Origin of the sequence: Stappia sp. MMSF_3263, assembly GCF_030733745.1 — a bacterium.
In the GTDB taxonomy this organism is placed as follows: domain Bacteria; phylum Pseudomonadota; class Alphaproteobacteria; order Rhizobiales; family Stappiaceae; genus Stappia.
Window position 1 is genome coordinate 165,351 of sequence record NZ_JASHIK010000005.1, and the last position, 53,663, is coordinate 219,013.

The following is a 53,663-nucleotide window of genomic DNA, read 5'->3' on the forward strand; positions in this document are numbered from 1 at the left end:
CAGCGGCGGGTACCCGTATTCACCCAATGCGCGGAAGCGCCCGCCGAGACGTGCCAGCGCCGCGGTCTCTTCTTCCGCGTCGGCTTGCGATGCGACGCGGATGGTTCTCTTGCCGCCCTTGCGGGAAAGCTCGGGCAGCGCGGCGAGCGCGGCTTCCGCCGAGCCGGTATGGTTGATCAGTTCGCGAAAGGTGATCGGGCCTACATTCTCGGAGCGGATGAGGCGCAGCCAGGCAAGCCGCTGGCGATCCGTCAGGACGCGGCCGCGCCCCGCTTCGGATCGCTCCGAGGTCATCCCTTGGATCCGATGCGGCCTTCGGTGCCCTTGAGAAGACGTCCGATATTCTCGTGATGCTTGGCCCAGAGGATCAGCGACAGGAGCCCCATCAGCTCGGCGAACTGCACCCGGTCGAAGACGAAGTAGAGCAGGAGCGGGGTGGCGAGGCTGGCGATCAGGGCCGAGAGCGAGGAATAGCGGGAGACGAGGGCGACGCCGATCCAGACGACGGCGAAGGCAAGGGCTGCCGGCCAGAACAGGCCGAGCAGGATGCCGAGATAGGTGGCGACGCCCTTGCCGCCGCGAAACTTCAGCCAGACCGGAAAGAGATGGCCGAGAAAGGCGCCGAGGCCGGCCATGACCATGATGTCCGGTCCCCCGAAGCGTCCGGCGACCAGCACGGCGAGTGTGCCCTTCAGCATGTCGCCGAGAAGCGTCAGCGCCGCGAGATGCTTCTTTCCGGTGCGCAGAACATTGGTCGTGCCGATATTGCCGGAGCCGATCTTGCGAATGTCTCCTTCGCCGGCAAGCCGGGTGATGACAAGGCCGAAGGGAATGGAGCCCAGCAGGTAGCCAAAAACGAGGGCTGCGAGGAAATAGGGCAGGGCCAGGCTCCAGCTGATCGGGTCGGGCACGCGCAGCCTCCGGTTGTGATCGTGGTGCAATCCTAGGACGAGACGATCCGTCCCGCAACGATGGTCTGGAGGACCTGCCCGGAAAACCGCGCGTCCTCGAAGGGCGTGTTCTTCGAGCGCGAGCGGATACGGGCCTTGTCGAGAACCCAGGGCCGGTCCGGGTCGAAGACGACGATATCCGCCGGAGCGCCTTTGGCAAGACATCCCCCCGGAAGGCCGAGGCGGTGGGCGGGATTGCAGGTCATGGCCGCCAGCAGGGTCGGGAGTGGCACGTCGCCGGCATGCACCAGGCGCAGCCCGGCCGCCAGCAGGGTTTCCAGGCCGATGGCGCCGTCGGCGGCTTCCGCGAAGGGGTGGCGCTTGGTCTCGACATCTTGCGGATCGTGATTGGAAACGATGACATCGATCGTGCCGGCGGCGAGCGCCGCGACCATGGCCAGGCGTTCTTCCTCGGCGCGCAGCGGCGGCGACATCTTGAAGAAGGTCCGGTAGGGGCCGATGTCGTTTTCGTTGAGCGCCAGGTGATTGATCGAGATGCCGCAGGTGACGTCGAGGCCATTTTCCTTCGCGCGACCGACGGCGGCGGCGCTGTCGGCGCAGGAGACGGTCTGTGCGTGATAGCGGCCACGGGTCAGCGCGGCGAGGCGCAGGTCCCGCTCGACCATGATGATCTCGGCCTCGCGCGGGCTGGAGGGAAGGCCCTTCCAGCTCGCCGATAGGCTCTCGTTGATGACGCCCGCGCCGGCAAGGTCCGGATCCTCCGTGTGGTGCATCACCAGCGCGTCGAAGTCGCGGGCATAGGTCAGCAGCCGCCGCATCATGCCGGAATGGGTGACCGAGCGATGGCCGTTGGAAAACCCGACGGCTCCGGCCTCGCGCAGCAGGCCGATCTCGCTCATCTCCTCGCCGCCCAGATGCTTGGTCAGCGCGGCGAGTGGGTGGACATTGACCACGGCCGTGTCGCGGGCACGCCGCAGGATGAAGTCGACCAGGGCCGGATCGTCGATGACGGGATCGGTCTGGGGCGAGGTGACAATCGTCGTGACGCCGCCGGCGGCTGCCGCCTGGCTGGCGCTTGCCAGCGTCTCGCGGTGTTCGCCACCGGGTTCGCCGACGGTGACGCCGATGTCGATCAGCCCGGGCGCAACGACCGCGCCGGCCACGTCGATCACCTGCGTGCCTTCCGGGGCGCCCTGGTTGAGCGCGGCGGTTCCGGCGGCCGCGATGCGGCCGTCGACCAGCAGCACGGAGCCCTGTTCGTCGATACCGCTGGCCGGGTCGATGACGCGGGCGTTGGCAAGAAGGATCGGGGTCGGGGTCGCCGCCATGGTCGTCCTCCTCAGTTGTTCGGCAGGTGGGCGGCGAGCGCCTCGAGAACCGCCATCCGCACGGCAACGCCCATCTCGACCTGCTCGCGGATCAGACTTTGCGGGCCGTCGGCGATCTCCGGATCGATCTCCACGCCCCGGTTCATCGGACCGGGATGCATGACGAGCGCATCCGGCTTGGCGCTGTCGAGCTTGTCCCGGTCGAGGCCGTAGTAGCGGAAATACTCGCGCACGGAGGGAATGAAGGAGCCGGCCATGCGTTCGCGCTGAAGCCGCAGCATCATGACGATGTCGGCGCCGGCAAGGCCCGCGCGCATGTCCTGGAACACCTCGACGCCCATCTGGGCGATGCCGTTGGGCAGCAGCGTGGAAGGGGCGACGACCCGCACCCTTGCGCCGAGCGCGTTGAGCAGGATGATGTTGGACCGGGCGACGCGCGAATGCAGGATGTCGCCGCAGATCGCCACCGTCAGCCGGGCGATGCCGCCCTTGTGGCGGCGGATGGTCAGCGCGTCGAGCAGCGCCTGGGTGGGGTGCTCGTGGGCGCCGTCGCCGGCATTGACGACCGAGCATCCGACCTTCTGCGCCAGAAGGTGCACCGCGCCCGCCGCGTGATGGCGTACGACGATGATGTCGGGATGCATCGCGTTCAGCGTCGCGGCCGTGTCGATCAGCGTCTCGCCCTTCTTCACCGAGGACGAGGAGACCGACATGTTCATGACGTCCGCGCCAAGCCGCTTGCCGGCGATCTCGAAGGACGACTGCGTCCGCGTCGAGGCCTCGAAGAAGAGGTTGATCTGGGTCCGGCCGCGAAGGACGGCTTTCTTCTTTTCCACCTGCCGGCTGATCTCGACGGCGGCTTCCGCCCTGTCGAGAAGGGCGGTGATCTCGTGGGGCTGCAGGCCCTCGATGCCAAGAAGATGACGGTGCGGATAAAGCTCCGCGAGAGGAGAGGTCGGTGTGCTCATTAAAGCCTACCCTATAGGCGCTGCGGGCCAGGGGCTCAAGTGCGGAGAACGCTTCTCCACCGTCACGCCCTAAACGGCGATGAGGAGGACAAGCGGCATGGAGACGGCCGCGACCAGTGTCTGCAGTGTAAGGATCTCGGCCATCAGCGGCGCGTCGCCTCCCATCTGGCGAGCGAGCAGGTAGGCGTTGCCGGCGGAGGGCACCGACATGGCGATCATCACCGCCGTGAAGGCGGGGCCATGCACGCCGATCAGGGTGGCGAAGAGAAAGCCGAAGAGCGGCATGACGGCGAGCTTGAGGATGGTCGCGCTCGTCAATGCGGGCCCGGGTCGGCGCAGGGAGCCCAGGTTGAGCCCGGCGCCGACGCAGACGATGCCGATGGGCAGGGCCGCGCTGCCGAGGATCTCCAGCGTCGACCAGGCGAAGCGCGGCAGCGGCAGGCCGGTCACGTTGATCGCAAGCCCCACGGCGGTCGACCAGATCAGCGGGTTGCGGACGAGGTCGAGCGCGATCTTGGCGGCGCCCGGCGCCTCGCCGCTGGCGAAACGCGACAGCACAAGCACGTTGATGATGTTGAGCAGCGGGATCATCGCCACCACGGCAACCGCCAGCAGGGCGACGCCGTCGGCGCCCAGCAACTCGTCGGCGATGGCCAGCGCGACGAAGGTGTTCCAGCGCGTCGCCCCCTGGAACACGGATGAAAAGCGCGGGCCGTCGATGCCGAAGCTGCGTTTCAGGAGCGGTTGAAGCGCAAGCGCAAGGGCCGTCATCGCGAAGATGGACAGGACCAGGGCGGCACTCATCTCGAAGGCGGGAATGGCCATGAAGTCGGTGCGGGCGACGGTCGAGATGATGATGGCGGGGAACAGCAGGAAATACGCGATCTTCTCGATGCCGCGCCACTGGTCGCCGGTGATGAGCCCCATGCGGGCAACGACATGGCCGGCGGCAATGACGAAGAGCACCGGAACGAGCGCGTTGAGAATTCCGTTCACGGCGAGGGGTCCCGTTGCTGTGCGCTGCGCGCCAGATGGGCGAGACGGTCGAGATAGCCCTGGAGGATGAAGGCCGCGGCCATCTTGTCGACCAGTTCCGCGCGGCGCGCGCGCGAACGGTCGGCCTCGATCAGCGTGCGGGTGACGGCGGCCGTCGACAGGCGCTCGTCCCAGGCGGTCATCGGCAGGTCCGTCAGGGGAGCCAGGTTGCGGGTAAACGAGCGGGTGGCCTGGACGCGTGGACCTTCCGAGCCGTCCATGTTCAGCGGCAGCCCGATGACCAGGCCGCAGATTTCGTGTTTGGCGCAGACTTGCAGAAGGAGGGCCGCGTCGAGACCGAACTTCTTCCGGCGGATGGTCTCCAGCGGCGAGGCGATGCCGCGCCCGAGATCCGAAAGCGCCAGGCCGATCGTCTTGGTGCCGAGATCGAGGCCGAGCAGCCGGCGCCCCGGGGGCAGGACAGCGGCGAAATCTTCGTGCGACAGGAGCGGATCGTGGGCCATCTTCCGGCTTTAGCACGGCGATGCGCGGGCGAACAGATCGCGGGATTGCCCTCGCCGCACAGGCGGCTAGATTCCCACCGGACATTCACGCTGCGGGAGCGGCTCCCGGGGCAAACCCGAAAACCTTGAGGCAATGCAATGAAGATCACCCATCTTGGCCACGCCGCCTTTCGCGTCGAAATTCCCGGAGCGACGATCCTCATCGACCCGTTCCTTTCCGGAAACCCGTCCTTTCCCGCCGACATGAGCGTCGAGCAGGCGAGCGAAGGGGTGACCCATATCCTGCTGACACACGGGCATGACGACCATATCGGCGACACGATCGCCATCGCCAGGGCGACCGGCGCGCAGGTCACGGCGAATTTCGAAATCGCCATGTGGGCGCAGTCACAGGGGCACGAGAACATCAACCCGATGGGCTGCGGGGGCACCGTCGATGTCGGCCCGTTCGCGGTCTCGCTTACCCAGGCGCACCACACCTCGTCGTCGCTCGCCGACGGCTGGCCGCCGGTCTATATGGGCCAGCCGAACGGCATTGTCGTGCGGGCCAAGGACCAGCCGGTGCTCTACCACATGGGCGACACCGACATTTTCGGCGATATGGCACTGGTCAATGAGCTCCATGCGCCGAAGGTCGGCATCGTGCCGATCGGTGACCGCTTCACCATGGGCGCGCGCACGGCCGCGCTCGCCTGCCGCCGCTATTTCGACTTCGACACGGTCATCCCCTGCCACTACGGCACGTTCCCGATCCTCGACCAGTCGGCGGATGCCTTCGTCGCCGAGATGGGCGACCAGGGCTCGCGCGTGAAGGTGACGGCGCCGGGCGGATCGCTGGAGGTCTGAGGCGGGGCACGCGGGGGGGGGGGCGAGAGTGCCTCGCCCGAAGCCGCACACGCAGGATGTCATCCCCGGCTTGACCGGGGATCCAATGGCCACCGCAGCCGGGGTGACGGTTCTCGCCTGCCGCGACCGGCTCGGAGATGAACGTCTGCGGACCCGCGTGACGCGCAGCCTCCGGGGGCGAGGACATGTCGGCGAGGGCTGCATCCCCTTTTCGCGCGCCACCTCGCGTCCAGCCCTCTCCCTTCGTCCTCCCGGCCGCAGGCGCAGCCGGGGAGCAGGGATCGGAGAGTCGAGGGCCTCTCGGTCGAGGTTCTGCCGTGGTGCTAGTCCGCGCGGGTTTTCTGGATTTCGCAATCGGACGGCAGGGAGGGTCCCCAGAACCCCTGGTCGAGCCAGCAGGACATGACGATGTCCGGGCGGTTCTCGATTTCCAGCCTCATGAAGATGTCGTGGTGAACGAGCTTGCAGGTTCCGGATGCGGTCCTGTCGGTGCGATCCGGCATCGCGTTGATCATCTCGCCGCAGCGCGCCTCGGCAATCTCGACGCTCGCTTGGTAGACCTTCTTCTGAAAAATGAGGAACCCGGAAATCAGGCCTAGGGCCAGCAGGACTATGACCACGTTCTTGAGCAACGGCCTCTCCGCGCCTGAAAAATACTGTCGGTCGGCAATGTCTTTGCGAGGATGTCGATCATCATTGTGATCGCAGTGGGGCAGGGGCGCTTTCTAGGACACCGCAAACACCGTGCTTTTCCGGTTCCGGCTCGCGCTTCGTCTGCCCGGAATGACGCAAAAGAGGCCGCTTTAACGGCTGGACAGATGATAAATGTTCACGTAATGTTCTCATCTGTCCAGAACGGGTGCAGCCATGACCAACATTGTCCGTCCCTTTGTTTCCGGCGCGAAAGCGCTGCCGTTTCGTTCCCGCCTTGATGATTACATCGTGACCCTGTCGCGCGGGGATCTGGCCGGCGCGGCCCGTGCGCATTTCGCGCCCGACATCCGCCTCTACGACAATGGCTCGCTGGCTGCCGACGGGCTCGAGGCGGTGCTTCGCAAGATGATGCCGGTGCTGCGCCGCTTCACCATGCTGCGCGGCACGGTCGACGATCTGGTCTGCGACCGGGCCCGGGAAATGGCGGAGTTCGCCTGCCGCTTCGACGGGGTCGATATCGATGGACGGACGGTGCGCGAGACGGTGATCTTCCGCCAGAGCTGGCGGCTGGGGCGGATCGTGGAGGAAAGTCAGGAGCGGGGCGGTCGCGTCGACCGGGCCTTTGGCGACGACCGGCTGCTGCGCAGTCTGGTCAGCGGTGCCCGTGGGATGCCTGCCGGCGATGGCGGACGTATTTGCGCCTGAGCGCGGGCCAGATCGTGGGCAGTGCCTTGCAGGTGGAAGGACGCGGGTGATATAGCCCGTGGGAGCGGGCCGGCGGCCCGCGCCGCGAGCCGGTCCACATCCCTTTCGGAGAGTCTGCATGTCCGTCGATATCGATACGGTGAAGCGCGTCGCCCATCTGGCGCGGATCAAGGTCACGGACGACGAGGCCGGCAAGATGACCGGCGAGCTCAACACGATCCTGGCCTTTGTCGAGCAGCTTGACGAGGTCGACGTCGAGGGCGTCGAGCCGATGACCTCTGTGGTCAAGCAGGAGATGAAGAAGCGTCAGGACACCGTCACCGATGGCGGCTATCCGGACAAGGTGACGGGCAACGCGCCGGCCTCCGACGACAATTTCTTCATGGTCCCGAAGGTCGTGGAATAGGATCATGGCCTTCGTGGTGGGTGTCGAGAGCCCGCTCAGCGACGAAATGCGGAGCCTGATCGGCGAGCTGAATACCGTTCTTCTCGCGCTGTCGCCGCCCGAACATTGCCATCACATGAGCGTCGAGGAGATGGCGGCTCCGGACACCACCGTCTTCGTCGCCCGCGATCCGGAAAGCGGAGCGGCGCTGGGCTGCGGCGCGCTCCGCCGGCATGGCGGCGGCATCGGCGAGGTGAAGCGGATGTATACCCGCGAGGCGGCGCGGGGGCTTGGCGTCGGTGGCGAGATTCTCGGCCGCGTCGAGGCGCTGGCACGCGAAGAGGGGTTGCGCGAACTGGTGCTGGAGACCGGCGACCGGCACCACGCGGCCTGGCGGGTCTATGAGCGGGGCGGTTTTTCGCGCTGCCCGCCGGTCCTCGATTATCCCGATACGCCCTTTTCCGTCTTCTATCGCAAGGCGCTGGCGGAGGCCGGCGAGACCTTGCGGGCTTGACGGGAGCCGCGCGGGGCGCGAGACAGGCGCAACGACATGCCGTGAGCGCGCGGCGCAGACCATTCCAGCGTGACCTAAGTCCCAGCGAGACGACCCAGATGACCGAGCTGACGAAACTGACCCTGGCAGAGGCCCGCGACCGGCTTGCCGCGCGCGAGATCAGCGCGAGCGAGCTGACGAACGCCTATCTTTCGGCGATCGAGGCGGCCAATCCCTCGATCAACGCCTATGTCGCGGTCACGCCCGAGCGGGCACGGGAGATGGCGGCGCGCTCTGACGAGAAGCTCGCCCGGGGCGAGGGCGGGGCGCTGGAAGGCATCCCGCTCGGCATCAAGGACCTGTTCGCCACCGAGGGCGTCCACACCCAGGCCTGCAGCCACATCCTCGACGGCTTCAAGCCGCCGTATGAATCGACCGTCACCGCCAACCTGTGGGCGGACGGCGCGGTGATGCTCGGCAAGCTGAACATGGACGAATTCGCCATGGGCTCGTCGAACGAGACCTCCCATTACGGCAATGTCGTCAATCCGTGGCGACGCGCCGGCTCCAACGAGGCGCTGGTGCCGGGCGGCTCGTCCGGCGGTTCGGCCGCCGCCGTTGCCGCCTCGCTGTGCCTTGGCGCGACCGCGACCGACACGGGCGGCTCGATCCGCCAGCCGGCGGCGCTGACCGGGACGGTCGGCATGAAGCCGACCTACGGGCGCTGCTCGCGCTGGGGTGTCGTTGCCTTCGCCTCCTCGCTCGACCAGGCCGGGCCGATCACCCGGACGCTGCGCGACAACGCGATCATGATGCGCTCGATGGCCTCCAGCGATCCCAAGGATACGACCTCGGTCGACATGGCCGTGCCCGACTACGAGGCGGCGATCGGCCGTTCGGTCAAGGGGTTGAAGATCGGCATCCCGGCCGAATACCGGGTCGACGGCGTGCCGGAGGAGGTCGACGCACTGTGGGCCAGGGGCATCGAGTGGCTGAAGGCGGCGGGTGCCGAGATCGTCGAGATCAGCCTGCCGCACACGAAATACGCTCTGCCGGCCTATTACATCGTCGCGCCGGCCGAGGCCTCGTCCAACCTGGCCCGCTATGACGGCGTGCGCTACGGCTTGAGGGTTCCTGGCGAAGACATTGCCGACATGTACGAAAACACCCGTGCCGCCGGTTTCGGCACCGAGGTGAAGCGGCGGGTGCTGATCGGCACCTATGTGCTTTCCGCCGGCTACTACGATGCCTATTACCTGCGCGCCCAGAAGGTGCGCACCCTGATCAAGCGCGACTTCGACCTTGCCTTCGAGGCGGGCGTCGACGCGATCCTGACGCCGGCGACGCCGGACGCGGCCTTCGCGCCGGGCGCCTTCAGCGGCGATCCGGTGCAGATGTATCTCAACGACATCTTCACCGTGACGGTCAACATGGCCGGCCTGCCGGGCCTTGCCGTGCCGGCCGGCCTCAACCGCGACGGGCTGCCGCTCGGGCTGCAGCTGATCGGTCGTCCGTTCGACGAGGAGACGCTCTACACGCTCGGCCATGTGATCGAGGAGGCCGCCGGCCGGTTCGAGCCGGCAAAGTGGTGGTAGGCGGATCCTGAATCAATTTTCGCGCAGAATCTTGCAAGAATTGCGCGAAAATTTTTCGCGATTGTCGCATCGAATTGCGCGTCAAGAGGCCCGGAAGGCAGACTTTCCGGGCCTTTTGTCGTTTTCCGGCCGCCTATACGCCCCTCAATCCGGTCCAGTACCGGCGGATCATGCGCCGGAACAGGCTCCGGGTCAGGGTTCCAGAATAGGCGCTCAAACAGGAGCGGGGACAAGGCAGGCGGCCCCTTCGGATTTCAGCTCGCCGCGGCGCGCCGCCAGCCGATAGCCAGAAGACCGGCGCCGATCATCATCGAACCGCCGGCCCGGTTGATCCACATCCGCACGGAGGGCTTGCGGATGCGGGTGCGCACAAGCGTGGCCATCAGCCCGTAGGCGGCGGCGTTGAGCGTGGCCAGCACGATGAACGTCACCTCCAGGATCGCCATCTGCGGCAGCAGCGGCTGCGCCGTGTCGAGGAACATCGGCAGGAAGGCGACGAAGAAGACGATGCTCTTGGGGTTGAGCGCCGTCACCGCATAGGTGTGCAGGGCAATGCGCAGGGCCGGCGCGCGCGGCGCGTCGGGCTCGACATCGGGGGCCACCGTGACCGGCGCCCGCCACAGCTTGACGCCGAGCCAGACGAGATAGGCGCCGCCGATCCATTTCAGCGCGGTGAAGAGCGTGGCCGAGGTGGCCAGCAGCGCCCCGAGGCCCAGCATGGAGGCCGTCATCGCGGTGAGGTCGCCAAGCGCGACGCCGATCACCGTCGCCGAGGCGGCGGCGCGGCCGTGACCGAGCGCGTAGGCCACCACCAGAAGGATGGTCGGGCCGGGGACGGCCAGAAGCACGAAGGAGGCGGCGGAAAAGGCCAGCCATGTTTCAAGGGTCATGAACAACTCCTGCGGTTTGCAATGCGCCGAGCAATCCACAGCCGCGCGCGCCTGAAAAGGAAAAAAACGGGCCGGATGTCCGTTTTAGGAGAGGGCGGGCCGGCGCCTGGGCAGGCCGGTGCCTGAGCGGATCGGCGCCGGGGAACCGGTCAGGGCGTGATGCGTTGGTCCAACGTGTCCCAACCCGGCCTGAGGACCGAATTTTCAATGAACGATGCTCCTACCGAGAAACCCCCGCAGGAGGCCCGGCAAGGCCGTCGCGGCCGTCCGGTGCTGCTTGTGCTTGTCCTGAGCGCCACGTTCGCAGCGGTCGCGCTGGCGGTCGTCGGGCTGATCTATTCGCCTGGCGGGTGATCGCGAAAGGCGAGGCCGGACAGGGTGTGCGGGCCGCGTGTGGCAGGGCCGCCGAAGCGCCTGCGATAGCTTGATGGCGTCACCCCGAAACGCGCGCGGAACTGCCGCCTGAGACTGTCGGCCGAACCGAAGCCGCAGGCGAGCGAGACGTCCTCAAGCGGCCGGCTTGGCTGCATTTCCAGCAGCATTTGCGCGGCGCGCAGCCGCTCCTGCAGGACGAAGGCGCCCGGCGTCATCCCGGTGGCGCCGACCACGCGGCGGTGAAACGTCCGCTCGCTCATGCCCGCGCGCCGGGCCAGCGCGTCGATCCCGAGCGGTGCGCCGAGGTTTGCCCGGATCCAGTCGAAGAGCGGGCCGAGCCGGCCGCTTTCATGGACACTTGCCACGGGGGCGACGACGAATTGCGCCTGGCCGCCGTCGCGATGGGCGGGCAGCACCAGCCGGCGGGCAACGCCGTTGGCGAGCCCGGCACCGAAATCCCCGCGCACCACATGCAGGCAAAGGTCGATGCCGGCGGCGGAGCCGGCCGCCGTCAGGATGTCGCCCTCGTCGATATAGAGCGTGTCCTCGACGAAGCGGATGTTCGGAAAACGGTCCTTCAACGCCGGCAGATAGCGCCAGTGGGAGGTCGCCCGCCGCCCGTCGAGAAGGCCGGTCGCGGCCAGCACGGCAACGCCGGAGCACAGCGACATCAGCCGCGCGCCGCGCGCGTGCTGCCGGCGAAGCGCCTCGACCAGCGGGGCGGGCACCGGCTCGCCGATGCCGCGCCAGCCCGGCACGACGATGAGGTCGGCTTCCTCCAGCGCCTCCAGCCCGGCCTCGACCGAGACGAAGAGGCCGCCGGCGGCGCGCAACGGGCCGTCCTCGGCGGCGCAGGTGCGGAACCGGTACCAGCCGGGCCCGGCCTCGGGCCGGGGCAGGCCGAAGACCTCGCAGGCGACGCCGTATTCGAAGGTGCAGAGCCCGTCATAGGCAAGCGTGCAGACCAGGGGCGGGGCTGTTGCCGGGCCTGTCATCGGACCAGTCATCGGGCCAGTCGTCGGACCGGCCATAGGGGGAGACGTCGGTGCGGTCATCAGGCGGGGTGTCCGGTAGTGCGTTTGGCGGTGCGTTTGGCAGAAAGTGTCGGATCATAGGACGTTCTGCCACTGGCGGCCAGCCCCGCGCCGGCCGAGGATGGCGCCATCCCGCAGGCAACCAGGCAAGAGGTTCGACATGTCCAGTCCCGTCACCGAGATCGCCCCCGCCAGCGCAGACGCCGTGCTCGCGCATTACCGCAAGCGCCTCGCCTTCGAGACCGACTGCGCCGACGTCCATGCGGCGCAGGCAGCCGGCACGGCCGACTTCGTCCTGTGCGATGTGCGCGGCGCGCAGGCTTACAGACGGGCGCATGTGCCCGGCGCGATCAGCCTGCCGGTCGGCAAGATGAGCGAGCGGCGCATGGCCGAATGGCCGGCGGAAACGCTGTTCGTCGTCTATTGCGCCGGGCCCCATTGCAACGGCACCGACAAGGCGGCGATCCGCCTCGCCAGCCTCGGCCGCAAGGTGAAGGTGATGATCGGCGGCATGACCGGCTGGGCCGACGAGGGCTATGCCTTCGAGGGGGAGGGCGAGATCATCTGACGAGGCAGGTTCCTGCCTTAGGAGCAGGACTTGCCACCTGCCCGCAGCCAACCGCTGGGCCAGCAAAGGCGGCAGTACAGCGGACTCGGAGGGTGCCGGAGTGGCCCGTCAAGGCGATGTGTTTGCTAGGAATGCATTTTGGTAGCGGCCTGCATTGAACCCCCGACAGCCATCCTAAAGAAAATCAACGGCTTATGCTCTCGTAGGAGCTGCTTGCAACGTGCATACAAGTTTTTCTTGATAAATCAATAAATTATCTAATTTTTGTGGTGGCGGAGGACCGCTACAGTCGATCCACACACCTACCGGAAATACGCTATAGTCTCCGACCGTTCTCTCGGACATTGGCAGCCTAGCTACGCCTACAGGATTGACCGCTTCGGGGTGTTTCAGACCGTCCGGTTCCGGAGGGCGATCAAGGGATAGCTGCGCTGTCTGCTGGCCGACCTGGAACTACAGCATGGGTCGCAATCGTCAGGTAAAGAAAGCACCCTCTAGGAGGACGACAAAGACATTCTGATATTCATATTTGCCGGAACGTGCATACCGGCCTTGATCGTGGTCGGCAGTTGAACGTTGATCTTGTCCTCCGGCTTTGCCAGTCGGATAGTCTTCATCGCGCGGACCAATAGGGCCATGATCGCAACAGCTCCGTGATCGTCGGCAGGGTCACATGACATCGCGCCGAAGGTAACGCTCGCCGATTTGGACTTCTTGTCTTCCTCCCAATGTAGCCAGCCGACGCCGGATGTTATCTCTAGGAAGGGAAGCCATTCGCCACTCTTTTCGTCCTTGACGCTGAGGTTCGGCCATGATCGGCCGATGCGGCACCCGTGCTTGAAGGCGTTGTAAACAGTCTTTTGGCTGAACAGCCGTGCTTGAACAGAGATGAACTTGATGACTTCATCGTCTAGGACATTCTCGGTTCCCAAACGGCCCCAGAATTTGGCCGCGATCCATTTGTCGTAGTCAGTAACACCGCGAATTCCGAGTGTGGTGGGTATCTCTTTACGAGCTACGGATTGCACCGCGTCATTGAATTTTTGGCCGAAGAATTTCTTGGCAAATCGGGGGACTGGCCCATGCGGATGACTACCCAAGAGAACGGTGAGCAGCGTTTCGATAGCATGAAATCGGGTGAACATCAGGGCGGATGCTTTCATTTCATCCATTCCCTCAAGTAGATCAGCGCCGAAGCCGCTATCCTTGCTTGGTTTTTCATCTAGGCGGTAGTGCTGATCAATGTCCTTTGTGTAACGAATGCAACTTGCCTGTTTCAAATGGTAGAGTGGATCAATCTGCGACCAAAATAACTTCTCGACATCCATTCTGGGTTCCTCCTCTAATGTCTTGGAAATTTGCCGCAACGCAGCGTTATTGAAGGGGCCGCGGCATGGTGCTCACAATATCCCACTTATTTTTGTCGGCACAGGCAACGCTCACTCCACTATGATCCAGAAGCAAGGTTCAACCGACTTGGAAATCTTCAAGCCCTTCTTCGGCCGAAGAGGCGATGGCGTGTGGGAAATTCAGGCGATGGCGTCTGTACCTCTCAAACCCAAAAACGCAGAGGACTCCGACTTTTACGCTGTTGAGAACGATATGTTCGTCGCGCAGCCGAATATCATTGGGACAATCCATTCGGTTCTCGCGAAAAGCATCGTGCCAATCGTGGCACATGTTCCGGGTGAGACACATCTTCGGTGTTTAGGAACAGGCTTTTTCATTAGCTGCACGGGCCTCCTGATCACGGCCGCTCACGTGATCACCGATCCGATCGACCGCCGGTATGGAGGTACGCGGGAACTTGATGAACAGACATGGCACTTCGGGCAACTAAAGCTCGGTGTGATGCTGCCAGTAAGCCCACTGGCCGGGTTCAAAGGCTATATCTTTCGTGACATTGAATGGGCAGGGTTTCTCGGAGAACGGACCATACACCCAATTCCCATTCGAGGCGTTGAGATCAAGCTGACCTCCGACACAGCCCTATGTAAGGTCACGGAACTTGGCGCGGGAATTGCGCATCAGCCGCTCCCAATTATTCAGCCCGGATTGAGGGGCATTGGCATTGCGGTCGGAAAGTCGGCGACGGCCATCGGCTATGCCGGAATGCAGGATGTCGAGCTTTCGATGGAGCGGTCCGACATGGCATCCGGTGATTTCCGGTTTGAATTGCACGTATCTAGAGGCACTGTCTTGGAGAGGTTCCCTGACAACGCCGAATGCCGACAGGTTCCAACACCGGGTGCATGCTTTTCGGCATCGATGAAGTTGCCCGCAGGTATGAGCGGAAGTCCAATTTTTGATGACGAGCGGCTATATGTTCACGGCGTCGTAAGCAAGGGCTGGGAGGATGAGTCTGGACCCAGTAACCACGGCTATGGGTCGATGCTCGAACACTCACTAAGAATCCCGATTCGATTTCTCGACGGAAAAACGCTGCTCGACCTCTTCAAGGAGCAAGAGCATGGGCTTCCCAAGTTCTTCATCCCAGATGCCTAAAAACTGATCAGACATCTTGCAGGGGGAGGTGTCTCTGATTTTTGGCGCGGACACAGTGGATGGCATCGAGCACGCATGGATTGTCGTTCCAACGGGGCTAATGTTGGGTGCGGAGCCATAAGTCGATTTCCCTGCAACTGGTTTTATGACTCATAGTCTCCAAGCGGAAGGCGCTGTTGAAGTCAGTTCGCTGTGAGCCGGTCCATCCACCCCGGAGAACCGTTCCAGGCTCCCCGGGGCTTTGGTTTCTACCTGTTGTCGGCCTGCGCGCGCACGCGCACCAGCCCGAGCCGCGTGATGCGGTAGGGGCCGGAATTGGCCGAGGCGATCAGCCGGCGGCGCTTGAGCTTGCGGAAGAGCTCCAGCGTCATGCCGGCGTGGTGCCAGCCTTCGCGGGTGATAATGCGCAGGTCTTCGATGCGGCCGCGCTCGTCCTTTTCGACGAGCACGCAGCCGCCCTGAGCGAGCAGGTGCAAGACCCGCTGCTCGGTCCTTGAAATATCCATCGGGATGTCAGTTCCGGAAGATGCAATTCGACCGTCGACCGCCGCAGCCCTTGTCGCATGCGGCGTCGTTTGGGTTCTCGCCCGGTCGTCAATCAGGACCGGGCTTTACCGGGCCTCGCGGTTTCCGCGCATAAAATCTCCATCGAAAGACGATAGTCCGATACCGCCGATGGCCGGCGAGCGCAATCGCGCCGGAGGGGAGGGCGGTCGGTCTTCCCGCCACCGTGGCGGATTTGCCGCATGCGGCGGGCGTGTCGGTTGCAGGTTCGGCGGCTTCCCTTTTGGGCGCGGCGGACCTAAAACACGCCCATGACACCCGCCGAATCCCTTTCCCTGCTCTTCGGGCTGGCCGGCCTGCTCAATCCGTTCGCGCTCTTGATCGGGGCGGCGCTCGGCTGGTACGCGGATGCGCGCGCCAAGCTGATTATCGCGGCCTTTGCCGCGGCGGCCTTGAGCGTTTTGATCGACGCCTCGCTCAACCTGAGCGGCGTGCGCCCCATCGGCGGCTATGACGGCGGGCCGCTGGCCGTGCTGCCGTTCCGCTTCGTCGGGGCGCTGCTGATCGCCATGTTCGTCTACGGCATCCGCAAGCGCGCGCGCCGCAAGCGCAAGTAGGCCTCCGGTTCGACCTGGCGCCGGCTCAGTCCCGGCCGGTCCAGCGGGCGAACAATTCGCCATTGCGGCAATAGTCCGGGGTTTGCCGCGCGCCGTCCTCATGCGCATCCAGCCAGCCGGCGCAATCCTGCGGCCGGTCGCAGCCCATGCAGCGGTGGATGGCGGCGCGCATCGTCGTCTCCAGGGTGAAGTCCATCGGCATCGCGTCGCTCGCCCCGACCGTGCGCATCATCCGCCCCATCAGGCCGGCCCTCTCGTCCAGGCGTTTCATCAGTCCCATCACCGCATCCTCCAACTCGCCGCCCATGCGGCGCCGGATCTCAGCCTATAATGGTTGCGGATGAAACTGTTTGATCAGGATCAAGGCGCGGGAGAGGGGCTGCGAAGCGGGGGAGAGGCGAGGCATACGGGCACGCGCGGATTTCCGCGAATCTGCTAATGTCGCAAGGGTGCAACATCCGCACGGGCGGGGCTCTCGCATGATCTCGCGTGTTTCGACACCGACGGGCGTTGTTGCCGTCACCCCGGTCACCAAGCTGCCGCCGCTCAATGTCGGCGATGTCATTGCCGTGCGCGTTGCCCGGCACATGGCCGACAATGTCATGCGCCTGGTTTCCGGCACGTTCCAGCTCGATGTCGAGGGGGAGGAGATGCTGCCCGTCGGCGCGCGGGCGAAGCTGGCCGTGGAGCGGGGCGCGGACGGGGTGCGCTATCACGTCAGCGCCGAGGGCGAGGCGGGTGCTGCACGGGGCGCGGGCGGCACGCGCGAGGCCGCGGCCCTTGCCCGCATCACCGACCTTGCGACGCGGCTGGCGGCCGACCAGGACGGACTCGCCCCGCTTTTTGCCGGCGCCGCCGCCGCCGCCCGGACCATGGCCGCACTGCCGGCGGGCAACACGCTTTTTCCCCCGGCGGCGGCAGGCGCGCTGGCCACGCTTTTCGGGTTCCGGCTCGACACGGGCGCGCGGTTCGACGGGACGGCGTTGCGCCAGGCCTTGACGCGGATCGCCGGGCAATCGGCGGGCGGCGCGGGGACGCCGCCGGGCGGCGAGACGCTTGACGAGGCGCTGGCCGCACTGGTCCGCGCCCTGCGCGGCACGGCCGGGGAGCGGGAGGCGCCGTCGCGGCAGGCAACGCCGCCGCCGCTGCCGGGCCTGCAACGCCATCCGCGCGGTGAACGCCCGGCCCGGGCCAGCGGCGAGTTGCTGTCCGCGCTCGGGCGGCGCGATGCGCAAGGGGCGGCCGCGATCCTTGCGGGAAAGGGCGAGGCGGCGCTGGCGAGGGGCCGGCTGGCGGCGCTCGCCTCGCGCGGGCTGCTCGCCGATGCGGGCGCGGACCCGGCCCCGTTCGACCGGGTGCTCGACCTGCCGCTGCTGATCGGCGGGGAGACGGCGGTCATTTCGCTGCAGATCGGCCGCGACGACACGCCCGGCCACGAGGGCGAGGGCGCCCACCCGGCCTGGCGGCTGCGCTTCGGGCTCAACACGGACGGCACCGGCCCGGTCGAGGCGGTGGTCGGGCTCGACGGCACCCGGCTGTTCGCCAGCATCTGGGCGGTGCGCGAGGAGATCCGCATGGCGCTCAACGACGGCCTGCCGCGCCTTGCCGTGACGCTTGCCGAGCTGGGGCTGGAGGTGATGGACCTCAAGGTGCTGGCGGGCCTGCCGGACGACCCGCCGGCGCCCTCCGGCCAGTTCGTGGATATGGTCTCGTGAGCGGCGAGCGGCGCGAGCCGCCGGCCGTTGCCGTCGCGCTTCGCTACGACCATGCCGGCGCGCCGCGCGTCACCGCCAGGGGACGCGGCACGGTTGCCGCCCGCATCCTGGAACTGGCCGCCGAACACGGCGTGCCGGTGGAGGAGGACGAGGCGCTCGCCGAAGCGCTGTCGCAGGTGGAACTCGACCGGGAGATCCCGATCGAGCTCTATGAGGCGGTCGCCGCCGTGCTACGCTTCATCCTGGCGGCAAGGGGGCGGCTTTGAGGGAAGCGGGCGCGCCGCGGCAACGAAATGACTTGCCAAACCCGGGCCGAAATGGGACTTCCGTCTCCCAAGCCGCCCGATATCGCGCCCCTGGCGCGGCAGGGCAGTGTTCCAGGCGGGTCGTTATCTCACTCCTCCATCGGGGGGCTCGCTCCCAGGATTGGAAAGCCATTGCCGAACACCGACTGCCCGCCGAAGGAAAAGCCCCGCTCCTGGAACGCCTCGCTGGCCAGGTACCGCGAACCGAGCACGGCGCGCAGCGTCTTCGAGATCCTCGCCAGCCTGCTGCCCTTCGCGGCCCTTTGGGCGGCGGCGGCGGTGCTGACCGCCAACGGCCAATGGTGGGGCCTCATCCTGACCGTGCCGGCCGCCGGCCTTCTGGTGCGCCTGTTCATGCTGCAGCACGATTGCGGGCACGGTTCGCTGTTCTCGCGGCGCGGCCTCAACGACTGGACGGGCCGCGCCCTCGGCGTGCTGACCTTCACCCCCTATGACTACTGGCGGCGCACCCATGCGATCCACCACGCCTCGACCGGCAATCTCGACCAGCGCGGCATCGGCGATGTCGACACGCTGACGGTGCGCGAATACCAGGCGCTGCCCCGGGCCGGCCGGCTGCGCTACCGGCTCTACCGGCATCCGCTGGTGATGTTCGGCCTCGGACCGGCATGGCTGTTCGTGTGCCAGTACCGGCTGCCGGTGGGATTGATGCGCGGCGGGCTGGAGCCGTGGGTCTCGACCCTTGCCACCAATTTCTGCATCGCCGGCATGGCAGCGCTGCTCATCTGGGCGGCCGGGCCTGTGCCCTTCCTGATGGTGCAGGGGCTGATCATCCTGATCGCCGCGACCGTCGGCGTCTGGCTCTTCTACGTCCAGCACCAGTTCGAGGACACGCACTGGTCGAAAGGGCGCGAGTGGAACTACACGACGGCGGCGCTGGAGGGCAGCTCGCATTACGACCTGCCGCCGGTCCTGCAGTGGTTCACCGGCAATATCGGCATCCACCATGTGCATCACCTGTCGAGCAAGATCCCGTTCTATCGCCTTACAGAGGTGATGCGCGACTTCCCCGAGTTGCGCGACATGAACCGCATCACCCTGCGCCAGAGCCTTGGCTGCGTGAAACTCGTCCTGTGGGACGAGGACACCCGCCGGCTCGTCTCGTTCCGCCAGGCGCGGGCGGGTAGCGCTGCCGCCTGAGGGGGGGGCGAGGAGTAGGCCGCGAGACACGTTTTGTTCTTGCGGTGGAGGTGTCCTGACGGGCAGGCTGAACGTACCGGAAATGCGTTATTGAATTTTACCTTTTGAAGTATACCTTATACGGTAGGGTTGTGATATGAACTCGTTTCACAAGGTCCTGCAGGCTGCATTCTATGTCTCTGCCTCCGGCAAGCGGCCGGTGCGCGAGTGGTTGATGGACCTGACGCCCGAGGACCGCAAGACCATCGGCGAGGACATCGCGACGCTGGAGTTCTGCTGGCCCATCGGCAAGCCGAAATGCGCGCCGATCCAGGGCGTGAAGAGCATGTATGAGGTTCGCTCGAACATCTCGTCCGGCAGGATCGCCCGTGTCCTGTTCGTCCTTGTCGGCAACCGGATGGTGCTGTTGCACGGCTTCGTCAAGAAGACCCAGCAGACGCCGGAGAAGGAACTGAAACTGGCGATCACGCGCATGAAGGAGGTGCAACGCCATGGCTGACAATCCGCATATCGGCGAAAGCTTCGAAAGCTTCCTTCGCGACGAAGGGGTCTATGAGGAGGTCACGGCAACCGCGATCAAGCGCACGCTGGTGATGCAGATCGAGCAGGAGATGGCCGCGAACAACATCTCCAAGTCCGAGATGGCGCGGCGCATGAAAACCAGCGCGTCGCAACTCGCCCGCCTGCTCGACCCGGACAATGACCGCATTCAGCTCGACACGCTCATCCGCGCCGCCGCAGCCGTGGGGAAGGGGATCGCGGTGGAGTTGGTGTGAGGGGGACGGGCGCGAACCGCTCTGGCCGGTCCTGCAATGGTTCACCGGCAATATCGGCATCCACCACTTGCATCACCTGTCGAGCAAGATCCCGTTCTACCGCCTAACAGAGGTGATGCGCGACTTTCCCGAGCTGCGCGACATGAACCGCATCACCCTGCGCCAGAGCCTCGGCTGCGTGAAGCTCGTCCTGTGGGACGAGGACACCCGCCGGCTGGTCTCGTTCCGCCAGGCCCGCACGGCCCGCGCCGTCGCCTGAGGGGCGGGGAAGGGAAAAGGGGGGGGCGAGTTGATCATTCCGGCGGGCGGCGCCATATTGTCTGTCTGGCAATGGAGACGCGCGAATGTCCGCCCCGAACGCCCCGGCCGACGACAAGACCCGCAGCAACACCGGGCACGGCGCCGAGCCGCGCGGCGACGGCTTCACCGTGGAGGCGGCGGCCCGGCTGCGCGGGCAGGGCGCGGCGCGCCCGTCGGTCGAAGAGATTGTCACGGACACCAATATCCGCTTCGCCGAGACGCTTCGCCGCCTCGGCGAGTGAACTCCCATGCCGCAACCCGACTGGCTCGATCCGCGCGACATCGACGAGATCGTCGCGCAACTGGCCGTCGCCTTTCCCTCGCATCTCATCCGGCCGCTTGCCCGCGTCAAATTGAATATCGCTGGCAGTGATATTCAATTTGACGCGGCGAAAAGAATCGATCATACAAAGACCGTGGTGATTGCTCATGCTGAACCCGTCCAAGTGTGGGGCCTAGAGCCCTGTGGGAACCTAGAGTTCCCGTCTCAATCCCGTCGTCTGGCAGGGACCGTGGCCGCGCGCCGCACCCGCTGGGCTCTGGGTGCGGCATATTCGAGGTCAAACGTCGCTGAACAGCCCCTCTGTTTCTACGGGCGCCGGCACTCATGCCGGCGGAAGCAGAGGACTATACCGATGAGCAAAGAAGATCGTCACCAGCGGCGGCGCCGCCGACTGACCCGCGCTTGGCTTTTTAAGCTGATCGTCGGGCTCGGTCAGGCAGCATACTATGTTGCACGTTTCTGGTTCTGGTTGTCAGACCGGCAATGAGCGGCGACCTCGAAAATAGCCGGAGGGAGCATCAAAATGAATGACATGAAGCGTCCGATGATTAACGACGCTCTCCGCCTGTTGCGCTTATATCTTGGGCTGTCGCAAAAGCAGATCGCCGCAGAACTTGGACTTTCTCAGTCTATGATTTCCGAGATTGAAAACGGCGCAAAGCCGGTCTCGATGGATATTCTTGAAAAATACAGTATGAAATTGAATATTCGTATGTCGAAACTTCTGTTTTTTGCCGAGGAGTTGGAGGGTGAGCCCTTGAAAACGAAAGGTAAGCTCATCATAGCCAGCCGAGTGCTCAAGCTTCTTGACACTCTGTCGCCTCTGGAAATTGCGAATGCCTCGTAGCATTAAGCCGAAGCATACTGAACGATACGAGATTGAACGCTCGCCGCTCTCGCAGAAGCCAACACAGCGCGATATCGCAGGTCTTTTGGGCGAAACTAGAGATGATTTACGACGGCTTGTAAATTATAAGAACGAATTCATCGTTCGTAGGCAGATCACTACTGGTAAGAATAAAAAACAGCGAGATTTAGCATATCCAACCGCAAGACTTCGAGCGGTTCATGAGCGCCTCAAATTTCATCTGAATAAAATCAAGCTTCCCAGTTATCTATTCAGTCCTCGCAAGAATAGGGGGCAGCGTGATAATGCCGTTTTTCACATTGATCAAGATCAGTATCTGACTCTTGATCTGAAGCAATTTTATCCATCGACAAGCGAAGACATGGTGCGGAGTTGGTTTCGTGATGATCTCGGTATGTATGATGATGTGGCAGGGCTGCTAACGCATCTGTGCACTATTGACGGCAAAGTGTCGTTTGGCTCACCGCTAACCCCGGTGCTTTGCAGCCTCATTCACCGCCGGATGTTCGATCAGATCGCTGACATATGTAACAATCGGGGACTGCTTTATTCTGTTTGGGTGGACGACTTGACAATCTCCGGGCGCTTTGTTCCTGGTGAGGTATTAAGACAAATACGAGCCGTCGTGCGAGGTTCGGGGTTGAAGTCGCACCGCATACGATATCGCACTGGAAACCGCCCAGTTTTTATAACTGGAATCGGTGTTGTAGACGCAACGCTTGTTGCCCCTAACTCACTTAACTTGAAGATTAGGGAGTGTTGGACCGAATACCATGCTGCCGTGACTGATGAGGAAGTGAATTTTCTTATCCAGCGCCTGCTTTCTTACCTTGGAACCGCGAGGCATATCTCGGGTGCGAAATCAGAAAGGGGCCGAAAGGCGGCGGACCAGATGAACTCCCTTCGACAAAAGCGTAATAAGCGGTACCTGGCCACTGAGGAACTTTATCGCATAGAACGTGAGAAACAGTCCAAGATGACACCCGTAGACACAGGGCCTCCACCCTTTTAGCTCCCATAAGCTATTGCATAGAGATGCGGCCTTGATTGTGGCTGTCGTACTGGTTGCGTTCAGAGAACAACTGTAGACTGCCAATCAATCGAAATACGGCACGAAGTGGTTCTCGGGAAGTGTCACGATTGCCGCCCACACCCCCCACCTCCCCCCTTGCGGGGAGGGCAAAGACCCACTACCCACTCACTCGAGCGGTCTGGCGCGCGTTTCGGCGCGCGCGGCACGCGTTCAGGACATGTCTGCCCTTAAGGCGTTTTCGCGCGCGTACGCGCGGGGGCTTGAGAGGGCGGGCGGCAGGCACGACACAACGGGCAGGACTTCCACGGCATGAGCATCGTCGACACCCGCACCCCCGATCCCAAGAAGTTCATCAAGGGCGCCACGGGCGACTGGGAAATCGTGATCGGCATGGAGGTGCATGCCCAGGTCACCTCGAACGCCAAGCTGTTTTCCGGCGCCTCGACCGAGTTCGGCAAGGATCCGAATGCCAATGTCAGCCTCGTCGATGCGGCAATGCCGGGCATGCTGCCTGTCATCAACGAGGAATGCGTGCGCCAGGCCGTGCGCACCGGGCTGGGCCTGAAGGCGCAGATCAACAACAAGTCGGTGTTCGACCGGAAGAACTATTTCTACCCGGACCTGCCGCAGGGCTACCAGATCTCCCAGTTCAAGCAGCCGATCGTCGGCGAGGGCGAGGTGCTGCTCGACATGGCCGGCGGCGAGCAGGTGACGGTCGGCGTCGAACGGCTGCATCTGGAGCAGGACGCGGGCAAGTCGCTGCACGACCAGCATCCGACCATGTCCTTTGTCGATCTCAACCGCTCGGGCGTCGCGCTGATGGAGATCGTCTCCAAGCCGGACCTGCGCTGCGCCGACGAGGCGAAGGCCTATCTGACCAAGCTGCGCACCATCCTGCGTTACTTAGGCACCTGCGACGGCAACATGGACCAGGGCTCGATGCGCGCCGACGTCAACGTCTCGGTGCGCGCGCCGGGCGGGGATTTCGGCACGCGCTGCGAGATCAAGAACGTCAACTCCATCCGCTTCGTCGGCCAGGCGATCGAATACGAGGCGCGCCGCCAGATCGGCATCCTGGAGGACGGCGGCAAGATCGACCAGGAGACGCGCCTGTTCGACCCGGTCAAGGGCGAGACCCGCTCGATGCGCTCCAAGGAAGAGGCGCACGACTACCGCTATTTCCCCGATCCGGACCTTTTGCCGCTCGAATTCGACCAGGCCTTCGTCGACGCGCTGGCCGTCGACCTGCCGGAACTGCCGGACGACAAGAAGGCGCGCTTCATCGCCGATTACGGCTTGAGCCCCTACGACGCCGACATCCTGGTGGCGGAAAAGGCCTCGGCCGACTTCTTCGAGAAGGTGGCCAAGGGGCGCGATGCCAAGCTTTCGGCCAACTGGGTGATCAACGAGTTCTTCGGCCGGCTCAACAAGGAAGGCCTGGAACTGGGCGAAAGCCCGCTCTCGGCCGACCAGCTCGGCGGGCTGATCGATCTCGTCGTCGACGGGACGATTTCCGGCAAGATCGCCAAGGACCTGTTCGAGATCGTCTGGAGCGAGGGCGGCGAGCCGGCCGCGATCGTCGAGGCGCGCGGCATGCGCCAGGTGACGGATCTGGGCGCCATCGAGGCGGAGGTCGACAAGATCATCGAGGCCAATCCGGACAAGGTCGAGCAGGCGAGGGCGAAGCCCGGGCTGCTCGGCTGGTTCGTCGGCCAGGTGATGAAGGCGACCGGCGGCAAGGCCAACCCGCAGGCGGTCAACGACCTGCTGAAGGCCAAGATCGGCATCGAGTAGGCCTTCGGGACGGCGCCCGGACGGGGCGCCGGTTCTCCGGGAAGCGGCCTCCGAAAGATGCTCTTGCGCCGGCATTTTTTGCAGTGCAATATATAACAGGATGGCGGGAAGGCGTTGGCGCCTGCCATCCAATTGCCGTGATTGCGTCTGATTTTTCCCAAACATCTTGGTGAGATAGCTTGGCTCGCCGGAACGTGCGGCCTGTCCACGGGCATGCGGAACCAAACTCCGCATGCTGCGTTTGCACAGTGGATTGGCATGCCGGTTCGCACGCGGGTCGGGCAAGGAAGTATGGGGTGATCCGGATGCGGGTCGCGGGCCGGGCGGGCTGTGTGAGCCGCGCCCCGGATGCCGCGAACCCAGGCAAGACATCCGCGGTCGAAGTGCCAGTAGGTGACATGACAACGATCGACAAGCGCAGTTTCCTGACCGGCAGTGCCGGCTTGCTCGCAACCCTGCTTGGAAGCGTCGCGCTTCCGGCCTTCGCCGACGAGGCAGCCCCGGCAACGCCGCCGGCGGGAAGCGAACCGCCGGCGAAGGCGGCCGGCACGCCATTCGACTGGGAGGGGCTGGTTGCCCGGATGAAGGCCAAGGCGGGCGAGCCCTACGACGCGCAGGCGCCGGAGTTTCCCGAGGCCATCGCCAATCTCACCTATGATGCCCATCGCGCGATCCGCTTCCGGCCCGACCATGCACTTTGGAAGACCGAGGAGCGGAATTTCGAGCTCCAGGCCTTCTATCCCGGCTGGGTCTTCGGCCACACGGTCGACATGTTCGAGGTCGTCGGGGGCGAGGCCCGTCCGATGGGCTTTTCGGCCGATGATTTCGAGTATCGCGAGCCGCTCGACCCGGCCGCCTTCAACGGCGTTGCCTTTCCCGGTCCCGCTGGCTTCCGGCTGCACTACCCGCTGAACCGGAACGACTATCGCGACGAGCTGATCACCTTCCTGGGGTCGAGCTATTTCCGGGCGCTGGGACGGGGCAATGTCTACGGCCTTTCGGCGCGCGGACTGGCGGTCGACACCGCCTCGGGAAGCGCGGAGGAGTTTCCCCGCTTCAGCCGGTTCTACATCGAGCGGCCCGAGGCGGGCGCGCGCGAGATCCGGCTCTATGCGGAGCTGGAGAGCCCGCGCGTTTCCGGCGCCTATGCCTTCACCATCCTGCCGGGCGTGGAGACGCTTATCGACGTGGAGGCGGCGATCTTCCTGCGCGGCGACGTCTCGCGGCTGGGACTGGCGCCGCTCACCTCGATGTACCTGTTCGGCGAGAACGACCGGACCGGCTTCGACGACTTCCGTCCGGAGGTGCATGACAGCGACGGGCTCGCCATCCTGCGCGGCAACGGGGAGCGCGTCTGGCGGGCGCTCGCCAATCCGGCGCGGCTGCAGCTTTCCGTCTTCGGCGACGAGAACCCGCGCGGGTTCGGCCTGCTGCAGCGCGACCGCGCGGCCGACAACTATCTCGATGCCGAGGCCCGCTACGAGCGGCGCCCGTCGGTGTGGATCGAACCTGTCGGCGACTGGGGCAAGGGAGCGGTGCTTCTGGCCGAGATCCCGACCGATTCGGAGGCGAACGACAATGTGGTCGCCTTCTGGATGCCGGAAGGGGGGCTGTCCGCCGGGTCCGAGCACCGGCTGCGCTACCGGATGATCTGGGCGCGGGACGTGGAGGGCGACGTGCCGCTGGCGCGGGTGCTGCGCACGCGCACCGGACGGGGCGGCAACTCGGCCGCCGAGGGCGATGCCAATGTCCGCAAGTTCCTGGTCGATTTCTCAGGAGAGACGCTGGCCGGGCTGGGCGAGGAATCGGCGGTCGAGGCCAAGCTCGGCGTCAACAACGGAAAAATCGCGCACCTGATATTGAACCAGATGCCGGGTAGCGACGTTTGGAGACTGATTGTCGACGTCAAGCGGGTCGATGCCGACCAGCCCGTCGAACTCTCGGCCGCCCTTCTGCTGGAAGGGGAGCGCCTGACCGAAACCTGGACCTATCAATGGGGACAAGCCACATGATCGCTGAAGTCCTTTCGCCGGAACCTGGCCGCGCCCTCCCGCCGGAGGACGCCGGGAACCGACAGGCGTTTCTAGACCGGCTGCGCCAGCATTTCGATCGCCACGATCTCGACGACGCGGCGCTTGAAGAGGCTGTGTGCGAAGCCGTCGGACGCCTGTGCGACGGGGAGAGGGGCGCGGTGCTGGAGCGCCTTTACGCGGGGCGTGCCGGCGCCGACCTGCTGCAGAGCCTTGTCGCATCGCTCTGCCTGCCGGCACCGCGGGCGGCGCTTGCCATGCCCGTGCAGGTGCTGGAGCGCCGGGGCGCGGGCGCAGCCGGCCTGCTGCCGCGGTTGCAGATGCGCCGGTTCCAGATGCCCCGGTTCCAGACGCTTCGGGCCTTCTCCCGCCGCGATCGCGTCGGGGAAAGATAGGGCCGGGCCGTGTCGTCGCGGAGCCGGAGGACAGCGCCGCCGTTCGGGAGTGGATGAAATGCAGCCGGGTGATTCCAAGCCGTCCCTGAAGGACAGCGTCATGGTCGGCGTGCGCCGGACCGGCGCGGTCGTGCTGGCGCTCGGACTGACGGTTGCGGCCGCCGCCATGTTCGGGTCGGTGGCTGTTGCCGACGGGTTCGACTGGGTCGACGTGCTGCGGGTGTCGCTTGTCGCCTTCTGTGCGCTTTGGCTGTCCTGGGGCGCGTGTATCGGCATTCTCGGGCTGATCTTTTCCAACGACAAGGTGCCGGTGCACGAAGGCCGCCCGAGCGGCCGGACGGCCATCGTCATCCCGGTCTACAACGAGGCTGCCGATGCGGTGTTCGCGCGGCTCGATGCCATGTATCGGGCGCTCGACGAACTGGGCGTGATCTCCACCTTCGACTTTCACGTCCTGTCGGATTCGACCCGCGAGGAAGCGGCCGCCGCCGAGCGGGCCCTGCACCGCCGCGCCGTCGAGGCGCTGGGGGCGGGGGGGCGGCTGTTCTATCGGCACCGTTCGCCCAATACCGGCCGCAAGGCCGGCAACATCGCCGATTTCATCCGCACCAGCGGCGGCGCCTACGAGTACATGCTGGTGCTCGATGCCGACAGCCTGATGAGCGCGGACACGATCGTGGAGATGGTGCGGCGCATGGAGGCGGCCCCTGGCCTCGGCCTCCTGCAGACGGTGCCCTGCATCATCGGCCGCAAGACGCTGTTCGGCCGGATGATCCAGTTCTCGGCGAATTTCTACTCGCCCGTCTTCTCGCGCGGGGTCGCGGCGCTGCAGGGCCGGCAGGGCCCGTTCTGGGGGCACAACGCCCTGATCCGCACCCGCGCTTTTGCCGCCACCTGCGGGCTGCCGGCGCTGGCCGGCAAGCCCCCCTTCGGCGGCGAGATCCTCTCCCACGACACGGTGGAGGCGGCGATGCTGGCGCGCGGCGGCTGGCAGGTCCGGCTCGACGCGGATCTCGGCGGCTCCTACGAGGAGGCGCCCGCCAACCTCATCGAATATGCCAAGCGCGACCGCCGGTGGTGCCAGGGCAATCTCCAGCATGCCCGGGTGGTTCTTGCGCCCGGACTGCCGTTCTGGAGCCGCATCAACATCCTGCAGGGGATCATGGCCTATCTGGCCTCGCCCGTGTGGCTCATGTTCCTGCTGGCCAGCGTCGCCGCGCCGCTGTTCGCGCCGGCGCCGGTCTATTTCATTTCCGGCTCGCCGTTTCCCCGCTTTCCCCATCCGGAGACGGAAAAGGGGCTGGCGCTGCTGTTCGGCGTCGTCGGGCTCCTCATCCTGCCCAAGGCCCTGCTGCTGCTGCGCGCCGTGCTGACACGCGGAGCGCAGGCCTATGGCGGTCCCGCGCGGGCGGCGGTGTCGGCGCTCTACGAGTTGCTGCTCGCCTCGCTGATGGCGCCGATCCACATGATGTTCCAGAGCCGCTCGGTGTTCCAGGTGCTGTCGGGGGCGGATTTCGGCTGGCCGTCGAGCGACCGGGAGGACGGTTCGCTGGACCTTGCGACAAGCGCGCGGGCGAGCTGGTGGATGGTGCTGTTCGGCGCCGCGACGCTGGCCTTCGCCTATTACTTCGCATCCGGCCTGCTGGCCTGGCTGCTGCCGGTGACCCTGCCGCTGGTGTTCGCGCCGCTGGTGATCTTCTGGACGGCCTCTCCCTCGGCCGGAGCGAGGGCGCGCCAGCGCGGCCACTTCATCACGCCGCAGGAATGGCGCGAGGTTCCCGTGATCACGGCAGCCTCCCTTGCGCGCGACACCTATCGCCGTGCCGATACGCAGCCTGACGAGGCGCGCGAGGTCGCCTGAACGGACGCTGCCTGTCATCATCCCGTTACGAGAACGGCTTACCCGGCTCAGCTCAAGGAAACTCGAGCGAGTCTGGAGGTCTACATGCTGACTGGTCAGTCGAATGCGGGCAGGGGCGAACTGCTGGGACGCGCGGTCCATCGCAACAAGGCCTTGTCGGGCGAGGGCGCGCTCGAGCGTCTCTTCACCTGGGCGTTCAAGGGGCTTGTCTACCCGCAGATCTGGGAAGACCCCGAGATCGACATGGAGGCGCTGGAAATCGGCCGCGACCACGACGTCGTCACGATTGCCTCGGGCGGCTGCAACGTCCTGTCCTATCTCACCGCCGATCCGGCCTCGATCACGGCCGTCGATCTCAACCAGGCACATGTGGCCCTGACGCGGCTGAAGCTCGCTGCCGCCCGCAACCTGCCGGGTCACGAGGCCTTCTACCGGTTTTTCGGAAAGGCCGACGAGGCGGCCAATATCGAGGCCTACAACCGGTTCCTGCGCGACCGGCTCGATCCGGACAGCTGCGCCTACTGGGAAAAGCGTGGGCTAACCGGCCGCAAGCGGATCTCGCTCTTCGCCCGCGATCTCTACCACCACGGGCTGCTCGGCTATTTCATCGGCGCCGGTCACCTGGTCGCGCGCGTCTACGGCATCAACCCGAAGGAGATGCTGCGGGCCCGCTCGCTGGAGGAGCAGCGCACGTTCTTCGACACGGCGCTGGCGCCGCTCTTCGACAAGCGCATGGTGCGCTGGGCGACGTCGAAGCGGGTTTCGCTCTACGGGCTCGGCATCCCGCCGGCGCAATACGAGGCGCTGGCCGGCGGCGGCTCGATGGCCACGGTGCTGCGCGAGCGGCTGGAGCGGCTTGCCTGCGGCTTCCCGCTCTCGGAGAACTACTTTGCCTGGCAGGCCTTCGGCCGCGGCTATGCCAACGACGAGGCGGGCCCGCTGCCGCCCTATCTGAGGGCCGAGCATTTCGACACGATCCGCGAGCGGGCGGGCCGCGTGCGGGTCGTCAATCGCTCCTTCACCGACCATCTGGCGGGCCTCGAGCCGGCGAGCGTCGACCGCTACGTGCTGCTCGACGCGCAGGACTGGATGTCGGATGCGGTGCTGAACGCGCTTTGGGCGGAAATCACCCGCACGGCGCGTCCCGGCGCGCGGGTCGTGTTCAGGACGGCGGCCGAACCGAGCCTGCTGCCGGGCCGCGTCGAGCCGGCGCTTCTCGACCAGTGGCGCTACGAGGCCGACCGGTCCCGCGACCTTGGTCTCAGGGACCGGTCTTCGATCTATGGCGGCTTCCACATCTACGTGAAAGACGCAGCGTGAGCGCCGGCCCGCAGGGCGCTGCCCCGACCGGCAATGCCGACCTGATGGACGGCATCTACAGGTGGCAGCGCCACATCTACGACGCCACCCGCAAGTATTACCTGCTTGGCCGCGACCGGCTGATCGAGGAGCTGGCGCCGCCGCCGGGCGGTACGGTCCTGGAAATCGGCTGCGGCACGGCGCGCAACCTGATCCTTGCCGCGCGGCGCCACCCGCAAGCCCGATACCTTGGCATCGATATCTCGGCCGAGATGCTGGCAAGCGCGCGAGCCTCGATTGCCCGCGCAGGTCTGGACGATCGCATCACCGTGGCACAAGGCGATGCGACGGGCTTCGACATGCGGAGCCTGTTCGGCATGGAGCATGCCGACCGCGTGTTCTTCTCCTACAGCCTGTCGATGATCCCGCCCTGGCGCGAGGCTCTGGCCGCGGGTGCTGCCGCGCTGGCGCCCGGCGGCCGGCTCTCCGTGGTCGATTTCGGGCAGATGGGCGGCTATCCGGCGATCCTGCGCCGGCCGCTCCGTGCCTGGCTGGCCGCCTTTCACGTGGAGCCGCGTGCAGGGTTCGCGGAGGCCCTTCGAGAGGTGGCGGACGCCCACGGCCTTGATGCGACAACGCGCGAGCTCTATAGCGGCTATGCCGTCCACGGCGTCATCGCTCCAGCCGCGTCGTCCTGACGCGCGCCGTTTCGCAAGCTCCGCCTTCGAGGTTTTCATGTCGCAGAACGATGATGCGCCCGCGAGCAATCTGTCGGCCGCGGGGGACCTGGTGATCGAGCCGGCCCGTGAGGCGGATGTCCCGGCCTGCGTCGCCTTGATGAGCGCCAATGCCACCGGCGCAAGGGTGGGGCAGGAGGTGGGCGAGTTTGCGCCCTATCTCGATGCCTTCCGCCGCATGGCCGAGGGCGGGCGCACGGTGCTGCATGTGGCGCGGCTTCCCGGCATGGGGCCGGGCGAGATCGCGGGCATGTTCGAACTCACCATCCTCGACGGTCTCTCCTTTGCCGGGCGCCCCCGGGCGCAGGTGGAAAGCGTGCATGTCGACCCGGCGCTGCGCAGCCAGGGGCTCGGCGCGCGCATGATGGCCTTTGCCGAGGACCGCGCCCGGGCGCAGGGCTGCGTGCTGCTGCAGCTTGCCTCCAATGCCGAGCGCACCCGCGCCCACGCATTCTATGAACGGATCGGCTACGACCGTTCGCATGTGGGCTTCAAGAAGGTGCTGTGACCTGACCGATTGTTCCGGCTTCCCCTTAAGGAAGCGCTTGTGAGCATGCGGCCGGGTAGGGTTGACCGAAGCCGATATGCGGCCCGAATGACCATTTCGTTCCGTCGAAGCAGAAACGGACACGGATGTCATCATCGTTGCCGTAGATGAGGCCGATGTCGGAAGATCCCAGAAGCTCCATGCCGTGGAATTGTCCGTCAAAGAAGCCCCGCGCCCATTTGACGACTTGGCCGTTCTCCGTAATTCCGTATATGGCAAGAATGTCTCTGTGACGGCCGTAGAGCCTTCCGACAACATTGATGCCGGATACGATTCCGTGACCCTGGCCATCGTGAATTCTGTCCGTGTACCTTTCGAAGCCGTTACCGGTTCTTGTGAAAATATCAAAGATATCGTTGTCTTTTCCATATCTGAGTACAGTGTGGTTCTGCCCGGTAAAGACATCGACGCCGCAGTCATATTCCTCTCCGTCCTGTATTCGGAAGAAGGTTCCCTTGCTGATATCGTTCGGATCCTCTCCGACGATAATAAGATCCTTGTCCTCGCCCCCGATCCAGGTGGAGAATCCCGATGCCGCCGTCTTGCAGTGCCAGAAGGGATCGTTCATGGAGCCGCCGCGGACTATGCCGTCATTTGCATCACATATCTGCGGTATGCCGTCACCGCCTTTCGTGAGCAGGCCGCATCCGCCAAGCGGTGCATTCTTGTCCCACATATGAATGTCGGGGCCGGCCGAACTCACACACTTGACACATTGGCCAAGACGCCCGGCTGTGGCGAAGGAGGTTGGAAGGGCGATAATTGCCGTAGCTAGAAAAAACGAAAAGAGTGTTGCTTTTGTCATGCTTGAATCCTCATAAGTAATTATTTTCAAATATAAAAATGATTTAGCTTGTTTGTATTTATATCATTTAACGTGTTGAAAATCAATTGATGCAATCTGCGGATGTAGCTGCGTAGGGGCCGGGCTTCAAGAAGGTGCTATGAGCCGCCGCCGGCCGGCCAGTTGTGCGCCGGCATTCACATGACTTGATCCAGCGTTCAGTCTGCGGGATTCTCACGCTGACGGTCGGCCGCGGGCGTTGCGGGTGTCGCGGCGGCCCCCACTTGAAGGGGCGACCGGCAGTTCCCGCCAGCGATCTTCCTTCCCGGCCCGGACTGCCATATCCCGATGCAAGACGGAGTTTCCCGAATGAGCACAGAGCAGAAGACGCCGATCGAGCTGCATTACTGGCCGACACCGAACGGCTGGAAGGTGACGATCCTGCTGGAGGAACTGGGCGTTCCCTACGAGGTGAAATACGTCAATATCGGCGCCGGCGAGCAGTTCAAGCCGGAGTTCCTGAAAATCGCCCCGAACAACCGCATGCCGGCCATCGTCGATCCGGAAGGGCCGGGCGGGGAGCCGATCTCGATCTTCGAATCCGGGGCGATCCTGCAGTATCTCGGCCGCAAGTTCGGCCGCTTCTACCCCGCCGACGAGCGCAAGCGCGCGAAGGTGGAGGAATGGCTGATGTGGCAGATGGGCGGTTTCGGCCCGATGCTTGGCCAGAACCACCATTTCCGCGTCTACGCGCCGGAAAAGCTGCCCTATGCGATGGACCGCTACCTCAACGAAACCCATCGCCTGTATGGCGTATTGGACAGGCAGCTCGAGGGCCGCGACTTCGTGGCGGACGAGTATTCCATCGCCGACATGGCGATCGTCGGTTGGGCGACCGGCTGGGAACGTCAGGGGATGGAGCTCGGAAAGGACTTCCCCAACGTGGCGCGCTGGCTCGCCGCGCTGAAGTCCCGCCCGGCGGTGGAACGCGGCCTTGCCGTTGGTCGCGACATGCGCGAGCAGCTGGATCTTGCCAGCAACAAGGACGCCCAGTCGGTGCTGTTCGGACAAAGGGCGCGCTAAAGGGAGACGAGGGCGCCGGACTACTTCGCCCGGTGCCAGACTTCCGTCCGGCACATGTCGACGACCACCCGGACGCAGCCGCGAAGACGAAGGCGGCCGGGCGGATCGAGCGTCGCGCTTACAGAGGCGCTCAGCCCGCGGCGCGGATCGTAGGCGCGCCCGCGCCAGCCGTCGTCGCCGTTCCCGGAGAGGTTCCACAGGACCGGGATGCCGAGAAGCTTGCGGTCGCGCTTCTTCCGGTCGCGGTTGTTGGCATCGAGGGTTGTTTCGCGCGTGAAACCGGGGGGCGGGGGGAAGTCCACCAGCAAGCCGCACGGCGCCTCGCCGCAGGGACCGATGCGCACCAGGCCGTTGTCCGGGGTGATCCATTCCCCGTATATGACGTCCATGCCCGGCGCCGGTACGGGCAGGGCGAGGACAAACGCGAGCGAGAGCGCGGCGGTGCAACAGGCAAGGCGTCCCGGCACGCGCGGCCGGGCGCCGGCCGGGTCCGAAGCGACAGCGGAGCGAGGGGCTAGCGCACCCGGGTCCAGGTCTCGCCCTTGCAGATCAGTCCACCGAGAACGCAGCCTTCCAGCTTCAGCCCGTTGTTGCCGACCAGGGTCATCACGCCGCTGTAGGTCTTGCCGTCTTCCGCGTTGTAGACCTTGCCCTTCCAGCGGTTGTCGCCGGACGGTTTCATGTCCATCACGGTCTGCGTGCCGAGCAGCGGCCGGTTGCGCTTGGCGGCATCCGGGTTCTTCGTGTCGTTGCGGGGATCGCGCAGCCAGACGATCTTGCCGCAGAGCGCGGATCCGCAGGGGGCGATCTGGATCTGCGAGCTCCCGCTCGGCCGCTTCCAGACCCCGGTTGCCTCGCCCGCCCGTGCCTCCATGCCCGACACGAACAAGAGGGCGATTGCCGCCATCGCGGTCAATGCGGTTGCTGTCCCTGATACTGTCCTGGCCATTGCCCTTGCTCTCCTCCTCCGGCGTCGGGATCCCGTTCATGTCTTTCCCTTTACGCAAACGTAACCTATCGAGAGTGGGTCGTTGAAACCAGTCGTGACGTAACGGCAGATGGCGGGTTTTTTGTGTCGCCGCGCGCCAAACTTTTTTTCCCTGTTTCAGACAAGGTGAATCAAGGGTTTCCGGAGCGATGAAAGTTCGATTCAAAGATGTCTGATTCCAAAGCGCTTTCGGCAAAAAATAGATGAATCCTTCGTGAAGTTTACTGATTGGTCTTGAACTGTTTTCCTCCTGTTAAGCGAGAATTTTAAGCGCTCGTTGAAGCGCTCTGGACACACTCGAACGTGAAGATTGCAGGCGGCAAGGACAAAGGCCGGCAGGATCTTCACCAAGCCCGACCTGGCAGAAGCCGGTCGGGATCAAACGAAAGACAGGAGTGTGAAATGGCTCGTTTGGATCTTGGAACTCCCGATCTTGCCGCGATGGGCGGTCAGCCCGCGGGACCGGACATTCTGCTGCAGATGGGGCTCGATTGCGCCTGCGGCCGCCACGGCGTCGCTGACCTGGTCGCCGCGCACAAGTGGTTCAACATCGCCGCCATGAAGGGCAGCTCGGACGCGGTGCGCTACCGCAAGGAGATCTCCGTGGAGATGAGCCGTGCCGACATCGCCGACGCGCAGCGCGCGGCCCGCGAGTGGCTTGCCCTGCATTGATCAGCCCGGCCGCCCGTCCCGGCGACAGGGACATGCCGACGATCGTTCTCAACCAGACCACGGCGCGCTGACAGGTTTCTTCCGCCCGCGCCGTGGTTGGTGTGTTCAACGTATTTGACCAACTGACAGAGCGAATGCGTTTGCAGAACTAAAATGCCCAGAAAGTATACTTAATATTTTTTGAGAGTTGCACATTCAGCACGCTCGCGGAGATGATTGATTGCGCAGGGTCTATTGCAATTTCTGCCAATACGCTTGCATCAGAATATTGGTGCAACGTAGGGAGAAATGAAATGGATAGATTGCAGCGCTGCAGGGCGGTTTCGAAACTGGTGGACGATGCTCTGCGAATTGGGTGCGGCGCAGTGGAGACGGGCAATGAGGTCTCCGATTTTGAGTTGATAGCAAAATCTTTTGAGAAAGGTGTGGTTGGAGAACATCTCAATCGCAGAATCAATACACTGCCTCCCAATCAAGTATTGTGGATAGTGGCGCGCGACCGAAATGGTATTCCGATTGGGACAATGGCGGCTCGATACGACATCGTCCAAGGATGGGATTTAGCCCATTTTATACGCGAATATTGGGCTAGGGCATACACAGGTGTTGGCAAGAATCCTGTGGAAATCGAAGAAGAATCTCTTCGTTATGCCAAGGGAATACAAGGACCTTGGGTGTATATTGGAGAAGGGTTCGTTGAGAGTGAATTCAGAAATAAAGGTATTTCAAAAATACTTATACAAATATTAATATTGCTTTCTTTTGATGAGTATAATCCAAGTTTAATCTACGGATGGATGCGTCCAAATTTAATAAATAGAGGAATAAATACATCTTGGGGGTTTCATAATACTATATATCCAGGGGTGCGGTGGATGAGTGCTCCCAAGCAAGCGGACTTGAAAGATCTGGCTTTTGTCTCTTGTGACTCAGCAGGCGTGGATCGGATTGCCCGAAACAAGCTGCAGAATGTCGAGGACTCAAAAACTGCGAATATACAATCAGCGCAGGTAAGCCACCAGTAAGAGTTATGGGCAAGAGGATCCTCATGTAAATTAGATGATCTGGCAGTGAAGCTGATCTGAATACGTCTGTTTGAATGATTTCTGCAACAGGCCTTCGATCGCTTGCCGCCATAAAATAGCCGCGCCGCAACGCTTGTCTGTATTCTAACGGAAATTGGGTTGCGGCCGGCCCTGGCGTTAAATTTTCAATAATAGATTTCGCTAGAGTATTGTGCCCAATGAATAGTAAATTAGAATTATTGCTAGCATCTTCTTTTGATTCCATAATTATTATTTTTTCTGAATAAAAAGAAATTGTTGGGTTCACTGATGGACTTAGCATCCAAGATTGAGAGATGTTGCGTGCGTTTTCGTCAGAGTAATTATCAATTGCTGTTGGAAATGAGATGTATTCGACTTTTGTACACATCCTAATCATTCCCTTAATGATGACGCTTGTGGCGGAGCATGGCCCAAGTTAATGCAGGTCTCACGAAGTCGAATACAAGTGCCCTTTCTTCATATGTAAGTCTAGACAGATCATTCGTCCCTGCAACCTGTAAAGAATGCAGCTTTACTATGTCAATTAACCCCATTCGATTAGCCCACAACACCATTTCGTCGAAACGATCGCCGGCCTCTCCCTCGGCGTCATTAGGTTTTTTTGGATATATATCCATATGTCCTCTCAATTTTTTCGCTTTTGATTTACAAATTTTGCTTTCTTATTTGTTTGTTTTCAAGCTTCTTGAACGATCTTTTGTCCAAATAAATTACCCTTGGACGTTTCGAGCTGTCTGAAGTCGTTGGCTTTCACAAGAAATCTTCGATTCAGCTGGAGCGCTAGGGTTCCTGCATGGTGATAGGGTCTCAGGTCGTCGGACTGATTTCTGTCTGCCATTTTGATGGAAATGGCCTTCGTTCATGCAGGACGGCGTTATTAGTCGCGTTTTGTGCTTTTTTGTGCCACACAAATCTCTGTCCAAAACTTCATGATATGCTCTTGCCAAACCGGTGCAAATCTCCGAAAAGGACGCCACGGAGAGGTGGCCGAGTGGTCGAAGGCGCTCCCCTGCTAAGGGAGTATACCGGAGACGGTATCGTGGGTTCGAATCCCATCCTCTCCGCCATTCCCCGATTGCCCTCGACAACTCGCTATCGCTGCCGATCCCTATCCCGAGATAGGTGGATTGAGTCGCGCAAAGCCTTCCTGTCGCCGGTATGGAAAATGCGGATAGGGTGTGGTGACGGCGCTGGCTTCATCAAGCTTGGCGATCTGTTCGCTCGTCAGATGCCAGCCGACCGCGCCGAGGTTCTGGCGAAGCTGGTGCTCGTTGCGCGCACCGATGATGACCGATGAAACGGTCGGGCGTTGCAACAGCCAGTTGAGGGCGATCTGCGGGACGGTCTTGCCGGTTTCCTCCGCGACGACATCGAGAGCATCGACAACACGATAGAGGTGCTCGTCGTCCACCGGCGGGCCGAAACCGGCAGTCTCGTGCAGGCGACTGCCTTCGGGTAGCGGTGTGCCGCGGCGAATCTTGCCCGTCAGGCGCCCCCAGCCAAGCGGACTCCAGACCATGGCGCCGAGGCCCTGATCTTGCCCGAGCGGCATCAAGTCCCATTCGTAGTCGCGTCCGACCAGCGAGTAGTAGACCTGGTTGACCACATAGCGCGGCCACCCATGGCGGTCGGCGACGGCCAGCGATTTCATGATCTGCCAACCCGAGAAATTGGACACGCCGACATAGCGCACTTTCCCCGTGCGGACGAGCATGTCCAGCGTAGAGAGGACTTCCTCGACCGGTGTGCCGGCATCGAAGGCGTGAAGTTGCAGAAGGTCGATATAGTCGGTCTGAAGGCGGCGCAGTGCATCCTCGACGACCCGGATCAACCGGTGACGCGAGGACCCGGCATCGTTTGGGCCGTCGCCCATCGGCAGGCTGGTCTTGGTCGAGATAAGCACCGCGCCGCGCCGGCCCTTGAGAGCCTCGCCAAGAACTTCTTCGGAAGCACCATCGGAATAGACATCGGCGGTATCGAACAGGTTGACGCCGGCCTCCAGACAGACGTCGACGAGACGGCGTGCCTCGGTGGCGTCGGACGTGCCCCAATTGCTGAACAAGGGGCCGGTGCCGCCGAAGGTGCCGGCTCCGAAGCTGAGGGCCGGCACCTTGAGGCCGGATTTTCCGAGGGGACGGTAGTCCATGAGAATACTCCTTAGTGAAAGGGCAAGAAGGCTCGGTGAGAGGGCGCTTTTGTCGACATCGCTGACTTCTGTCAGGAGCGGCGCGATACAGGTGAAGACAGCGAAAACGCCTGCATGGCCGAGTATGGTGGTCCACAGGCCGAGCAATACCGGGCGGCGCGCAGGTCAACTCGCCAGTCCGTCGCTTCGTCTTCGCTCCGATCCTGCGGCACGATAAATCCCGACCGTCATTCAGTTCTGTTTCGTGAGAGATAGACGCGCCGCGCTTGATGAAATAGCCTGCCTGACGGAAAATAACTTGTGAGATGAAGTCATTATGGCGCGCATTGAAACCAACCGCTCCGGTGAGATGGATGTGTTCGTTCGCGTGGTCGAACAGGGCGGGTTTTCGCCGGCTGCCCGCGTTGCGGGCATGACGCCTTCGGCGGTCAGCAAGCTGATCGCACGATTGGAAGCGCGGCTTGGCACGAGACTGCTCAATCGCTCGACGCGCCAGCTTCAACTCACGCCTGAGGGCTGCGCATTCTACGAGCGGGCAACACGCATCCTTGCCGATATGGAGGATGCTGAACGGGTGGCGGGCATTGGCGAGCAGGCGGTGGGCCGCGTTCGCATCAACACCAGCGCCTCATATTTCAACCATGTCCTGGCGCCGGTGCTGCCGGAGTTTCTGGCGTTGCATCCGGCCGTGACGCTCGACATCATTCAAACGGATGCGGTGGTCGATCTCCTTGCCGAGCGCACCGATGTCGCGGTCAGGGCGGGGCCGATGAAAAGCTCGAGCCTCGTTGCCCGGAAGCTCGGCGAAACGGCGCTGACCATCGTCGCCGCCCCTTCATACCTGGAACGCTACGGCGAACCGCGCAGCATTGCCGATCTGGAAGGGCACAACCGTCTTGGTTTTGGTTATGCACGTGCAGTCGACGGCTGGGCGTTGCGGGAAAATGGCGAGATCAAACTCGTGCCAGTCACCGGCCAGGTACAGGCGAGCGATGGTGAAGGTTTGCGCCAACTGGCGCTTTCGGGCGTTGGCCTTGCCCGCCTTGCCGAGTTCACCGTCCGCGCAGACATCGCCGCAGGAAAGCTCGCACCTGTTCTTTGCGACCTTGATGCCGGTGAAAAAGAGGCGTTTCACGTCGTCCATATCGGCCAGGGCGGGCCTCTGCCGTCGCGCGTCAGGGCGGTATTGGACTTCCTGGCGGAACACGGGAAGGTGTCATGACGCGCCAATTCAGAGGGCTACGGCGCATGTGTCGTCCTCCGTTTCTTCGGCTGCCGGGCGGCTGCCCGCCAGGTGACGGGTTTCGAAATCTTCTTGCGGTGTTTCCCGATCCGGCCGCAGCCGGCCAACGCGAAGCGGGCGTTGACCTGCACGGAAGACGGAGCTAGCCGTTGGGGGTGTGAAACAGGTTAGGTTCGGGAAGGTTGGTCCGGCCCCCGCTTCGCGGATCCTTCCGCTGCGCGTGCAGCGGCCCAAGACTGTCGTCAAGGTGCCTGCATCGTGCGGGTGCTGACAGCTAAGGGTATGGACATGCAACCACGTATTTCCGTTTTCACGCTTGGCGTGGCCGATCTCGAAAAATCGCTCGTCTTCTATCGCGACGGTCTCGGCCTGCCGACAGAGGGCATTGTCGGCCGGGAGTTCGAACATGGCGCGGTCGCCTTCTTCGACCTGTCGGGCGGGCTCAAGCTGGCGATCTGGGCGCGCAGCGACCTGGCATTCGACACCGGCCTTCCCGAGCAGCCTGTCAGTTCCACTGCCTTCACCATCGGACACAATGTTTCGCAGCGCGAAGACGTCGGCCGGATCATGGAGCAGGCCCGGCGGGCAGGCGCGGAGATCATCAAGGCGCCCCAGGACACGTTCTATGGCGGCCATGCCGGCTATTTCCGCGATCCCGACGGACATCTGTGGGAGATCGTCTGGAACCCGCAGATGCTTCCCCCGCAGGACTGATCCCGTGTTCTGAAATGCCACGGGCTCCCGTGAAGGGAGCCCGTGTCTCGTCGTCAGGCGGCGAACCGTTCGTCGTATTCAACCCTCAGACGCCTCCAGCCGTCCCAGAACGGCTCCGGGTCCCGTGCGTTCATGCGTGCGAGCAGAACGTCGAGATGCATGTGCCAGCCGGCGCTCACACCCAGCAGCGCGGCGCGGCTTGCAAGGCGGCTGTGAACGATGGTCAGCAGTGTTTCGTTGCCACGGGGGGCGAGCTCGAAGGCGACCTCGCCGTCCGTGTCCCATGTGATGACGAGCCTGCGGGGCGGGTCCAGCTCGAGGATCCGGCTTTGCATGCGCTCTTCATCGCCATATCCATCCGGACGGTTTCCCGGGACGGAGGGACGCGAGGCAAGCTCGTCATTGCGCCAGACGAGCTCGAAGGACGTTCCGGCCTTCATCGTCATGTCGCCGGAGGCGAGCCACTGGCGACGCAACTCGCTGTCGGTGAGGTAGTCCCAGACGCGCTCGACAGAGGCCGGCAGGACACGCCGGATCTCCAGCGTTGCCGGCTCGATGAGCGTGCCGTGGGCTTCAAGGTTTGCCAGTTCCGTCATTTTCTTCTCCTTCGGGTTTCGTGGGGGGAGTGGAGGTTTTCTCCTGGCGCAGGAGCCCTTCGAGCACGTCCAGGCGTCCGGTCCAGAAGCGTTCATAGGCGCTGAGCCATTGGTGAGCGCTGGCCAGCGGGCCGGGCTCAAGCGAGCAGACATGCGTGCGCCAGCGGACCTCGCGGCGGATGAGACCGGCGTTTTCGAGGGCCTTGACGTGTTTCGACGCAGCAGCGAGCGAGATGGCAAACGGTTCCGCAAGCTGGCTTACGGTCCTCTCGCCATCCGCGAGTTCGTGAAGCATCCGGCGGCGCGTGGCGTCGCCGAGTGCATGGAAGACAGCGTTGAGCTGGGGTGTGTTTAATTCAACCATGAGGTTTATTGATAACGGGATTTTTCAGTGAGTCAACCGTTTGGTTTAATGAATGCGATTTTTGTTGGCGTAGCTGCTGCGTGGCGGTCGTGGCAGGGCGATCCGGGCGCAGCGCGGGGGATGATGGGCGCGCACCTTCTGAATGTATTCTGAATTCATTCAATCACTGGATGAAGTTTTCGCATGGCCAGGTATCCCGCATGGCCGCGATCGAGCGGGCGTGAAGCGGGCTTCTTCTTTCTTTTTCAACGCAGTCCGGCGGGTTGGACTCACTTGATCCTTGCAAATTTCTGCCATGGCACTCTTCTCATTCGTATAAATCTTAGTAATATCTAAAATGTATTAAAGATCCAGATTTTAGATCCTAGATTCAATATTGCTAGATAAGTCGAAAATGGGAAATGTGGTCTATTTATTTGTATTAACTATTTAAGTAGATCTTAGTTAAGTCATTGGAATTATTTCAAGGGTGCTTGGTATGTCGGAGCCTGCGAAGTTCGATGTCGTGCTGGAATTGACGGACCTGTCGCAGAACAGCCTAGAGGTCAGAAGTTCCAGCCTCTTGGCGTTTCTTGAGGGTGTGAAAACCGCCTATGCGGACGGATGCCCGGAAGGAAAGATCCCGGACCCGGCAGCGGGGGACGACTACATCACGCTGAATTTCCATCTGGTCGTCGACCGGTCGGATGGCTGTGCCGGGGCGGGAGGGGACGGCGAGGAGGAGAGAACGTTGCTGACCAGACGCCAGACAGAAATCGCCCACCTGCTGGAGCGCGGGCTGACCAACAAGGAAATCGCCAACAAGCTCAATATCAGCCCGGCAACGGTCAAGAACCATGTTCACGCCATCCTCGGCAAGCTGGACCTTGACCGGCGCAGCAAGGTGGCCGCCCATCTGCGGTCGAGGTCCCAACTCGTGGTCTCCGCCCAGGGTGCGCCCCAGAGCGCAGGTTCTTGAGACCGGCGCAGCCCGGAGGCGCCTGACAGGGGGGGCTGGCCAAGCGCGCCGGGCGGGGGATGCCGGCCGCTGGTGCCTGGAGGCCCTGCACCCTTGTGCTCCGGCCGGTCGGCCTGCCAGCGCGGAAATTGGCCGCCCAATGCCCTGATGCTTGCATCAAATCACCGGATCGTCTCGACCTCGCAATACAACCTGTGGTAATTTTTTTGATCCTGCCAACCGAAGGAAGTTGTATTCACCATGGCCGTTTCGAACAAGCTGAACGGAACGCTGCGGGACTTTGTCGTGCAGCGCGAGATGTTTTTCGTGGGCACCGCCGCGCCGCAAGGGCGGGTCAATATTTCCCCGAAGGGACTGGATACGCTGCGCATCATGAGCGACACGCGGATCGTGTGGCTCAATCTCTCGGGGAGCGGCAACGAAACGGCCGCGCACCTTCGCGAGGCGAACCGGATGACGCTGATGTTCTGCGCATTCAGCGGCGAGGCCCGGATCCTGAGGGTCTACGGCCGGGCCAGGGTGCTGCATCCGCGTGACGAAGGGTTCGGCGCGCTTGCCGCACTGTTTGCCGAGATGGCGGGCACGCGCCAGATCTTCGACATGGAGATCGACATGGTGCAGACCTCCTGCGGCTCGGGCGTCCCTGTGATGACCTTCCAGGAGCAGCGGGGCGAGGAGGAACTCGTGCCCTTCTATGCCGAGATGGGCAAGGAGGGGGTCGAGGCCTATTGGCGGCGCAAGAACAGCCTCAGCATCGACGGAAAGCCGACGGGAATCGATCCGTGAGCGGTTCGGGCCTTCAGACGTTTCCCCTGACGGGGGAGCGGTTCGCCGATTTCGAACGGCTGATGGGGCCGAAGGGCGGATATGGCGGTTGCTGGTGCATGCTCTGGCGCCTGGGCAAGGGCGCCTATGACGAGTTGCGGGGCGAGGGAACCCGTACGGCGATGGAGGATCTGGTGCGCACCGGGCCGCCGCCGGGCGTGCTTGCCTATGACGGCGAGACGCCTGTCGGCTGGGTGTCCGTCGCCCCGCGCGAGGTCTTCGTTCGCCTGCGCACATCGCGGGTGCTGAAGCCTGTCGACGCGCGGCCGGTCTGGTCGGTTTCCTGCCTCTACATCGCCCGCAGCCACCGCCGGAAGGGCGTCTCCGCTGCCCTGCTCGCGGGCGCGATCGAGCTTGGCCGGGAGCTTGGCGCCGAGTGCCTGGAGGGCTATCCGGTGGCGCCGGAAAAGTCGTCCTATCCCGTCTCCTATGCATGGACCGGCTTTCGCGAGAACTTCCTGCGTGCGGGCTTCAAGGAGGTGGCAAGGGGCTCGCCAACCCGGCCGATCATGCGATACGACCTGGCCGACTGAGGCGCCTTTCCCGGCCCTTTTCATCGCGGGCGCGGCGAGGGAAGATCCAGATGCGCGCTTATGGTGAGCGGATACTGCGCGCGTGCGCCCGCAAGGCTGTCCCGCGACAGGCTGACGACAACCAGCGGATCGTCGGGCGTGGTCAGCGCGAGCACCTCGCCGCCCGGCGCCACCGCAAAGCCGCTGCCGCCGAAGGCTGGGACCGTTCCCCCGCCGCCGCTCCTGTTTGAACTCAGCACATAGCAGCCGTTGACGATGGCGGTGGCCCTGGCGACCGCGATCCAGCGGTCGAGCCCGTCGGCCGTGCTGGCCCTGGGCACCAGCAGCACATCGGCGCCGGCGCGCACGAGCGAGCGGCCGACCTCCGGCACCATCAGCTCCGAGCAGATCGCGAAGGCGAAGCGAAAGCCGGCGTGATCGAGCAGGCCGAACGTCTGGTGTCCCGGCCGGAACCAGGTGTTTTCGTGAAAGCCGGCTTCCTCCGGCAGGCACAGCTTGTGATGAAGCGCGTGGTAGCGGGTTCCGATCCTGGCGAATCCCTCGTTGATCAGTCCGTCCGGCGCCGGCAGCGCCGTCGAGCCGAACAGCGCCGGAACCGCGATCGCATCCAGCGCGGCAACGCCGGCCGCGTGTGCCGCCGCAGCCTGCCCGGCTTCGTGCAGGCAGAACCGGGGGGCGGCAGCCGGCCATGCGCCGAATGGCAGCTCATTGAGCAGCAGGGCCTGCGGGCGGTGCGTGTCGACGAGGGAGACCAGGCGTTGCCAGGCCGCGTCGCCAGGCGTCAGGCCGTCCGGCAATTCGCAGACGGCCATGGCAAGCGACGCATCGCCGTACGGCTGGCGGGGCAGGGGGCTCATTGCCCGCTCCCCGCGGGCTTGCGCATCCTCATGGGGCAGGTTCCGGAGGGCGCCGCGTTGGTTTCGGCAAGTCCGTATTGCCACCATTCGATCTCGCCGGCCTCGAAGCTGCCGAGCGCGGGGCTGTGGGGCAGTCCGTCATAGGCGTGGATGCGCTTGCGCAACCGCTCGCGTACGGCGCGGCCGCGAGGATTGTCGCCGGCGACGATGTCGAACCGTTCGCGCGGGTTGACGATGAAGGCGAAGGCGCGCCCGAGATTGCGGCTGCGGCGGATGCGGTGCGCCGGATTGCTCATGTTGACGAAGAGCTGCATGCCGGCAAAGCACATCGTCCAGAACGGACTGGAGGGCACCCGGGAGACCTCGTCGGGCCAGGCGGCGGGATCGAGGTCGTGCCAGGCCTGCAGCACTTTCCAGCCGATGTCGTGATAGGCCTCGACCGTATCGGCCGCGACCGCCGCGGGATCGAACAGCACGACGAGCGGCTCGGCGGTCGCGACATCGCCATCCCACTCCCTGGAGCGCCGCACATAAGCGCCCAGATCGTCGGCGGCGCGGGCGAGTTCCTCAGGGGCGAGGCTGTCGACGAAGGCAAAGAGGATGCGGCCCCGGCGGCAGGCGTTCTGGGAAAAGAAACAGGGAAAGTTCGTCGGCATCCGCAGGCGCTCGAGAAAGCCGCGAGCCGCCGCTTGCTGCCACGGCGTCAGGTCGCCCGCGTCGGATTCGACCTTTGTCTGGGCGGTCAGCGTCATGTCGTCGTCTCCTTGTTCGTGGTCGTCCGTGCCGCCGCGTCGAGGGCATCGCGCAACAGGGCCGGGCGATGCAGCAGGGCGAGATGGGTGGTGTGGTCGTAGTGGCGGCGCATTGTCGGCGGCAGGGCCGCGATCCGGCGCGCCATGGACTTGCCGGCAAAACCGTTCAGCTTCCGGTCCCGGGTGGCGATGGCGAAGCCCCAGGGGACGGCGAAGCTGGGGATGTACTGGTCGTAGATGACGACGTCGGCGAACAGGTGCCGCAGGCGTGCCGTGGTGGATGCCTGAAACCCGACAGAGGCGGGATGGCTGTGGCCGACATGGGTGGCCAGGAGACCGCCGGGGGCGAGCAGGTCGGCCGCGGCGGCCAGGGTGCCGGTCTCGAACACGGTGTTGGCGTAGGAGGTTCCGGCAGCGTCGGGAAGGTCGAGCAGAACGAGATCCGCCCAGCCGGCGAGATCGCCGCGCTGGCGTACGAGCCAGGCGTGCGGGTCGTCGAATTCCATCCGGTAGTCGAAGGGGAAGGGCGTTTGCGGCTGCAGGTGCGGCATGTGATAGCGGCACAGTTCCGCCAGCGCCGGGTCGAGGTCGACATGACGCACTGCCCGCAGGCCCGGCAGGTGCTGCAGCTTGTTGAGGATGCCGCCGTTGCCGCCGCCGACCACGACCACCTTGCGCAGGTTGCCATGCAGGGCGGCCGCCGGCGACATCAGCATCTCGTGGTAGAGGCCTTGGTCGAACTCGCAGGACTGGATCAGCCCGTCGATCAGCAGGGCCCGGCCATAGGCGGCGAGACGGGCGATCCGGTAGCTGGTGAGCCCGGTGTCGCCTTCCGCCAGGACGGCGGCGATCTCCAGCAGACGGCTGTCGGCTTCCTCGAGCAGCGGGTGCCGCAAAGGCGCGAGACCCGTCACGAGACCGCCTCCGCGATCACCGCGGCATAACCCAGAAGCCCCTTTTTCGAGACGTCATGTTCATAGGCGGCCAGTGCCAGCGAGGTTTCGAAATAGTCCGGCGAGGTGGCCGCGACGATTTCCTCGCGCAGTGCCTTGCGGGCATCGACGGAGCGTTCCTGCCAGAGGCGGAAGCGCTCGGTCGTGTCAACGACATGTCGGACCCGGAAACCGGCGACGGCCAGGAGCTCCCCGTATTCCTGCGTGGTGTAGACATGCGGGCATTTCCAGTCGCGGGTGAGCCGGTTCCAGTCGTCGGCATCGATGTCGCCGAGGCGGGTGCGTTCGAAGATGGCGAGCCGGCCGCCGGGTCGCAGCAGCGCCCGGGCGCGGGCGAACAGCCGGGCCGCGTCGAAGTGACAGGCGGCGCCGGTGCTGTAGATGCCGTCGAAGGGGTCGGGGAAGGCATGCTCGTAGACGTTGCCGGCGATCAGCTCGACGTCGTGATCCCGGTCCCGGCCGGCCGCCACGGAGACGAGCGAAAGGTCGATCCCGGTGACCGACCATTCCATCTCGCGCGCCAGGAACGCGGCCACGAGGCCGCGCCCGCAGCCAAGGTCGAGGACGCGGGAGCCCGGCGCCAGCTGCATGAGCGAACCCATCAGCCGCAACTCGTTGGCGCTGTTGTCGCTGAACTGGCCGATATACTGGTCCGGGCCAAAGACATGCGGGTAGATGAGATCGTGGACGTGCGCATTGTCGGCCATGGTCTCGTCGTAAAGGGCCTGGACACCTGCGAAGTCCTCGGGCGCGGGCGATGGATTGCCGTTCATGACAGTTCCTCCTGAAAGGCGGATACGGGCGCGGTGCCGCGCGCGGCCAGGCGCGCCCGCAGGTCCTTGGGAAGCGACACCATGTGCTTGTGGGTGATGCCGTCGTAGTAGGTCAGGGTCCCGTCCAGCCGGGTTGCCAGCAACCGGTCGACGAGGCTGGCGGAGCGGCCCTCCAGATCGAGGTCGCGATGCGATCCGACGGAAAACAGCCACGAGGTGCCGTAGGACTGGGCATGGCAGACAAGCCCTTCGGCACGGGCGAAATGCTCGGCCGTCAGCGCATGTATCCTTGATGCCTCATGCCCCGCGCAGGGACCGGCGGCCCCGGCCCAGGTGACAAAGGCGCCCCGGGTCGAGACAAGTTGCGCCATCGCGGCGAAATGTTCCGGCGAGAACAGGAACTCGGCAGGGGATCCGGGCAGGGGCTCGCTGACATCGTGGATGACGAGGTCGAAGGGCAGCGGCGCCGAGGCGAGGTAGTCGCGGATATCGGCGATCACCAGGCGAAAGCGGGGATCGTCGTGAAACCCCCTTGCGACATGCGCGAAGTGACGACGGGCAAGGTCGACCATCCGCCGGTCGATCTCGACCTGGACGACCTCCTCGACGGACAGGTGCTTCAGCACCTCGCGCACCGCACCGCCCGGGCCTCCGCCGACGACGAGCACCCGTTTCAATGCCTTGCCGACGGCAAGGGCCGCCGGGTGCACGATCGCCTCGCTGTAGATGTATTCGTCGCCTTCCAGGTGCTGGATGCGGCCGTCCAGCAGCAGCCCGCGCCCGAAGGAGCGGGTCCGCACCACCTCGATGCACTGGTCGCCGTCGTCCGCCATGAACAGCCGCTCGACGACCTCGTGGCAATGCGCCTCGCCGGCGGCGATGCCCTCGAAGGTCCATGTGCGGGGCCAGTCGGACGGCCGCGCACCCGATGCCGGGTGCGGGGACGCCGCGGGGTTGGCTGCCCGCCTCACTGGACCGCCTCCTCGGTCACGTCGCCCGGACGGATCAGCGTCAGCCCGCCGGACTTGCTCGCCAGGTATTCAGGCGGGAAGGTCTGGCCCAGGAAGCGGGTGATCATCGAGTAGCAGTAGGATCCGGCCTGGTCGAACTCGAGCCATTCGCCGATCTCGACCTGCGGGATCGTCTGCCGCCTCGTGAGGAAGTCGCGGGAATAGGTGGTGTTGCCGACGACGTCGACCGGCTGGTCGAAATCCGGGCGAGGGCCGCCGCCATTGCTCATCACGCGGACGGGATTGTAGTCCTCGTAGAACATGGCGCGCGGGATCATCGAGGCGCTGGCGTCGACGCAGACGAAGTAGTGTCCGTCCCGCTTCTTGATGTCGGTGACCTGGGCGTAGAAGCACGCCGCATTGCCGAACATCGCCCGGCCCGGCTCGATGACCAGCCGTATCGGCCGCCCGCGCTTCTTCGAGAACTCGGTGAGCAGGGCGGTGATGCGGGCGTTGTAGTCGTCGAAGTCGAAACGCGTCTCGTCGAGCGGGAAGCCGCCGCCGACATCGACATAGGCGAGATCGGGAAACCGGTCTGAAAGTTCAAGCGAGCGTTCGACGCCGGCGATCATCTCGTCGACATCGACAATGTCGGTGCCGATATAGACATGGCTGCCGGTTGCCGTCAGGCCAAGGCGTTCGCAGGCGTCGAGCGCCTCGTCGAGCTCGTGGTCCTGGATGCCGATGCGGCTGTCATTGCCCGAGAACGGGCTGATGCGGGAGCGCTCCGAGGTGTTCAGCCGCAGCCCGACCTCGGCCTTGATGCCAAGCGTGCCGAACAGCTCGATCTGGCTGATCGAGTCCAGATGCAGCTTGATGCCGCGCGCGACCAGGTAGCGCATCATCGCGGCGGTCAGCCCGGTGCTGGCGAAGATCACCCGGTCGGCGGGGAAGCCGCAGGATTCCGCCAGGCGCAGGTGTTTCAGGGAGTTCACGAACAGACCCATGCCGCGTTCGCGGATCAGGGTCAGGAGGTGGGGATTGTCGTTCGCCATGGAGGCGAAGAAGACATCGGTGTTCGGGTAGGCGACGCTTTCGAAACGGGCGAAGTTCTCCTCGATCTTCTCCGTGCTGTAGAGATAGAAAGCGGAATTGATCTTCGAGGCGCGCATGTCCATCAAGTAGGCGGTCTGATCCATGGTGTTCTCCAATGCTTGGGTGGGGGGTCAGCGATAGGTTGCGATCGGGGTGCCGAAGGCGTCCTCGTCGGGGGTAAGTCCAAGGCCGGGGGCCTCGTTCGGCACCACAAAGCCGTCGGTGATGTGCGAGGCGCCGCAGGCGTATGTCTGGGTGTTGAACTCGCGGCAGCTCCACAGGCCGAAGAGGTGATCGCGCGGCGTGGCGGCGGCGACATGCAGGGCCGCCATGTCGGCAATCTCCGTGCCGCCGGACGAGGCCCAGCTCAGCGACAGTCCCGCGATCTCGCAAAAGGCCGCGAAACGGCGGGCGGCGGCGATGCCGCCAATGCGCGACAGCTTGACGTGAACGATGTCGGCGGCGTTGTCCCGGGCCAGCCGTGCCAGCACGTCGCCGTCCAGAACGCTCTCGTCGAGCGTCATCGTCGCCCTGGTGGCGCGCCGCACCCGCAGGCAGGCCTCGTAGGTGCCGCAGGGCTGTTCCAGGTTGAAGCCGAGCGGTTCGATGGCACGCGCCACCTTCAAGGCGTCGGTGAGCGTCCACAGGCGGTTGGCGTCGGCGATGAAGGTCTCTTGCGGCTGGCGGATTTCGGCAAGCCGCTCGTAGAGAGCGATGTCGGAAACGGCCTCTCCTCCGGGTTTGGTGGAGAAGATCCGGTAGCCCGGTCCTTCCCGATAGGCTGCGATCCGCTCCGCCATCTCGTTGAACGGGCCGTGATAGACGGCACAGTTCATCGGAATGCGCTCGTTCGCCCGGCCGCCGAGAAGCCGGTAGACGGGCAGGTTGGCGGCCTTGCCGAGAAGATCATGCGCGGCGATGTCGAAGCCGGACTTGACATAGGCGTGGCCGTCCAGGTGCCGGTCCATCCGGGCATGCAGCCCGGCGATGTCGGTGGGATTGGCGCCGATCAGGGCAGGGGCCAGGACGTCGATGCCGGCGCGGGCGGCTTCCGCGAATTCGGGCAGATAGGTGCGCCCCCAGGGGCTGACCTCGCCCCAGCCGGTGAGGCCCTCGTCGGTGTCGATGCGCAGGATCGTGCCATCGACACTGTCCTGGGCCTTGCCGGTGGTGCCCGTCACATATCGGGTTTCGCCAAAGCCGATGGCCAGGCGGAAGACGGTGATGCGGTCGATTTTCATGATGTTCCCTCCGCGGCCCGAGCTGGCGCGCGTTGGCTGTAGAGGATGGAGAAGACGACGGCGGCCATGACCACGAGCCCGCCGATGGCTGTGGCAAGGGGGGGGACGTCGGCGAAGGCGATCCACACCCAGAGCGGGGCAAGCGGGACGTCGAGCGTGCTGATCAGGGTTGCCTGGCCGGAGTTCAGGTGGCGGGCGCCAAGCGTCAGGAAGAGGATGCCGAGGCCAAGCTGGGTGATCCCGAAGGCGACCAGCAGGATGAGGATCTCCCCGTCGATGGAGGCGAAATCCGCCAGCGGCAACGTGATCAGGAACGAGGCGAAGGCTGAGGCGCAGGCCATGGCCACCATCGAATGCGCCTTGCCCCAACGCACCGCGACGATCATCAGCGCCATGAAGAAGGTCATCGCCATGGCGTAGGCATCGCCGAGCAGCCCGCCGCCCTCCAGCGAGCCGCCGACAATGACGACGACGCCGAGAAGGGCGACGAAGCTCGCCCACAGGGTCGAGGCCTGCACGGGTTCGCGCAGGAGCAACCACGAAAAGCCGGCCGCCACGAAGGGGGCGGTGGCGTAGATCAGCACCACGTTCGCCACCGAGGTGTTCAGGTAGGCGTTGAGGTTGAAGATCATGGCGAGCACGCTGGCGGCGATCGCGACCAGACCCGGGGCGCTCCGGAACACACCGAACTGGGCGAGGCCGGCGCGCCCTTCGCGCGCCAGCATGATGGCCAGGATGAAGAAGCCGGCCACCAGTCCGCGAATGCAGAGCATCGTCCACACGCTGGTGTCGATGAGCCGGGTGAAGAGCCCGGCCGTGCTGTAGCAGGCGGCGGAGAGCACCAGCAGGATCATGCCGATGCGTATCTGGCGGGCGGTGTCGGACATGTCGGGCATGGTCCCGCCTCACTGCGCCGGCGCACGGCCGAGCCAGCCGTCGACGGTGGCCGGGTTCGCCGCAAGCCAGTCCCTGGCGACCTCGGCGGGCTCCTTGCCCTCGACGCCGGTCTCGGTGACCCAGCCGTTGATCACGGCCGGATCGAAGGAGACCCGGGCCAGGAACTCCGCCGCCTTCGGGAAGCGGGTTTCCAGCGAACGGGAGTGGAAGACGTAGACGCGGCTGGTCTCGAAGGCGCAGGGGAAGGAGGAGGCCTCCAGCCAGTCGTCGCGCTCGGCCGGGCCGTGGACCGTGTCGCAGCCCTTGAAGTAGGCGGGCTCCGTGACCAGCGTGAGGTCATGGACCGAGAACACCCATTCCGGGGTCCAGTGGTAGAAGATGACGGGGCGGCCCTCCCGGGTGGCGGACTTGAGTGCTGCCTTGAAGTCCTCGTTGCTGGCGATCCAGGGCTCCCACAGGTCGTCGAGGCCGTAGGACTTCATCTTGATGCGGTTGAGCCGGGTCGCGCCCCAGCTTTCCTCTCCGGCCCAGTATTCGCCGAGCCCGTCGCCGTCGGTGTCGAACTGGCGGGCAATCTCGGGCGACTTAAGGTCCTCGATCGTGGAAATGCCGAGCGCCTTGGCGGTGCCGGTGGGAAGAAAGAACCCCTGGACGGCCTCGTAGCCGGCGTTGTGGCCGATGGTCTTGCGGGTATCGACATAGGTTTCCCAGGCCTTCTGCTGGTTCGGCATCCAGATGTCGGGGAACACGTCGAGCTTGCCATCGCCCGCATCCATCGAGATCAGGGAGGTTTTGGTGTCTGCCTCCAGGATCGCGGTCGGGGTGCCGAGTTCTTTCTCGATCACCTGCGTCAGGACCTGGGAGATGACCTTGGCGGCGTCCCAGTTGAGACCGGTGACCGTGATCTTGTCGGCGGCGGTGGCGGGAAGCGCGGAGGGCAGCAGCGCGGCGACGGCGCCAAGGGCTGCAAGGCGGCGGGAGATGCGGGACATGGAAGGTTCCTCTCGGGTTTGCTGCGGATTTCGGGTGCAGTTGTCCTGATGCGCGCGGGTTCGGTCCGCGCGGACAGGGGCAGTCGGTGTTCTCGTGCAAGGCCGGTGGCCGGGCGGCGGGGCTATTCGCGCTGCGCCGCCAGAAGGTGCTCGATGATCGCTGCGCGCACCGGAACGCCGTTATGGGCCTGTTCGAAGTAGCGGGCCTGGGGCATGCCGTCGACGTCGTGGGCGAGGTCCTCGACGCGCGGCAGGGAATGCATGACGATCGCGTCGGCGCGCATCTCGGAAAGCTTCGCCCTGTCGAGCGCGTAGAAGCTGTCGACCGGCTCGCCGCGACGTTCGGTGATGCCGTTGTGGTAGATCACGTCGACATTGCGCTTCACCTCGTCGAGATGGCCGATCCGGGTGAAGCGGATGCCGGCGCGGCGGTAATGTTCCGCATCGGCGAACTCCATCCAGAACTTGTCCGGGCACAGGACGAAGAGCTCGACCTGCGGGAAGTGCGCCAGCGCGCGGATCTGGGAGCGGAAGGCGCGCAGATGCGTGCCGCCGATGATCAGGATCTTCAGTCCGTCGATCCGCCCGAAGGCCTTTTCGATGGTGAAGAGATCGATCAAGGCCTGGGTCGGATGCTCGGCGCGCAGTCCCATGCCGTTGCCGGCATTGATCACCGGGATCGTGCAGGCCTCGGCGAAATCGTAGACCCCGTCCGCCTCGGAATGGCGGATCACCGCCAGGTCGGCGAAGCCGGAGAGAACGCGAGCCGTATCGGCGAGGCTCTCGCCCCAATTCGATCCGGCCCGGGAGTTTTCCAGGTCGACGCTGATCACCCCGCCGCCGGCCCGCAGCACGCTCGACTGGAACCCGTACTGGGTCCTGGTCGAGGGAGAGAAGAACAGAAGTGCCGCGATGGCGCCCCGGGCGCGGCTCTGCGCCCCCGCCGCCAGGTCCCGGGACCGGGCGAGGATCGCCCGGATGGTGTCGCCGTCAAGATCGTCGATGGACAGCAAGTGGCGTGTGGTCGATGGACCCGACATGGCGAGCTCCCGGTATTGGCTGGTGGGACAGGCGGCGGGGGGACGGGATCAGCTGGCGGCGCGCCAGTCGAAATCCGGGGCGAAGTGCTTCTCGTGAACCCCGTCATTGGCCCAGTCGCCGTCGAAGGCGTAGAAGCCGGCGTCGAAGGTCGCCGTGTCGACCAGGTAGTAGGCCGGGATCGGCGGCAGCGGCTCGCAATAGGGCGCCTTTTCCAGGTCGCACAGGGCAAGGACGGAGCGCGCGGCGACATAGCCGCAGGCGATCGGGGGGACCGCGCCCAGGATCGGGATGTTGCCGATGTCCTCCATCCACTCGTAGACGGTGTCGCGTCCGGGGAAGCGAGGGAAGTAGTTGGCCTGCATCTTGATCAGGCGCTCGACATCGTCGCGGTCGAGCGTCTTGTCCTCGGGAATGCCGAGCAGGTCCTCGTAGGTGACGCCGTCCTTGTCGAACTTGTAGACGGTCGAGGCCCAGCCCCAGACGCAGGCGCACAGCATGGTGATCGCGGTGGGGCTTGCCCGGTAGGCCCGGTGCAGCGCGTAGCGCTCCGAAATCAGGTAGAAATCGGTCATGTCGAGCAGCAGATCGCAGCCCTCGACGAAATCCTCGGCCGTATGGCGCTGGATGCCGTCGGGATAGATCTCGACGGTCACGTCGGGCGTCATCTCGTGCACCATCTCGCCGACGACCATCGCCTTGTTGCGGCCGACGGTGTTCTTGCCCGAGCCGAGCTGGCGGTTGATGTTGGAGGCGTCGAAATGGTCGGGATCGGCAAGCTTCAGGTGGCGCACGCCCATCCGGGCAAGCTGCACCGCCAGGTAGGATCCGATGCCGCCGCATCCGGCGACGCCGACAGTGGCGTTGGCCAGCTTTTCCTGGGAGAGCCGGCGCTGCTCCTCGTCGATGCCGAGGAAACACAGCGAGCGCGATACCCGCTCGTTGTAGAAGGCCTCGTCATAGATGCCGTCCAGCTTGATCTTGCGTGCTTTCTTGAGCATGTGAACTGTCCTTTCGCTCAGGTGTCGAAACCGTCCCCGTCGGGGTATTCCTCGAGATTGGTGTAGCGGATGGTCACTTCGGCGCCGGCCGCGACGGGCCGCAGGACGCGCAGCTGCAGCCAGAGGCCGTCGGCCTCGAAGCTCCACTGGATGACGGCGT

Annotated in this window: 63 protein-coding genes, 1 tRNA gene and 1 pseudogene (2 of these 65 cut by a window edge); 35 read left to right on the top strand and 30 right to left on the bottom strand. The window is 64.3% G+C overall.

Annotated features, from left to right (window positions below):
* The 6 genes from dprA to ruvX form a co-directional block, all read right to left on the bottom strand.
* Positions 1-294 carry the beginning of a DNA-processing protein DprA gene (gene dprA / locus RBB46_RS08070; RefSeq protein ID WP_306028405.1) on the bottom strand. The gene continues 864 nt to the left of window position 1, outside the view, so only the first 294 of its 1,158 coding nucleotides appear in the window; its start codon is at positions 292-294; its stop codon lies off the left edge, out of view.
* Positions 291-911: a glycerol-3-phosphate 1-O-acyltransferase PlsY gene (gene plsY, locus RBB46_RS08075; protein WP_306028406.1), complete on the bottom strand. Its 621-nt coding sequence runs from the start codon at positions 909-911 to the stop codon at positions 291-293. The genes dprA and plsY overlap by 4 nt, the downstream gene beginning before the upstream one ends.
* Positions 912-943: 32 nt before the next feature.
* Positions 944-2,239, bottom strand: a complete 1,296-nt coding sequence (locus RBB46_RS08080; RefSeq protein WP_306028407.1) for a dihydroorotase — start codon at positions 2,237-2,239, stop codon at positions 944-946.
* Positions 2,240-2,250: 11 nt separating this feature from the next.
* Entirely contained in the window at positions 2,251-3,207 is a 957-nt protein-coding gene (locus tag RBB46_RS08085) for an aspartate carbamoyltransferase catalytic subunit (protein WP_306028408.1), read from the bottom strand.
* Positions 3,208-3,276: 69 nt separating this feature from the next.
* Positions 3,277-4,203, bottom strand: a complete 927-nt coding sequence (locus RBB46_RS08090) for an AEC family transporter (protein WP_306028409.1) — start codon at positions 4,201-4,203, stop codon at positions 3,277-3,279.
* Positions 4,200-4,706: a Holliday junction resolvase RuvX gene (gene ruvX / locus RBB46_RS08095; protein WP_306028410.1), complete on the bottom strand. Its 507-nt coding sequence runs from the start codon at positions 4,704-4,706 to the stop codon at positions 4,200-4,202. The genes RBB46_RS08090 and ruvX overlap by 4 nt, the downstream gene beginning before the upstream one ends.
* 138 nt (positions 4,707-4,844) lie before the next feature.
* Here ruvX and RBB46_RS08100 point away from each other — a divergent pair, with 138 nt between their 5' ends.
* Positions 4,845-5,552, top strand: a complete 708-nt coding sequence (locus RBB46_RS08100) for a metal-dependent hydrolase (RefSeq protein ID WP_306028412.1) — start codon at positions 4,845-4,847, stop codon at positions 5,550-5,552.
* Between the two features lie 323 nt (positions 5,553-5,875).
* Here the strand turns inward: RBB46_RS08100 and RBB46_RS08105 are convergent, their stop codons facing one another.
* Complete coding sequence (locus tag RBB46_RS08105; protein ID WP_306028414.1) at positions 5,876-6,184, bottom strand: hypothetical protein; 309 nt, start codon at positions 6,182-6,184, stop codon at positions 5,876-5,878.
* 235 nt (positions 6,185-6,419) lie between these two features.
* On the opposite strand from RBB46_RS08105, the gene RBB46_RS08110 reads away from it, so the two are divergent.
* From RBB46_RS08110 to gatA, 4 genes are all read left to right on the top strand, one after another.
* Complete coding sequence (locus RBB46_RS08110; RefSeq protein ID WP_306028415.1) at positions 6,420-6,911, top strand: nuclear transport factor 2 family protein; 492 nt, start codon at positions 6,420-6,422, stop codon at positions 6,909-6,911.
* Between the two features lie 118 nt (positions 6,912-7,029).
* Positions 7,030-7,317 (top strand): Asp-tRNA(Asn)/Glu-tRNA(Gln) amidotransferase subunit GatC, encoded by a 288-nt coding sequence (gene gatC, locus RBB46_RS08115; protein WP_306028416.1) that lies wholly within the window; start codon positions 7,030-7,032, stop codon positions 7,315-7,317.
* A 4-nt stretch (positions 7,318-7,321) separates the two neighbouring features.
* On the top strand, positions 7,322-7,810 hold the full coding sequence (locus RBB46_RS08120) for a GNAT family N-acetyltransferase (protein ID WP_306028418.1): 489 nt from the start codon (positions 7,322-7,324) through the stop codon (positions 7,808-7,810).
* A 98-nt stretch (positions 7,811-7,908) separates the two neighbouring features.
* Positions 7,909-9,384, top strand: coding sequence for an Asp-tRNA(Asn)/Glu-tRNA(Gln) amidotransferase subunit GatA (gatA, locus tag RBB46_RS08125; protein WP_306028419.1), 1,476 nt, complete (start codon positions 7,909-7,911; stop codon positions 9,382-9,384).
* Between the two features lie 254 nt (positions 9,385-9,638).
* Here gatA and RBB46_RS08130 read toward each other — a convergent pair whose 3' ends face one another.
* Entirely contained in the window at positions 9,639-10,274 is a 636-nt protein-coding gene (locus tag RBB46_RS08130) for a LysE family translocator (protein ID WP_306028421.1), read from the bottom strand.
* A gap of 207 nt (positions 10,275-10,481) precedes the next feature.
* On the opposite strand from RBB46_RS08130, the gene RBB46_RS08135 reads away from it, so the two are divergent.
* Positions 10,482-10,628, top strand: a complete 147-nt coding sequence (locus RBB46_RS08135; protein ID WP_306028422.1) for a hypothetical protein — start codon at positions 10,482-10,484, stop codon at positions 10,626-10,628.
* On the opposite strand, the gene ftrA is transcribed toward RBB46_RS08135, so the two are convergent.
* On the bottom strand, positions 10,610-11,656 hold the full coding sequence (gene ftrA, locus RBB46_RS08140; RefSeq protein ID WP_306028424.1) for a transcriptional regulator FtrA: 1,047 nt from the start codon (positions 11,654-11,656) through the stop codon (positions 10,610-10,612). The two genes, RBB46_RS08135 and ftrA, sit on opposite strands and share 19 nt — an antisense overlap.
* A gap of 187 nt (positions 11,657-11,843) precedes the next feature.
* On the opposite strand from ftrA, the gene RBB46_RS08145 reads away from it, so the two are divergent.
* Positions 11,844-12,251, top strand: coding sequence for a rhodanese-like domain-containing protein (locus RBB46_RS08145; RefSeq protein ID WP_306028425.1), 408 nt, complete (start codon positions 11,844-11,846; stop codon positions 12,249-12,251).
* 494 nt (positions 12,252-12,745) lie between these two features.
* Here RBB46_RS08145 and RBB46_RS08150 read toward each other — a convergent pair whose 3' ends face one another.
* Positions 12,746-13,579 (bottom strand): hypothetical protein, encoded by an 834-nt coding sequence (locus RBB46_RS08150; RefSeq protein ID WP_306028426.1) that lies wholly within the window; start codon positions 13,577-13,579, stop codon positions 12,746-12,748.
* A 148-nt stretch (positions 13,580-13,727) separates the two neighbouring features.
* Here RBB46_RS08150 and RBB46_RS08155 point away from each other — a divergent pair, with 148 nt between their 5' ends.
* Positions 13,728-14,756, top strand: a complete 1,029-nt coding sequence (locus RBB46_RS08155) for a trypsin-like peptidase domain-containing protein (protein ID WP_306028428.1) — start codon at positions 13,728-13,730, stop codon at positions 14,754-14,756.
* 248 nt (positions 14,757-15,004) lie between these two features.
* Here RBB46_RS08155 and RBB46_RS08160 read toward each other — a convergent pair whose 3' ends face one another.
* Positions 15,005-15,262 (bottom strand): YjhX family toxin, encoded by a 258-nt coding sequence (locus RBB46_RS08160; protein WP_306028429.1) that lies wholly within the window; start codon positions 15,260-15,262, stop codon positions 15,005-15,007.
* A gap of 309 nt (positions 15,263-15,571) precedes the next feature.
* Between RBB46_RS08160 and RBB46_RS08165 the strand changes: the two genes are divergently transcribed.
* Positions 15,572-15,877 (top strand): phosphatidylglycerophosphatase, encoded by a 306-nt coding sequence (locus tag RBB46_RS08165; RefSeq protein ID WP_306028431.1) that lies wholly within the window; start codon positions 15,572-15,574, stop codon positions 15,875-15,877.
* A gap of 25 nt (positions 15,878-15,902) precedes the next feature.
* Here RBB46_RS08165 and RBB46_RS08170 read toward each other — a convergent pair whose 3' ends face one another.
* The gene (locus RBB46_RS08170) at positions 15,903-16,157 is read right to left on the bottom strand and encodes a DUF6455 family protein (protein WP_306028432.1); all 255 of its coding nucleotides are present in this window, start codon (positions 16,155-16,157) and stop codon (positions 15,903-15,905) included.
* Positions 16,158-16,356: 199 nt separating this feature from the next.
* Between RBB46_RS08170 and RBB46_RS08175 the strand changes: the two genes are divergently transcribed.
* From RBB46_RS08175 to RBB46_RS08255, 17 genes and pseudogenes are all read left to right on the top strand, one after another.
* A complete protein-coding gene (locus RBB46_RS08175) occupies positions 16,357-17,592 on the top strand; it encodes a flagellar hook-length control protein FliK (RefSeq protein WP_306028433.1) in 1,236 nt (411 codons plus the stop codon).
* Positions 17,589-17,858, top strand: coding sequence for an EscU/YscU/HrcU family type III secretion system export apparatus switch protein (locus RBB46_RS08180; protein WP_306028435.1), 270 nt, complete (start codon positions 17,589-17,591; stop codon positions 17,856-17,858). The genes RBB46_RS08175 and RBB46_RS08180 overlap by 4 nt, the downstream gene beginning before the upstream one ends.
* Positions 17,859-18,029: 171 nt before the next feature.
* Positions 18,030-19,058 carry a fatty acid desaturase gene (locus RBB46_RS08185; RefSeq protein ID WP_306028437.1) on the top strand — a complete coding sequence of 343 codons (1,029 nt, stop codon included), beginning with the start codon at positions 18,030-18,032 and terminating at the stop codon, positions 19,056-19,058.
* A gap of 136 nt (positions 19,059-19,194) precedes the next feature.
* On the top strand, positions 19,195-19,557 hold the full coding sequence (locus tag RBB46_RS08190; RefSeq protein ID WP_306028438.1) for a type II toxin-antitoxin system RelE/ParE family toxin: 363 nt from the start codon (positions 19,195-19,197) through the stop codon (positions 19,555-19,557).
* Positions 19,550-19,834 (top strand): helix-turn-helix transcriptional regulator, encoded by a 285-nt coding sequence (locus tag RBB46_RS08195; RefSeq protein WP_306028441.1) that lies wholly within the window; start codon positions 19,550-19,552, stop codon positions 19,832-19,834. Before RBB46_RS08190 ends, RBB46_RS08195 begins: the two co-directional genes overlap by 8 nt.
* A gap of 19 nt (positions 19,835-19,853) precedes the next feature.
* Positions 19,854-20,093: pseudogene (locus tag RBB46_RS08200) on the top strand (fatty acid desaturase); the annotation flags it as partial.
* 85 nt (positions 20,094-20,178) lie between these two features.
* Positions 20,179-20,376, top strand: coding sequence for a hypothetical protein (locus RBB46_RS08205; protein WP_306028442.1), 198 nt, complete (start codon positions 20,179-20,181; stop codon positions 20,374-20,376).
* Positions 20,377-20,382: 6 nt separating this feature from the next.
* Positions 20,383-20,904, top strand: coding sequence for a hypothetical protein (locus tag RBB46_RS08210; RefSeq protein ID WP_306028444.1), 522 nt, complete (start codon positions 20,383-20,385; stop codon positions 20,902-20,904).
* 36 nt (positions 20,905-20,940) lie between these two features.
* Complete coding sequence (locus tag RBB46_RS08215; protein WP_306028446.1) at positions 20,941-21,264, top strand: helix-turn-helix domain-containing protein; 324 nt, start codon at positions 20,941-20,943, stop codon at positions 21,262-21,264.
* Positions 21,254-22,297, top strand: coding sequence for a reverse transcriptase family protein (locus tag RBB46_RS08220; RefSeq protein WP_306028448.1), 1,044 nt, complete (start codon positions 21,254-21,256; stop codon positions 22,295-22,297). The genes RBB46_RS08215 and RBB46_RS08220 overlap by 11 nt, the downstream gene beginning before the upstream one ends.
* A 330-nt stretch (positions 22,298-22,627) precedes the next feature.
* Positions 22,628-24,112 carry an Asp-tRNA(Asn)/Glu-tRNA(Gln) amidotransferase subunit GatB gene (gatB, locus tag RBB46_RS08225; RefSeq protein WP_306028450.1) on the top strand — a complete coding sequence of 495 codons (1,485 nt, stop codon included), beginning with the start codon at positions 22,628-22,630 and terminating at the stop codon, positions 24,110-24,112.
* A gap of 398 nt (positions 24,113-24,510) precedes the next feature.
* A complete protein-coding gene (locus RBB46_RS08230; protein ID WP_306028451.1) occupies positions 24,511-26,124 on the top strand; it encodes a glucan biosynthesis protein in 1,614 nt (537 codons plus the stop codon).
* Entirely contained in the window at positions 26,121-26,537 is a 417-nt protein-coding gene (locus tag RBB46_RS08235; RefSeq protein ID WP_306028453.1) for a hypothetical protein, read from the top strand. Before RBB46_RS08230 ends, RBB46_RS08235 begins: the two co-directional genes overlap by 4 nt.
* A gap of 58 nt (positions 26,538-26,595) precedes the next feature.
* The gene (gene mdoH / locus RBB46_RS08240; RefSeq protein ID WP_306028454.1) at positions 26,596-28,398 is read left to right on the top strand and encodes a glucans biosynthesis glucosyltransferase MdoH; all 1,803 of its coding nucleotides are present in this window, start codon (positions 26,596-26,598) and stop codon (positions 28,396-28,398) included.
* Positions 28,399-28,482: 84 nt separating this feature from the next.
* Complete coding sequence (locus tag RBB46_RS08245) at positions 28,483-29,718, top strand: DUF3419 family protein (RefSeq protein WP_306028455.1); 1,236 nt, start codon at positions 28,483-28,485, stop codon at positions 29,716-29,718.
* Positions 29,719-29,762: 44 nt separating this feature from the next.
* Positions 29,763-30,395, top strand: coding sequence for a class I SAM-dependent methyltransferase (locus tag RBB46_RS08250; protein WP_306028576.1), 633 nt, complete (start codon positions 29,763-29,765; stop codon positions 30,393-30,395).
* A 37-nt stretch (positions 30,396-30,432) separates the two neighbouring features.
* Positions 30,433-30,942, top strand: a complete 510-nt coding sequence (locus RBB46_RS08255; protein WP_306028457.1) for a GNAT family N-acetyltransferase — start codon at positions 30,433-30,435, stop codon at positions 30,940-30,942.
* Between the two features lie 25 nt (positions 30,943-30,967).
* Here the strand turns inward: RBB46_RS08255 and RBB46_RS08260 are convergent, their stop codons facing one another.
* Positions 30,968-31,786 carry a hypothetical protein gene (locus RBB46_RS08260; protein WP_306028459.1) on the bottom strand — a complete coding sequence of 273 codons (819 nt, stop codon included), beginning with the start codon at positions 31,784-31,786 and terminating at the stop codon, positions 30,968-30,970.
* A gap of 348 nt (positions 31,787-32,134) precedes the next feature.
* Between RBB46_RS08260 and RBB46_RS08265 the strand changes: the two genes are divergently transcribed.
* Entirely contained in the window at positions 32,135-32,848 is a 714-nt protein-coding gene (locus RBB46_RS08265) for a glutathione S-transferase family protein (RefSeq protein WP_306028461.1), read from the top strand.
* 20 nt (positions 32,849-32,868) lie between these two features.
* On the opposite strand, the gene RBB46_RS08270 is transcribed toward RBB46_RS08265, so the two are convergent.
* A complete protein-coding gene (locus RBB46_RS08270) occupies positions 32,869-33,237 on the bottom strand; it encodes a DUF2147 domain-containing protein (protein ID WP_306028462.1) in 369 nt (122 codons plus the stop codon).
* A gap of 125 nt (positions 33,238-33,362) precedes the next feature.
* Positions 33,363-33,797: a DUF2147 domain-containing protein gene (locus tag RBB46_RS08275; protein ID WP_336623149.1), complete on the bottom strand. Its 435-nt coding sequence runs from the start codon at positions 33,795-33,797 to the stop codon at positions 33,363-33,365.
* A gap of 441 nt (positions 33,798-34,238) precedes the next feature.
* Here RBB46_RS08275 and RBB46_RS08280 point away from each other — a divergent pair, with 441 nt between their 5' ends.
* From RBB46_RS08280 to RBB46_RS08290, 3 genes are all read left to right on the top strand, one after another.
* A complete protein-coding gene (locus RBB46_RS08280; RefSeq protein WP_306028464.1) occupies positions 34,239-34,508 on the top strand; it encodes a hypothetical protein in 270 nt (89 codons plus the stop codon).
* Between the two features lie 293 nt (positions 34,509-34,801).
* A complete protein-coding gene (locus RBB46_RS08285) occupies positions 34,802-35,533 on the top strand; it encodes a hypothetical protein (protein ID WP_306028465.1) in 732 nt (243 codons plus the stop codon).
* A 1,019-nt stretch (positions 35,534-36,552) separates the two neighbouring features.
* A tRNA-Ser gene (locus RBB46_RS08290) sits at positions 36,553-36,642 on the top strand.
* 41 nt (positions 36,643-36,683) lie between these two features.
* Here the strand turns inward: RBB46_RS08290 and RBB46_RS08295 are convergent.
* Entirely contained in the window at positions 36,684-37,721 is a 1,038-nt protein-coding gene (locus tag RBB46_RS08295) for an aldo/keto reductase (RefSeq protein ID WP_306028578.1), read from the bottom strand.
* Between the two features lie 316 nt (positions 37,722-38,037).
* Here RBB46_RS08295 and RBB46_RS08300 point away from each other — a divergent pair, with 316 nt between their 5' ends.
* A complete protein-coding gene (locus RBB46_RS08300; RefSeq protein WP_306028467.1) occupies positions 38,038-38,943 on the top strand; it encodes a LysR family transcriptional regulator in 906 nt (301 codons plus the stop codon).
* Positions 38,944-39,252: 309 nt separating this feature from the next.
* Positions 39,253-39,678, top strand: a complete 426-nt coding sequence (locus RBB46_RS08305) for a VOC family protein (RefSeq protein WP_306028469.1) — start codon at positions 39,253-39,255, stop codon at positions 39,676-39,678.
* A gap of 53 nt (positions 39,679-39,731) precedes the next feature.
* Here the strand turns inward: RBB46_RS08305 and RBB46_RS08310 are convergent, their stop codons facing one another.
* Both RBB46_RS08310 and RBB46_RS08315 read right to left on the bottom strand, forming a co-directional pair.
* Positions 39,732-40,274, bottom strand: coding sequence for an SRPBCC family protein (locus RBB46_RS08310; RefSeq protein ID WP_306028470.1), 543 nt, complete (start codon positions 40,272-40,274; stop codon positions 39,732-39,734).
* Positions 40,252-40,638 carry a helix-turn-helix transcriptional regulator gene (locus RBB46_RS08315; protein WP_306028471.1) on the bottom strand — a complete coding sequence of 129 codons (387 nt, stop codon included), beginning with the start codon at positions 40,636-40,638 and terminating at the stop codon, positions 40,252-40,254. The genes RBB46_RS08310 and RBB46_RS08315 overlap by 23 nt, the downstream gene beginning before the upstream one ends.
* Positions 40,639-41,116: 478 nt before the next feature.
* Here RBB46_RS08315 and RBB46_RS08320 point away from each other — a divergent pair, with 478 nt between their 5' ends.
* The 3 genes from RBB46_RS08320 to RBB46_RS08330 all read left to right on the top strand — a co-directional run bounded on the left by RBB46_RS08320 (position 41,117) and on the right by RBB46_RS08330 (position 42,954).
* Positions 41,117-41,596: a response regulator transcription factor gene (locus RBB46_RS08320; protein WP_306028473.1), complete on the top strand. Its 480-nt coding sequence runs from the start codon at positions 41,117-41,119 to the stop codon at positions 41,594-41,596.
* A gap of 240 nt (positions 41,597-41,836) precedes the next feature.
* Entirely contained in the window at positions 41,837-42,382 is a 546-nt protein-coding gene (locus RBB46_RS08325; RefSeq protein WP_306028475.1) for a pyridoxamine 5'-phosphate oxidase family protein, read from the top strand.
* The gene (locus tag RBB46_RS08330; RefSeq protein WP_306028476.1) at positions 42,379-42,954 is read left to right on the top strand and encodes a GNAT family N-acetyltransferase; all 576 of its coding nucleotides are present in this window, start codon (positions 42,379-42,381) and stop codon (positions 42,952-42,954) included. The genes RBB46_RS08325 and RBB46_RS08330 overlap by 4 nt, the downstream gene beginning before the upstream one ends.
* Before the next feature lie 20 nt (positions 42,955-42,974).
* On the opposite strand, the gene RBB46_RS08335 is transcribed toward RBB46_RS08330, so the two are convergent.
* The 12 genes from RBB46_RS08335 to RBB46_RS08390 form a co-directional block, all read right to left on the bottom strand.
* Positions 42,975-43,811, bottom strand: coding sequence for a carbon-nitrogen hydrolase family protein (locus tag RBB46_RS08335; protein WP_306028478.1), 837 nt, complete (start codon positions 43,809-43,811; stop codon positions 42,975-42,977).
* Positions 43,808-44,563 carry a YqcI/YcgG family protein gene (locus RBB46_RS08340; protein ID WP_306028480.1) on the bottom strand — a complete coding sequence of 252 codons (756 nt, stop codon included), beginning with the start codon at positions 44,561-44,563 and terminating at the stop codon, positions 43,808-43,810. Before RBB46_RS08340 ends, RBB46_RS08335 begins: the two co-directional genes overlap by 4 nt.
* Positions 44,560-45,477, bottom strand: coding sequence for a spermidine synthase (locus RBB46_RS08345; RefSeq protein WP_306028481.1), 918 nt, complete (start codon positions 45,475-45,477; stop codon positions 44,560-44,562). The genes RBB46_RS08340 and RBB46_RS08345 overlap by 4 nt, the downstream gene beginning before the upstream one ends.
* Entirely contained in the window at positions 45,474-46,289 is an 816-nt protein-coding gene (locus RBB46_RS08350) for a class I SAM-dependent methyltransferase (RefSeq protein ID WP_306028483.1), read from the bottom strand. The genes RBB46_RS08345 and RBB46_RS08350 overlap by 4 nt, the downstream gene beginning before the upstream one ends.
* The gene (locus RBB46_RS08355; RefSeq protein ID WP_306028485.1) at positions 46,286-47,260 is read right to left on the bottom strand and encodes a methyltransferase domain-containing protein; all 975 of its coding nucleotides are present in this window, start codon (positions 47,258-47,260) and stop codon (positions 46,286-46,288) included. Before RBB46_RS08355 ends, RBB46_RS08350 begins: the two co-directional genes overlap by 4 nt.
* Positions 47,257-48,438, bottom strand: coding sequence for a hypothetical protein (locus tag RBB46_RS08360; protein ID WP_306028486.1), 1,182 nt, complete (start codon positions 48,436-48,438; stop codon positions 47,257-47,259). Before RBB46_RS08360 ends, RBB46_RS08355 begins: the two co-directional genes overlap by 4 nt.
* Before the next feature lie 27 nt (positions 48,439-48,465).
* Positions 48,466-49,575, bottom strand: coding sequence for a mandelate racemase/muconate lactonizing enzyme family protein (locus tag RBB46_RS08365; RefSeq protein WP_306028488.1), 1,110 nt, complete (start codon positions 49,573-49,575; stop codon positions 48,466-48,468).
* Positions 49,572-50,462: a DMT family transporter gene (locus RBB46_RS08370; RefSeq protein ID WP_306028490.1), complete on the bottom strand. Its 891-nt coding sequence runs from the start codon at positions 50,460-50,462 to the stop codon at positions 49,572-49,574. The genes RBB46_RS08365 and RBB46_RS08370 overlap by 4 nt, the downstream gene beginning before the upstream one ends.
* Before the next feature lie 18 nt (positions 50,463-50,480).
* On the bottom strand, positions 50,481-51,464 hold the full coding sequence (locus tag RBB46_RS08375; RefSeq protein WP_306028492.1) for a glycine betaine ABC transporter substrate-binding protein: 984 nt from the start codon (positions 51,462-51,464) through the stop codon (positions 50,481-50,483).
* 122 nt (positions 51,465-51,586) lie between these two features.
* Complete coding sequence (locus tag RBB46_RS08380) at positions 51,587-52,504, bottom strand: aspartate carbamoyltransferase (protein ID WP_306028493.1); 918 nt, start codon at positions 52,502-52,504, stop codon at positions 51,587-51,589.
* Positions 52,505-52,552: 48 nt separating this feature from the next.
* A complete protein-coding gene (locus tag RBB46_RS08385) occupies positions 52,553-53,503 on the bottom strand; it encodes a ThiF family adenylyltransferase (protein ID WP_306028495.1) in 951 nt (316 codons plus the stop codon).
* A 17-nt stretch (positions 53,504-53,520) separates the two neighbouring features.
* Positions 53,521-53,663, bottom strand: the 3' end of a protein-coding gene (locus RBB46_RS08390) for an SET domain-containing protein-lysine N-methyltransferase (protein ID WP_306028497.1). Its footprint extends 310 nt past the window's final position; the window shows 143 of its 453 coding nt (coding positions 311-453); its start codon lies off the right edge, out of view; the stop codon is at positions 53,521-53,523.

Coding starts and splice junctions, on each gene's coding strand:
- RBB46_RS08320 (WP_306028473.1), top strand. CDS start 41,117: ATGTCGGAGCCTGCGAAGTTCGATGTCGTGCTGGAATTGACGGACCTG.
- RBB46_RS08210 (WP_306028444.1), top strand. CDS start 20,383: ATGCCGCAACCCGACTGGCTCGATCCGCGCGACATCGACGAGATCGTC.
- RBB46_RS08285 (WP_306028465.1), top strand. CDS start 34,802: ATGGATAGATTGCAGCGCTGCAGGGCGGTTTCGAAACTGGTGGACGAT.
- RBB46_RS08350 (WP_306028483.1), bottom strand. CDS start 46,289: ATGAACGGCAATCCATCGCCCGCGCCCGAGGACTTCGCAGGTGTCCAG.
- RBB46_RS08080 (WP_306028407.1), bottom strand. CDS start 2,239: ATGGCGGCGACCCCGACCCCGATCCTTCTTGCCAACGCCCGCGTCATC.
- RBB46_RS08260 (WP_306028459.1), bottom strand. CDS start 31,786: ATGACAAAAGCAACACTCTTTTCGTTTTTTCTAGCTACGGCAATTATC.
- gatA (WP_306028419.1), top strand. CDS start 7,909: ATGACCGAGCTGACGAAACTGACCCTGGCAGAGGCCCGCGACCGGCTT.
- RBB46_RS08375 (WP_306028492.1), bottom strand. CDS start 51,464: ATGTCCCGCATCTCCCGCCGCCTTGCAGCCCTTGGCGCCGTCGCCGCG.
- RBB46_RS08310 (WP_306028470.1), bottom strand. CDS start 40,274: ATGACGGAACTGGCAAACCTTGAAGCCCACGGCACGCTCATCGAGCCG.
- RBB46_RS08235 (WP_306028453.1), top strand. CDS start 26,121: ATGATCGCTGAAGTCCTTTCGCCGGAACCTGGCCGCGCCCTCCCGCCG.
- RBB46_RS08380 (WP_306028493.1), bottom strand. CDS start 52,504: ATGTCGGGTCCATCGACCACACGCCACTTGCTGTCCATCGACGATCTT.
- RBB46_RS08220 (WP_306028448.1), top strand. CDS start 21,254: ATGCCTCGTAGCATTAAGCCGAAGCATACTGAACGATACGAGATTGAA.
- RBB46_RS08315 (WP_306028471.1), bottom strand. CDS start 40,638: ATGGTTGAATTAAACACACCCCAGCTCAACGCTGTCTTCCATGCACTC.
- RBB46_RS08085 (WP_306028408.1), bottom strand. CDS start 3,207: ATGAGCACACCGACCTCTCCTCTCGCGGAGCTTTATCCGCACCGTCAT.
- RBB46_RS08295 (WP_306028578.1), bottom strand. CDS start 37,721: ATGGACTACCGTCCCCTCGGAAAATCCGGCCTCAAGGTGCCGGCCCTC.
- RBB46_RS08145 (WP_306028425.1), top strand. CDS start 11,844: ATGTCCAGTCCCGTCACCGAGATCGCCCCCGCCAGCGCAGACGCCGTG.
- RBB46_RS08385 (WP_306028495.1), bottom strand. CDS start 53,503: ATGCTCAAGAAAGCACGCAAGATCAAGCTGGACGGCATCTATGACGAG.
- RBB46_RS08250 (WP_306028576.1), top strand. CDS start 29,763: ATGGACGGCATCTACAGGTGGCAGCGCCACATCTACGACGCCACCCGC.
- gatC (WP_306028416.1), top strand. CDS start 7,030: ATGTCCGTCGATATCGATACGGTGAAGCGCGTCGCCCATCTGGCGCGG.
- RBB46_RS08195 (WP_306028441.1), top strand. CDS start 19,550: ATGGCTGACAATCCGCATATCGGCGAAAGCTTCGAAAGCTTCCTTCGC.
- RBB46_RS08325 (WP_306028475.1), top strand. CDS start 41,837: ATGGCCGTTTCGAACAAGCTGAACGGAACGCTGCGGGACTTTGTCGTG.
- ruvX (WP_306028410.1), bottom strand. CDS start 4,706: ATGGCCCACGATCCGCTCCTGTCGCACGAAGATTTCGCCGCTGTCCTG.
- RBB46_RS08305 (WP_306028469.1), top strand. CDS start 39,253: ATGCAACCACGTATTTCCGTTTTCACGCTTGGCGTGGCCGATCTCGAA.
- RBB46_RS08165 (WP_306028431.1), top strand. CDS start 15,572: ATGACACCCGCCGAATCCCTTTCCCTGCTCTTCGGGCTGGCCGGCCTG.
- mdoH (WP_306028454.1), top strand. CDS start 26,596: ATGCAGCCGGGTGATTCCAAGCCGTCCCTGAAGGACAGCGTCATGGTC.
- RBB46_RS08255 (WP_306028457.1), top strand. CDS start 30,433: ATGTCGCAGAACGATGATGCGCCCGCGAGCAATCTGTCGGCCGCGGGG.
- RBB46_RS08160 (WP_306028429.1), bottom strand. CDS start 15,262: ATGGATATTTCAAGGACCGAGCAGCGGGTCTTGCACCTGCTCGCTCAG.
- RBB46_RS08360 (WP_306028486.1), bottom strand. CDS start 48,438: ATGGATCAGACCGCCTACTTGATGGACATGCGCGCCTCGAAGATCAAT.
- RBB46_RS08190 (WP_306028438.1), top strand. CDS start 19,195: ATGAACTCGTTTCACAAGGTCCTGCAGGCTGCATTCTATGTCTCTGCC.
- RBB46_RS08370 (WP_306028490.1), bottom strand. CDS start 50,462: ATGTCCGACACCGCCCGCCAGATACGCATCGGCATGATCCTGCTGGTG.
- RBB46_RS08135 (WP_306028422.1), top strand. CDS start 10,482: ATGAACGATGCTCCTACCGAGAAACCCCCGCAGGAGGCCCGGCAAGGC.
- RBB46_RS08150 (WP_306028426.1), bottom strand. CDS start 13,579: ATGGATGTCGAGAAGTTATTTTGGTCGCAGATTGATCCACTCTACCAT.
- RBB46_RS08110 (WP_306028415.1), top strand. CDS start 6,420: ATGACCAACATTGTCCGTCCCTTTGTTTCCGGCGCGAAAGCGCTGCCG.
- RBB46_RS08340 (WP_306028480.1), bottom strand. CDS start 44,563: ATGACGCTGACCGCCCAGACAAAGGTCGAATCCGACGCGGGCGACCTG.
- RBB46_RS08270 (WP_306028462.1), bottom strand. CDS start 33,237: ATGGACGTCATATACGGGGAATGGATCACCCCGGACAACGGCCTGGTG.
- RBB46_RS08230 (WP_306028451.1), top strand. CDS start 24,511: ATGACAACGATCGACAAGCGCAGTTTCCTGACCGGCAGTGCCGGCTTG.
- RBB46_RS08205 (WP_306028442.1), top strand. CDS start 20,179: ATGTCCGCCCCGAACGCCCCGGCCGACGACAAGACCCGCAGCAACACC.
- RBB46_RS08170 (WP_306028432.1), bottom strand. CDS start 16,157: ATGGGACTGATGAAACGCCTGGACGAGAGGGCCGGCCTGATGGGGCGG.
- ftrA (WP_306028424.1), bottom strand. CDS start 11,656: ATGACTGGTCCGATGACAGGCCCGGCAACAGCCCCGCCCCTGGTCTGC.
- RBB46_RS08265 (WP_306028461.1), top strand. CDS start 32,135: ATGAGCACAGAGCAGAAGACGCCGATCGAGCTGCATTACTGGCCGACA.
- RBB46_RS08100 (WP_306028412.1), top strand. CDS start 4,845: ATGAAGATCACCCATCTTGGCCACGCCGCCTTTCGCGTCGAAATTCCC.
- RBB46_RS08130 (WP_306028421.1), bottom strand. CDS start 10,274: ATGACCCTTGAAACATGGCTGGCCTTTTCCGCCGCCTCCTTCGTGCTT.
- RBB46_RS08280 (WP_306028464.1), top strand. CDS start 34,239: ATGGCTCGTTTGGATCTTGGAACTCCCGATCTTGCCGCGATGGGCGGT.
- RBB46_RS08175 (WP_306028433.1), top strand. CDS start 16,357: ATGATCTCGCGTGTTTCGACACCGACGGGCGTTGTTGCCGTCACCCCG.
- RBB46_RS08365 (WP_306028488.1), bottom strand. CDS start 49,575: ATGAAAATCGACCGCATCACCGTCTTCCGCCTGGCCATCGGCTTTGGC.
- RBB46_RS08275 (WP_336623149.1), bottom strand. CDS start 33,797: ATGGCCAGGACAGTATCAGGGACAGCAACCGCATTGACCGCGATGGCG.
- gatB (WP_306028450.1), top strand. CDS start 22,628: ATGAGCATCGTCGACACCCGCACCCCCGATCCCAAGAAGTTCATCAAG.
- RBB46_RS08245 (WP_306028455.1), top strand. CDS start 28,483: ATGCTGACTGGTCAGTCGAATGCGGGCAGGGGCGAACTGCTGGGACGC.
- RBB46_RS08300 (WP_306028467.1), top strand. CDS start 38,038: ATGGCGCGCATTGAAACCAACCGCTCCGGTGAGATGGATGTGTTCGTT.
- RBB46_RS08120 (WP_306028418.1), top strand. CDS start 7,322: ATGGCCTTCGTGGTGGGTGTCGAGAGCCCGCTCAGCGACGAAATGCGG.
- RBB46_RS08335 (WP_306028478.1), bottom strand. CDS start 43,811: ATGAGCCCCCTGCCCCGCCAGCCGTACGGCGATGCGTCGCTTGCCATG.
- RBB46_RS08215 (WP_306028446.1), top strand. CDS start 20,941: ATGAATGACATGAAGCGTCCGATGATTAACGACGCTCTCCGCCTGTTG.